The organism is Mesorhizobium sp. IMUNJ 23033, from assembly GCF_044778005.1.
GTDB lineage: Bacteria > Pseudomonadota > Alphaproteobacteria > Rhizobiales > Rhizobiaceae > Mesorhizobium > Mesorhizobium amorphae_A.
Genome location: NZ_JBJACT010000021.1, coordinates 55,320 through 109,464, shown reverse-complemented (window position 1 = coordinate 109,464; position 54,145 = coordinate 55,320). Strand labels below are relative to the sequence as shown.

Annotated in this window: 58 protein-coding genes and 1 pseudogene (2 of these 59 only partly in view); 26 read left to right on the top strand and 33 right to left on the bottom strand. The window is 63.5% G+C overall.

The genetic code is table 11. From position 1 onward, the window contains the following. On the top strand, positions 1-301 hold the 3' end of the coding sequence (locus ACFX5Q_RS21945) for a nodulation protein NfeD (protein WP_404281350.1). It extends 1,067 nt beyond the left edge of the window; the window shows 301 of its 1,368 coding nt (coding positions 1,068-1,368); the start codon falls outside the window, past its left edge; the stop codon is at positions 299-301. Then, positions 298-1,059 (top strand): slipin family protein, encoded by a 762-nt coding sequence (locus ACFX5Q_RS21940; RefSeq protein ID WP_404281349.1) that lies wholly within the window; start codon positions 298-300, stop codon positions 1,057-1,059. The genes ACFX5Q_RS21945 and ACFX5Q_RS21940 overlap by 4 nt, the downstream gene beginning before the upstream one ends. Before the next feature lie 71 nt (positions 1,060-1,130). Here ACFX5Q_RS21940 and ACFX5Q_RS21935 read toward each other — a convergent pair whose 3' ends face one another. Genes ACFX5Q_RS21935 through ACFX5Q_RS21925 form a run of 3 tightly spaced genes read right to left on the bottom strand, consistent with a single transcriptional unit; the run spans position 1,131 to position 4,893 of the window. Beyond that, entirely contained in the window at positions 1,131-3,431 is a 2,301-nt protein-coding gene (locus tag ACFX5Q_RS21935) for a xanthine dehydrogenase family protein molybdopterin-binding subunit (protein WP_404281348.1), read from the bottom strand. Beyond that, positions 3,428-4,411, bottom strand: coding sequence for an FAD binding domain-containing protein (locus tag ACFX5Q_RS21930; protein WP_404281347.1), 984 nt, complete (start codon positions 4,409-4,411; stop codon positions 3,428-3,430). Before ACFX5Q_RS21930 ends, ACFX5Q_RS21935 begins: the two co-directional genes overlap by 4 nt. Beyond that, entirely contained in the window at positions 4,408-4,893 is a 486-nt protein-coding gene (locus ACFX5Q_RS21925; RefSeq protein WP_404281346.1) for a (2Fe-2S)-binding protein, read from the bottom strand. The genes ACFX5Q_RS21930 and ACFX5Q_RS21925 overlap by 4 nt, the downstream gene beginning before the upstream one ends. A gap of 355 nt (positions 4,894-5,248) precedes the next feature. On the opposite strand from ACFX5Q_RS21925, the gene ACFX5Q_RS21920 reads away from it, so the two are divergent. Beyond that, positions 5,249-5,866 carry a TetR/AcrR family transcriptional regulator gene (locus ACFX5Q_RS21920; protein WP_404281345.1) on the top strand — a complete coding sequence of 206 codons (618 nt, stop codon included), beginning with the start codon at positions 5,249-5,251 and terminating at the stop codon, positions 5,864-5,866. 43 nt (positions 5,867-5,909) lie between these two features. On the opposite strand, the gene ACFX5Q_RS21915 is transcribed toward ACFX5Q_RS21920, so the two are convergent. After that, positions 5,910-6,119, bottom strand: a complete 210-nt coding sequence (locus ACFX5Q_RS21915) for a hypothetical protein (protein ID WP_404281344.1) — start codon at positions 6,117-6,119, stop codon at positions 5,910-5,912. A gap of 244 nt (positions 6,120-6,363) precedes the next feature. Between ACFX5Q_RS21915 and ACFX5Q_RS21910 the strand changes: the two genes are divergently transcribed. Next, complete coding sequence (locus tag ACFX5Q_RS21910) at positions 6,364-7,218, top strand: aldo/keto reductase (protein ID WP_404281343.1); 855 nt, start codon at positions 6,364-6,366, stop codon at positions 7,216-7,218. A 37-nt stretch (positions 7,219-7,255) separates the two neighbouring features. Here ACFX5Q_RS21910 and ACFX5Q_RS21905 read toward each other — a convergent pair whose 3' ends face one another. Beyond that, positions 7,256-9,373, bottom strand: a complete 2,118-nt coding sequence (locus tag ACFX5Q_RS21905; RefSeq protein WP_404281342.1) for an alpha/beta fold hydrolase — start codon at positions 9,371-9,373, stop codon at positions 7,256-7,258. A 171-nt stretch (positions 9,374-9,544) separates the two neighbouring features. Between ACFX5Q_RS21905 and ACFX5Q_RS21900 the strand changes: the two genes are divergently transcribed. After that, positions 9,545-9,877 carry a hypothetical protein gene (locus tag ACFX5Q_RS21900; protein ID WP_404281341.1) on the top strand — a complete coding sequence of 111 codons (333 nt, stop codon included), beginning with the start codon at positions 9,545-9,547 and terminating at the stop codon, positions 9,875-9,877. A gap of 120 nt (positions 9,878-9,997) precedes the next feature. Here the strand turns inward: ACFX5Q_RS21900 and ACFX5Q_RS21895 are convergent, their stop codons facing one another. Continuing rightward, positions 9,998-10,309 (bottom strand): hypothetical protein, encoded by a 312-nt coding sequence (locus tag ACFX5Q_RS21895; protein ID WP_404281340.1) that lies wholly within the window; start codon positions 10,307-10,309, stop codon positions 9,998-10,000. A 191-nt stretch (positions 10,310-10,500) separates the two neighbouring features. Here ACFX5Q_RS21895 and ACFX5Q_RS21890 point away from each other — a divergent pair, with 191 nt between their 5' ends. Continuing rightward, entirely contained in the window at positions 10,501-10,692 is a 192-nt protein-coding gene (locus tag ACFX5Q_RS21890) for a hypothetical protein (protein WP_404281339.1), read from the top strand. An 8-nt stretch (positions 10,693-10,700) separates the two neighbouring features. Here ACFX5Q_RS21890 and ACFX5Q_RS21885 read toward each other — a convergent pair whose 3' ends face one another. Further along, positions 10,701-11,423: a LysR family transcriptional regulator substrate-binding protein gene (locus ACFX5Q_RS21885; RefSeq protein WP_404281338.1), complete on the bottom strand. Its 723-nt coding sequence runs from the start codon at positions 11,421-11,423 to the stop codon at positions 10,701-10,703. Between ACFX5Q_RS21885 and ACFX5Q_RS21880 the strand changes: the two are divergent. Both ACFX5Q_RS21880 and ACFX5Q_RS21875 read left to right on the top strand, forming a co-directional pair. Then, positions 11,400-11,863, top strand: a pseudogene (locus ACFX5Q_RS21880) (class I SAM-dependent methyltransferase); the annotation flags it as partial. The gene ACFX5Q_RS21885 and the pseudogene ACFX5Q_RS21880 overlap by 24 nt on opposite strands. A 223-nt stretch (positions 11,864-12,086) precedes the next feature. After that, complete coding sequence (locus tag ACFX5Q_RS21875) at positions 12,087-12,383, top strand: antibiotic biosynthesis monooxygenase (RefSeq protein WP_120018249.1); 297 nt, start codon at positions 12,087-12,089, stop codon at positions 12,381-12,383. A gap of 49 nt (positions 12,384-12,432) precedes the next feature. On the opposite strand, the gene ACFX5Q_RS21870 is transcribed toward ACFX5Q_RS21875, so the two are convergent. The 3 genes from ACFX5Q_RS21870 to ACFX5Q_RS21860 all read right to left on the bottom strand — a co-directional run bounded on the left by ACFX5Q_RS21870 (position 12,433) and on the right by ACFX5Q_RS21860 (position 14,110). Beyond that, a complete protein-coding gene (locus ACFX5Q_RS21870; RefSeq protein WP_404281337.1) occupies positions 12,433-12,912 on the bottom strand; it encodes an SRPBCC domain-containing protein in 480 nt (159 codons plus the stop codon). A 67-nt stretch (positions 12,913-12,979) separates the two neighbouring features. Then, the gene (locus tag ACFX5Q_RS21865) at positions 12,980-13,264 is read right to left on the bottom strand and encodes a hypothetical protein (RefSeq protein WP_404281336.1); all 285 of its coding nucleotides are present in this window, start codon (positions 13,262-13,264) and stop codon (positions 12,980-12,982) included. Between the two features lie 99 nt (positions 13,265-13,363). Beyond that, positions 13,364-14,110 (bottom strand): DUF899 domain-containing protein, encoded by a 747-nt coding sequence (locus ACFX5Q_RS21860; protein WP_404281335.1) that lies wholly within the window; start codon positions 14,108-14,110, stop codon positions 13,364-13,366. 118 nt (positions 14,111-14,228) lie between these two features. On the opposite strand from ACFX5Q_RS21860, the gene ACFX5Q_RS21855 reads away from it, so the two are divergent. Continuing rightward, positions 14,229-15,449, top strand: a complete 1,221-nt coding sequence (locus ACFX5Q_RS21855; protein WP_404281334.1) for a helix-turn-helix domain-containing protein — start codon at positions 14,229-14,231, stop codon at positions 15,447-15,449. Between the two features lie 35 nt (positions 15,450-15,484). Next, positions 15,485-16,117 (top strand): PQQ-binding-like beta-propeller repeat protein, encoded by a 633-nt coding sequence (locus tag ACFX5Q_RS21850; protein ID WP_404281333.1) that lies wholly within the window; start codon positions 15,485-15,487, stop codon positions 16,115-16,117. Between the two features lie 56 nt (positions 16,118-16,173). Here the strand turns inward: ACFX5Q_RS21850 and ACFX5Q_RS21845 are convergent, their stop codons facing one another. Together ACFX5Q_RS21845 and ACFX5Q_RS21840 are read right to left on the bottom strand one after the other, a co-directional pair. After that, entirely contained in the window at positions 16,174-16,479 is a 306-nt protein-coding gene (locus tag ACFX5Q_RS21845) for a hypothetical protein (RefSeq protein WP_192181564.1), read from the bottom strand. Positions 16,480-16,703: 224 nt separating this feature from the next. After that, positions 16,704-17,510: a class I SAM-dependent methyltransferase gene (locus ACFX5Q_RS21840; RefSeq protein WP_404281332.1), complete on the bottom strand. Its 807-nt coding sequence runs from the start codon at positions 17,508-17,510 to the stop codon at positions 16,704-16,706. Positions 17,511-17,665: 155 nt separating this feature from the next. On the opposite strand from ACFX5Q_RS21840, the gene ACFX5Q_RS21835 reads away from it, so the two are divergent. Continuing rightward, the gene (locus ACFX5Q_RS21835) at positions 17,666-18,565 is read left to right on the top strand and encodes a VOC family protein (RefSeq protein ID WP_404281331.1); all 900 of its coding nucleotides are present in this window, start codon (positions 17,666-17,668) and stop codon (positions 18,563-18,565) included. A 26-nt stretch (positions 18,566-18,591) separates the two neighbouring features. Beyond that, positions 18,592-19,197: a sulfotransferase family protein gene (locus ACFX5Q_RS21830; RefSeq protein WP_192181567.1), complete on the top strand. Its 606-nt coding sequence runs from the start codon at positions 18,592-18,594 to the stop codon at positions 19,195-19,197. Positions 19,198-19,593: 396 nt separating this feature from the next. Here the strand turns inward: ACFX5Q_RS21830 and ACFX5Q_RS21825 are convergent, their stop codons facing one another. Beyond that, a complete protein-coding gene (locus ACFX5Q_RS21825; RefSeq protein WP_192181569.1) occupies positions 19,594-19,896 on the bottom strand; it encodes a hypothetical protein in 303 nt (100 codons plus the stop codon). Positions 19,897-20,127: 231 nt separating this feature from the next. On the opposite strand from ACFX5Q_RS21825, the gene ACFX5Q_RS21820 reads away from it, so the two are divergent. The 8 genes from ACFX5Q_RS21820 to ACFX5Q_RS21785 all read left to right on the top strand — a co-directional run bounded on the left by ACFX5Q_RS21820 (position 20,128) and on the right by ACFX5Q_RS21785 (position 29,411). Then, complete coding sequence (locus tag ACFX5Q_RS21820) at positions 20,128-21,270, top strand: helix-turn-helix domain-containing protein (RefSeq protein WP_404281330.1); 1,143 nt, start codon at positions 20,128-20,130, stop codon at positions 21,268-21,270. Between the two features lie 330 nt (positions 21,271-21,600). After that, on the top strand, positions 21,601-23,343 hold the full coding sequence (locus ACFX5Q_RS21815; RefSeq protein ID WP_404281329.1) for a putative bifunctional diguanylate cyclase/phosphodiesterase: 1,743 nt from the start codon (positions 21,601-21,603) through the stop codon (positions 23,341-23,343). A gap of 176 nt (positions 23,344-23,519) precedes the next feature. Further along, on the top strand, positions 23,520-24,041 hold the full coding sequence (locus ACFX5Q_RS21810; RefSeq protein ID WP_404281328.1) for a ubiquinone biosynthesis methyltransferase UbiE: 522 nt from the start codon (positions 23,520-23,522) through the stop codon (positions 24,039-24,041). Then, the gene (locus ACFX5Q_RS21805; RefSeq protein ID WP_404281327.1) at positions 24,038-25,207 is read left to right on the top strand and encodes a methyltransferase domain-containing protein; all 1,170 of its coding nucleotides are present in this window, start codon (positions 24,038-24,040) and stop codon (positions 25,205-25,207) included. The genes ACFX5Q_RS21810 and ACFX5Q_RS21805 overlap by 4 nt, the downstream gene beginning before the upstream one ends. Then, entirely contained in the window at positions 25,204-27,570 is a 2,367-nt protein-coding gene (locus ACFX5Q_RS21800) for a SpoIIE family protein phosphatase (RefSeq protein WP_404281326.1), read from the top strand. The genes ACFX5Q_RS21805 and ACFX5Q_RS21800 overlap by 4 nt, the downstream gene beginning before the upstream one ends. 2 nt (positions 27,571-27,572) lie before the next feature. Next, positions 27,573-28,133 (top strand): ATP-binding protein, encoded by a 561-nt coding sequence (locus ACFX5Q_RS21795; RefSeq protein ID WP_404281325.1) that lies wholly within the window; start codon positions 27,573-27,575, stop codon positions 28,131-28,133. 18 nt (positions 28,134-28,151) lie between these two features. After that, complete coding sequence (locus ACFX5Q_RS21790; protein ID WP_404281324.1) at positions 28,152-28,490, top strand: hypothetical protein; 339 nt, start codon at positions 28,152-28,154, stop codon at positions 28,488-28,490. A 300-nt stretch (positions 28,491-28,790) separates the two neighbouring features. Then, positions 28,791-29,411 (top strand): RNA ligase family protein, encoded by a 621-nt coding sequence (locus tag ACFX5Q_RS21785; protein ID WP_404281323.1) that lies wholly within the window; start codon positions 28,791-28,793, stop codon positions 29,409-29,411. Between the two features lie 89 nt (positions 29,412-29,500). On the opposite strand, the gene ACFX5Q_RS21780 is transcribed toward ACFX5Q_RS21785, so the two are convergent. Both ACFX5Q_RS21780 and ACFX5Q_RS21775 read right to left on the bottom strand, forming a co-directional pair. Next, the gene (locus ACFX5Q_RS21780; RefSeq protein ID WP_404281322.1) at positions 29,501-30,232 is read right to left on the bottom strand and encodes a DUF2270 domain-containing protein; all 732 of its coding nucleotides are present in this window, start codon (positions 30,230-30,232) and stop codon (positions 29,501-29,503) included. 404 nt (positions 30,233-30,636) lie between these two features. Further along, positions 30,637-30,885 carry a hypothetical protein gene (locus tag ACFX5Q_RS21775; RefSeq protein WP_404281383.1) on the bottom strand — a complete coding sequence of 83 codons (249 nt, stop codon included), beginning with the start codon at positions 30,883-30,885 and terminating at the stop codon, positions 30,637-30,639. On the opposite strand from ACFX5Q_RS21775, the gene ACFX5Q_RS21770 reads away from it, so the two are divergent. Continuing rightward, positions 30,814-31,029 (top strand): hypothetical protein, encoded by a 216-nt coding sequence (locus ACFX5Q_RS21770; protein WP_404281386.1) that lies wholly within the window; start codon positions 30,814-30,816, stop codon positions 31,027-31,029. The genes ACFX5Q_RS21775 and ACFX5Q_RS21770 overlap by 72 nt on opposite strands. Positions 31,030-31,079: 50 nt before the next feature. Here the strand turns inward: ACFX5Q_RS21770 and ACFX5Q_RS21765 are convergent, their stop codons facing one another. The 10 genes from ACFX5Q_RS21765 to ACFX5Q_RS21720 form a co-directional block, all read right to left on the bottom strand. After that, on the bottom strand, positions 31,080-31,871 hold the full coding sequence (locus ACFX5Q_RS21765) for a DsbA family protein (RefSeq protein WP_404281321.1): 792 nt from the start codon (positions 31,869-31,871) through the stop codon (positions 31,080-31,082). A gap of 63 nt (positions 31,872-31,934) precedes the next feature. Beyond that, the gene (locus ACFX5Q_RS21760; RefSeq protein WP_404281382.1) at positions 31,935-32,615 is read right to left on the bottom strand and encodes an SCO family protein; all 681 of its coding nucleotides are present in this window, start codon (positions 32,613-32,615) and stop codon (positions 31,935-31,937) included. Positions 32,616-32,681: 66 nt separating this feature from the next. Continuing rightward, a complete protein-coding gene (locus tag ACFX5Q_RS21755) occupies positions 32,682-33,119 on the bottom strand; it encodes a TlpA disulfide reductase family protein (protein WP_404281320.1) in 438 nt (145 codons plus the stop codon). Between the two features lie 108 nt (positions 33,120-33,227). Then, on the bottom strand, positions 33,228-33,668 hold the full coding sequence (locus ACFX5Q_RS21750) for a DUF411 domain-containing protein (protein ID WP_404281319.1): 441 nt from the start codon (positions 33,666-33,668) through the stop codon (positions 33,228-33,230). 29 nt (positions 33,669-33,697) lie between these two features. Beyond that, positions 33,698-35,134, bottom strand: a complete 1,437-nt coding sequence (locus ACFX5Q_RS21745) for a multicopper oxidase family protein (RefSeq protein ID WP_404281318.1) — start codon at positions 35,132-35,134, stop codon at positions 33,698-33,700. A gap of 145 nt (positions 35,135-35,279) precedes the next feature. Beyond that, positions 35,280-35,756 carry a hypothetical protein gene (locus ACFX5Q_RS21740; protein WP_404281317.1) on the bottom strand — a complete coding sequence of 159 codons (477 nt, stop codon included), beginning with the start codon at positions 35,754-35,756 and terminating at the stop codon, positions 35,280-35,282. Positions 35,757-35,849: 93 nt separating this feature from the next. Then, positions 35,850-36,416, bottom strand: coding sequence for a cytochrome c (locus ACFX5Q_RS21735; RefSeq protein ID WP_404281316.1), 567 nt, complete (start codon positions 36,414-36,416; stop codon positions 35,850-35,852). Next, the gene (locus ACFX5Q_RS21730; protein ID WP_404281315.1) at positions 36,413-37,909 is read right to left on the bottom strand and encodes a multicopper oxidase family protein; all 1,497 of its coding nucleotides are present in this window, start codon (positions 37,907-37,909) and stop codon (positions 36,413-36,415) included. The genes ACFX5Q_RS21735 and ACFX5Q_RS21730 overlap by 4 nt, the downstream gene beginning before the upstream one ends. 301 nt (positions 37,910-38,210) lie before the next feature. Further along, positions 38,211-40,430 (bottom strand): diguanylate cyclase, encoded by a 2,220-nt coding sequence (locus tag ACFX5Q_RS21725; RefSeq protein WP_404281314.1) that lies wholly within the window; start codon positions 40,428-40,430, stop codon positions 38,211-38,213. A 288-nt stretch (positions 40,431-40,718) separates the two neighbouring features. Further along, positions 40,719-40,907, bottom strand: coding sequence for a hypothetical protein (locus ACFX5Q_RS21720; RefSeq protein WP_192181579.1), 189 nt, complete (start codon positions 40,905-40,907; stop codon positions 40,719-40,721). A gap of 178 nt (positions 40,908-41,085) precedes the next feature. On the opposite strand from ACFX5Q_RS21720, the gene ACFX5Q_RS21715 reads away from it, so the two are divergent. Next, positions 41,086-43,371, top strand: a complete 2,286-nt coding sequence (locus ACFX5Q_RS21715; protein WP_404281313.1) for a cation:proton antiporter — start codon at positions 41,086-41,088, stop codon at positions 43,369-43,371. Positions 43,372-43,407: 36 nt separating this feature from the next. Here ACFX5Q_RS21715 and ACFX5Q_RS21710 read toward each other — a convergent pair whose 3' ends face one another. Both ACFX5Q_RS21710 and ACFX5Q_RS21705 read right to left on the bottom strand, forming a co-directional pair. After that, positions 43,408-44,043: an ankyrin repeat domain-containing protein gene (locus ACFX5Q_RS21710; RefSeq protein ID WP_404281312.1), complete on the bottom strand. Its 636-nt coding sequence runs from the start codon at positions 44,041-44,043 to the stop codon at positions 43,408-43,410. A gap of 130 nt (positions 44,044-44,173) precedes the next feature. Then, positions 44,174-45,385, bottom strand: coding sequence for an MFS transporter (locus ACFX5Q_RS21705; protein ID WP_404281311.1), 1,212 nt, complete (start codon positions 45,383-45,385; stop codon positions 44,174-44,176). Between the two features lie 214 nt (positions 45,386-45,599). Between ACFX5Q_RS21705 and ACFX5Q_RS21700 the strand changes: the two genes are divergently transcribed. Next, positions 45,600-46,019 (top strand): VOC family protein, encoded by a 420-nt coding sequence (locus ACFX5Q_RS21700; RefSeq protein ID WP_404281310.1) that lies wholly within the window; start codon positions 45,600-45,602, stop codon positions 46,017-46,019. 67 nt (positions 46,020-46,086) lie between these two features. Here the strand turns inward: ACFX5Q_RS21700 and ACFX5Q_RS21695 are convergent, their stop codons facing one another. From ACFX5Q_RS21695 to ACFX5Q_RS21670, 6 genes are all read right to left on the bottom strand, one after another. Beyond that, complete coding sequence (locus ACFX5Q_RS21695; protein ID WP_192181583.1) at positions 46,087-46,980, bottom strand: carbohydrate ABC transporter permease; 894 nt, start codon at positions 46,978-46,980, stop codon at positions 46,087-46,089. A 1-nt stretch (position 46,981) separates the two neighbouring features. After that, a complete protein-coding gene (locus ACFX5Q_RS21690; RefSeq protein ID WP_404281381.1) occupies positions 46,982-47,833 on the bottom strand; it encodes a carbohydrate ABC transporter permease in 852 nt (283 codons plus the stop codon). 185 nt (positions 47,834-48,018) lie between these two features. After that, a complete protein-coding gene (locus tag ACFX5Q_RS21685) occupies positions 48,019-49,344 on the bottom strand; it encodes an ABC transporter substrate-binding protein (RefSeq protein ID WP_404281309.1) in 1,326 nt (441 codons plus the stop codon). 39 nt (positions 49,345-49,383) lie between these two features. Next, complete coding sequence (locus tag ACFX5Q_RS21680; RefSeq protein ID WP_404281308.1) at positions 49,384-50,466, bottom strand: ABC transporter ATP-binding protein; 1,083 nt, start codon at positions 50,464-50,466, stop codon at positions 49,384-49,386. Between the two features lie 185 nt (positions 50,467-50,651). Continuing rightward, a complete protein-coding gene (locus ACFX5Q_RS21675; protein ID WP_404281307.1) occupies positions 50,652-51,299 on the bottom strand; it encodes a DUF922 domain-containing Zn-dependent protease in 648 nt (215 codons plus the stop codon). A 103-nt stretch (positions 51,300-51,402) separates the two neighbouring features. Then, positions 51,403-51,609 carry a hypothetical protein gene (locus ACFX5Q_RS21670; protein WP_404281306.1) on the bottom strand — a complete coding sequence of 69 codons (207 nt, stop codon included), beginning with the start codon at positions 51,607-51,609 and terminating at the stop codon, positions 51,403-51,405. On the opposite strand from ACFX5Q_RS21670, the gene ACFX5Q_RS21665 reads away from it, so the two are divergent. The 3 genes from ACFX5Q_RS21665 to ACFX5Q_RS21655 all read left to right on the top strand — a co-directional run. Next, on the top strand, positions 51,593-51,811 hold the full coding sequence (locus ACFX5Q_RS21665) for a hypothetical protein (protein ID WP_404281305.1): 219 nt from the start codon (positions 51,593-51,595) through the stop codon (positions 51,809-51,811). The genes ACFX5Q_RS21670 and ACFX5Q_RS21665 overlap by 17 nt on opposite strands. A 54-nt stretch (positions 51,812-51,865) precedes the next feature. Next, positions 51,866-53,305 carry a LuxR C-terminal-related transcriptional regulator gene (locus ACFX5Q_RS21660; RefSeq protein ID WP_404281304.1) on the top strand — a complete coding sequence of 480 codons (1,440 nt, stop codon included), beginning with the start codon at positions 51,866-51,868 and terminating at the stop codon, positions 53,303-53,305. A 97-nt stretch (positions 53,306-53,402) separates the two neighbouring features. Next, on the top strand, positions 53,403-54,145 hold the 5' portion of the coding sequence (locus ACFX5Q_RS21655) for a flavin-containing monooxygenase (RefSeq protein WP_404281303.1). The gene runs 358 nt beyond the window's last position; the window shows 743 of its 1,101 coding nt (coding positions 1-743); it begins with the start codon at positions 53,403-53,405; the stop codon falls past the right edge of the window.

Below are 54,145 nucleotides of genomic sequence, written 5' to 3'. Positions count from 1 at the left end.
ATGGGCGGTCATCGGCGCCGCCGCCGCCTTGACGCTTGGCCTGGCGCTGCTCACCGGCAGCTATCTGTGGGCGGCGCGCCGGAGCCTGCCGCGTGTCGGCGGCGAGGCCATGCGCGGCCAGCCCGCTAAGATCCTCGACTGGCAAGGCGGCGAGGGCCATGTGCTGGCTTTAGGAGAGCGCTGGCGGGCGAAGGCTGACGAACACGTCGCACCGGGCGACAGCGTCGAGGTGATCGGTGTCAGCGACCTCGTGTTGACGGTGCGGCGCCGCGATGCGGGACAGAATGGAGCAAGACAATGATGGTTGGTTATGTGGCCTATCTGGTACTCGCTCTGGTCGTGGTCATGTTCCTATCCGCGGCCATCCGCATTCTCAGGGAGTATGAGCGCGGCGTGGTCTTCACGCTCGGCCGCTTCACCGGGGTCAAGGGGCCTGGCCTCATCATCCTCGTTCCCTTCATCCAGCAGATGGTGCGGGTCGACCTGCGTGTCGTGGTCCAGGACGTGCCGCCTCAGGATGTCATCTCGCGCGACAATGTTTCGGTGAAGGTCAACGCCGTGCTCTATTTCCGCATCGTCGATGCCGAGCGGGCGATCATCCAGGTCGAGGACTTCATGGCCGCCACCAACCAACTGGCGCAGACCACGCTGCGCTCTGTGCTCGGCAAGCACGAGCTCGACGAGATGCTGGCCGAGCGCGACAAGCTCAACAACGACGTCCAGGAGATTCTCGACCAGCGCACCGATGCCTGGGGCATCAAGGTCTCAAATGTCGAGATCAAGCATGTCGACCTGAACGAGAGCATGGTCCGCGCCATCGCCAAGCAGGCCGAGGCCGAGCGGCTGCGCCGCGCCAAGGTGATCAATGCCGATGGCGAGCAGCAGGCGGCGGCAAAGCTGGTCGAGGCTGGCCGGATGCTGGCGGCCGAGCCGCAAGCCATGCAACTGCGCTATTTCGAAGCCCTGCACGACATTGCCGGCGAGCGCTCGTCCACGGTGGTGTTCCCGCTGCCGGTGGACCTGCTCAGCCAATTCCTGAAGCAGGGTGGGGCAAAGTAGTGAAGATTGGGGAAGGCCAAGACGGCAGCCGATCTTCCCCTCTTGCGGGGAGATCGGCAGCTCCACCGCCTCTAGATCAACTTCTCCAGCGTGATCGGCAAATCCCGCACCCTCTTGCCCGTGGCGTGGAACACCGCATTGGCGATCGCCGGAGCCACGCCGACGATGGCCAACTCACCGACGCCCTTGCCGCCGAGCACTGACGAATGCAGGTCGGGGATGCCGACCGAGATCACCTCGATATCCGGAATGTCGGCATTGGTCGGCACCAGATAGTCGGCGAGGTTGTTGTTGACGATTCGGCCGTGGCGGCGGTCGACGATGCCTTCTTCGAGCAGCGCCTGGCCGATGCCCATGATGATGCCGCCCTTCCACTGGCTTTCCGCCAGCTTCGGATTGTAGAGCCGGCCCGAATCCAGCGCCGACACCACGCGTGATACCCTGACCGTGCCGAAATCCTCGTCGACGCGCACCTCGATGAAATGCGCGCACCAGCTATGCCGGGAATAGTCGCCATCGGTGTGCGTCAGCGGCGTGGCGATGGTGGTGTAGGCCTTGTAGCGATCCTCGGTCGTCGAATTGGCCGGCATGGTGTCGCCCTTGGCTTCGATCTGATCAGCCCCGACGCTGGCCAGCAGCTCGGCGATCGAAACCTCCGGTCCGTCGCCGCGCGGCGATGAAACACGGCCGCCCGCCACCACCAGCGTGTTGGCCTGCAGCGCATGGAAGGGCGAGCGCGGATCGGAGATCGCCAGACCGACCAGCTGGTCGAGTGCTGCACCGGCCGCCTTGTGCACGGCGCCGGTCATGATGCCGGCCAGCCTCGAGCCGCCGGTGACGCCGGCGCGGGCAAAGCGCGAGTCGCCGAGCTTGACCACGACATTGTCCGCCGGCACGCCGAGCGTCTCGGCCGCCGTCTGCGCCAGGATCGTGTAGGTGCCCTGGCCCATGTCGATCGACGAGCTTTCGACCTCGACCGTACCGTCGGCGAGGATGCGCACCAGAGCCTCGCCATAGGCGCGCCGCACCGGATAGGTGCCGGCGGCGACACCCCAGCCGATCAGCTGGTTGCCGTCGCGCATCGAGCGCGGGGCAGGGCTGCGCCTGGCCCAGCCGAAGGCCTCGGCGCCGGCAGCGAAGGCCTCACGCAACTGCCTTGTCGACCAGGCCTTCCTGGCATGCGGATCCTGCTCGGCATAGTTCCTGAGCCGGATCTCCAGCGGATCGATGCCGACCTCATAGGCGAGCTCGTCGATGGCGCTTTCGATGCCGAAGGCGCTCGGGTTCTCGCCCGGCGCGCGCATCGCGCCCGGCACCACCGAATTGACCCGCACGACATTCTGCTTCGAAGAAAAATTCGGCGTCGCGTACATGATCGAGGTGACCGATCCAAGCGGCTCGACCCACATGCCGCCCATCGAGGTTTCGTTGACGCCGCGATGCACGATCGACTGGATCTTGCCGTCGCGGTCGGCGCCGAGCGTCACCGTCTGCCGCGTCGCCGCCCGGCCGCCATAGCCGGTGAAGGTCTGCGGCCGGCTCATCACAAGCCGCACCGGCCGTCCGAGCATTTTCGCGGCACTGGCCGCCACCGCGCCATGCGAAAGTGCCAGCGCCTTGGAGCCGAAGCCGCCGCCAATATAGGGCGAGACCAGCCGCACATTCTCGAACGGAATGGCGAACCATTCGGCATAGGTGCGCGCCATGCCGTCGAGCCACTGGCTCGGCTCCCACACGGTCAGCCGGTCGCCTTGCCAGGCGGCGATCAGCCCATGCGGCTCCATCGGCGCCTGGTATTCGCGCGGCGTATTATAGGCGGCGCAGATGCGCACCGGTGCCGCGGCGAAGGCGGCTTCGGCCTCGCCCCATTCCTTGGTCATCATGTCTATCGCAATGCCGTCGCCGGCCTTGGGATCGCTGAGGTCGGCGACGGCCGGTGCTTCGTCATAGCTGACCTTGACCAAAGCCGCCGCCGCGACCGCCTGCTCGAAACTTTCGGCAACCACGGCCGCGACATGCTGGCCGCTGAAGGCGATGTCGCGCGCCAGCGGGCAATAGGGCACATCCGGCGGCGGCGTGCCGAACCAGTCCGACGCTGTCTTCAGCGGCGGGATGGTGTCGGGCGTCAACACCAGAAGCACGCCGGGTGCACCTTCCGCCGCTGCGGTGTCGATCGCGCGCACCTTACCGGCGGGAACCGTGCTTTCCACCAGCACGGCATGCGCGAGGCCCTCGAGCTGCTGCTCGACCGCGTATTTCGCAGCACCGGTGATCTTGGCCGGACCGTCGACTCGCGACAGCCGCCCGCCGACCTGATCGGCGCTGCCGTCCGAAGCGTCGCCGTGCCGGGTTCTGAGGTCGTGAATGGTCATGCCATGGCTCCCGTCTTGAGGATGGCGCGGGCGACGACGCGCGGCGCCAGTTCGATCTTGTAGTGGTTGGCGCCATGGTCGACGGCGCCCTCGACGGCGAGCAGGCTGGCGCGACGGACCGCGTCCTCTTCCAGCACCTTGCCTTTGAGCGCTTCTTCCACGGCCCGCGCCCGCCACGGTTTGGTGGCGACGCCGCCGAGCGCGACGCGCAGGTCCCGGATGGTGCGGCCGTCAGCTTCGAGTTCGATGCCGACGGCGGCGCTGGCCGCGGCGAACTCATAGGACTGGCGGTCGCGGACCTTGAGATAGGTCGAACGCCGCGCCGCGGCCGATGCCGGAATGCTGATCGCGGTGATCATCTCGCCGGGTTGGATCGCGTGCTCCCGCTCCGGCGTGGTCCCGGGAAGGAGAAAAAAGTCGTCGACGGAGAGCTGGCGCTCACCGAGATGGACGGTCGCATCGAAGGCGACGAGCGCCACCGCGAGATCGCCGGGATACATGGCGATGCAGGCCTCGCTGGTGCCGAGCACGGCATGGCCGCGGGTTACGCCGCCGATCGCCGAGCAGCCGCTGCCGGGCTCCCGCTTGTTGCAGGCGGAGAAATTGGCCGGGTCGCGGAAATAGGGGCAGCGCGTGCGCTGCATCAGATTGCCGCCGATGCTCGCCATGTTGCGGATCTGCGCCGAAGCCGCCTGCCACAGCGCCTCCGAGACGGCGGGGAAGCGGCTCTTGATGCCGTCATGGCCGGCGACCTGGCTCATTTTGGCCAGTGCCCCCAGCCTGGCGCCGTGCTCGCCGACCTCGATCGTGTCCAGCCCTTTGAGATGGCTGATATCGACCAGCGTATCGGGCTCGGCGACGCCGCATTTGGCGAGGTCGACCAGCGTCGTGCCGCCGGCAAGCAGCATGGCGCCGGGGAGCGCGGCCGCTTCACGCGCGGCAGCGGGCGAGGTGGCGCGAAGATAGGAAAAATCCCTCATGACTGCACCTCCAGGGCTGCCTGGCGCACGGCGGCGACGATGTGCGGATAGGCGCCGCAGCGGCAGAGATTGCCGGCCATGTATTCGCGGATTTCCTCGTCCGAGCCGGCATGGCCTTCACGGATGCAGGCCACCGCCGACATGATCTGGCCCGGCGTGCAATAGCCGCACTGGAAGGCGTCCTGTTGCAGGAAGGCGGCCTGCACGGCGTGCAGCGTGCCGTCGGCCTCGGCCAGCCCTTCGATGGTGGTGATCGAGCGGCCTTCGACTTGCGCGGCAAGAGTGAGGCAGGCAAGCACGCGCTCGCCGTCGACATGCACGGTGCAGGCGCCGCACTGGCCCTGGTCGCAGCCCTTCTTGGTGCCGGTCAGGTCGAGGCGGTCGCGCAGCGCATCGAGCAAAGTGACGCGCGGCTCGACTTCCAGCGAATGATCATGGCCGTTGATGGTGAGATGGATGGGGATGGTGGTTGGGCTTGTCATGGGGCGTCTGGCTCCAGTTGCTTGACGCTGAGGGGATTGATCTGGTGCCCTACCGGGGGACGGCAAGGGCGTCAGATGGCTAGGGGCGACTGCAATTGCTGGCAGCCGGCAGAGGCTGGCGATTGGCGAAAGCGGCGGAGAGCCAATCTCCCCCCTCGTGGGGGAGATCGGCAGATTCTCGGCCGCCCCTCTCCAGCGGGCAGGGGAAGTTCTGGCCTTCAAACTCTCAGCACGTGACATACCGGCCCCCCTGATTATATGATAAAGGTGCTCCACTAAAACGGAGGCGCCTCCGTTTATTACGTGGGGGCTGACCCGCCTGGGTTCAAGCCCCGAATTGCATGTGGAGATAAAATTGGCTCTAGAGCCGGCAGAAACCGTCGAGGACAAGGCACCCGCCGCTCAGCAAAAGCCGTTGCGCGCCGACGCGCAGCGCAATCGTGACCGACTGGTCGAAGTGGCTGCGGCGGCCTTCGCCCAAAATGGCGTCGACGCCTCGCTGGAGGAGATCGCCCGCCAGGCCGGCGTCGGCATCGGCACGCTCTACCGGCATTTCCCGACCCGCGAACATCTGGTCGAGGTGGTCTACCGCCGCGAGGTGGAGGGGCTCTGCCAAGCCGCCGACGAACTTGCGCTCCACCATCCGCCCGATGTCGCGCTCGAACAGTGGATGCAGCGCTTCGTCGACTACATCGCCACCAAGCGCGGGCTCTCGACCAGCCTGCGTATTCTGCTCACCACCAATTCCACCCTGTTCTCCGACATGTCGGGCCGGGTGACGCTCGCGCTGCGCCGATTGGTCGAGGCAGCGGTCGCCGACGGCTCGATCCGCGGCGACGTTGACGCCTCCGACGTGCTGCATGCGCTGGGCGGCATCTATTCCGCGCCCGACACCAAGGACTGGCGCGACCGCTCGCGCCGGCTGGTCAAGCTCTTGATGGATGGGTTGCGGTTCGGCGCGAAAGCGAGTTGAGGCGTCGAAGCTGCTTCGACAATCGGGCGTTGAATGCGCTTCGCTATCGTCCCAGCGGTTGCTTCGACAGCGAGACAAGTTCCGCCTCGTCGAGGATGCCGGCCATGTAGTTGGCAAGAATGCGCGACGCCAGCCCCTCGAGACGATCGGGCGAATCGCTTTCACGTTTCAGCCGTTCGAAGACCCGCGCCAGCAAAGCCAATTCGGACGGATCGAAAATGCCGGCATCCTGAGCTTTTCGGCGAATCGGCATGACGCCTCCCGTGCAGACGCTTTCGCAACGATTGCAACGCGCTCCGATGAAATTGCGGGTGCGTGGTTAAGAAAACATTAGCCATGCAAAAAGTTCCGCTGCGGTCCGAGTCGACTGCGGCGAGGGAGCGGCGGTCTCCTGGCAGACCCACCGCCGCACTTTCTGGTGATGGTGACTGGCCCTGGCGTCCGCAGTGCCTAGATAAGGCCTGCGCTGGGGCGCAACGTTGCGGAAGGACTTGGACATGCCTGAACAGATGACCCTGAATAGACCTGACCTGATTGCGCTGAACGACGGCGCCGCCATTCCCCAGCTTGGCCTCGGCGTGTGGCAGGTCGATCCGGCCATCACCGCTGAGGTGGTAGGCTGGGGGATCGAGGCCGGCTACAGGCTGATCGACACCGCCGAAGGTTACCAGAATGAGCAAGGGGTCGGGCAGGCGATCCGCAAGGCCGGCGTGCCGAGAGGCGAGCTGTTCATAACCTCGAAGCTGCGCAACGGCGCGCATCAGCGCGACACCGCGTTGCGGGCTTTCGACGAGACGATGGAGAAGCTCGGCATCGAGCAGCTCGACCTGTTCCTGATCCACTGGCCGGTGCCCAGCCAGGGCAAATATGTCGAGGCCTGGAAGACCTTGGTCGAACTCAGGCAGGCCGGCCGGATCAAATCGATCGGCGTTTCGAATTTCAACCAGGACCATCTGGAGCGCATCATCGGCGAGACCGGAGTGACCCCAGTCGTCAACCAGATCGAACTGCATCCTCGCTTCCAGCAGCGCGACGCCAGGGACTTTCCAGCCAGGCGCAACATCCGCATCGAAAGCTGGAGTCCGCTGGGCAGCGGCCGGTTGTTGAGCGATCCGACGCTTGCGGGCATTGCCAGAAAGCATGGCAAGTCGGTGGCGCAGGTCGTCATCCGGTGGCACCTGCAGGAAGGGCTGATCGTCATCCCGAAGTCGAACCACCAGGACCGCATCGCCGCCAACTTCGATGTCTTCGATTTCGAGCTGGACGCGAAAGACCTCGAGACGATCGGCGGCATGGATTCACCCGACGGCCGCAACGGGGCGAATCCCGCGACGGCCGCGTTTTTGTTCTGAGCTATGCTCTCCTTTCTCCCTTGTGGGAGGAGGGAGATCATCCCCCGTCGACCGTAAAGAACGCAAGCACGCCGGGCAGGCCGCTGGCTTCCATCTCACCATGCTCCTCGAACGTCAGGCCGGAGCCGACCACGAGATCGCGCACGGTTCGCGACGCGATGATCTCGCCCGGCCGCGCCCGGTCGAGCAGCCGCGATGAAAGGTCGATCGCGATGCCCGAAAAATCATTGCTACGCTCCTCGCATTCGCCAGTGTGGACTGCAGCGCGGACGTCGAGACCGGATTGCCTCAGGCGATGGCGGATCGCGATCGCACACTGGATCGACCGCGTCGGCCGCTGGAACACGGCGAGAAATCCGCTTGCCGAGCGCCTGATCTGCCTGCCTTCGGCAACCAGCAGTTCGGCCCGGATATCCTCGGCATGCCGCTCGATCGGATCCGCGCCGGCATCGGAGCCCTCGATCTCCACGGACAGCACCGACACCAGGACGCGTTCGCCCGGCGCCGCCGGCAAGGCGCCGGTGACGAAAGCCTGGATCTCGTCGACGAGGCGATCGGAATTCTCGCCCCACATCACGTGATCCCGGCCGGCAAGCTCGATGTATCTGGCGCCCTCGATATGCGTCGCCAGGTAGCGTCCTTCTTCCCGCTTTATCCAGCGGTCGCCGGCCGTCTGCACGATCAGCGTCGAAACATGAATGGCAGGCAGAATATCGCGAACGTCGATTTCGGTTCCCCAGCGCCAGAGCGCGATAGCGTCGGCGGGCGAGGCTGAATTCCTGAGATAGGCGGCGAACCATTCCCGCTCGAACGTGTCGCTCATCAGGCTGGGCGCCGCGTTGCTCATATCCGCCGCCGCTCCCCACTCTCTCTCGACGACCGCCAGATCTTCTTCCACCTGCTCGCTTGTCTTCGCCCACGGATAGCCTCTCGACCATCTGCCGCTGGCATAGGCTCCGTTGAGCACGAGTGCCGCCGTGCGCTCGGGATAGGTCGCCGCAAACAGCATGCACATCGGGCCGCCCTCGGAACTGCCGAACAGCACCGTGCGCTTCGAGCCGACCGCATCCAGCACCGCACGCACGTCCTCCATCCGCTCTTCCATCGTCGGCAGGCCGACATTGCGGTCGGACAGCCCGGTGCCGCGCTTGTCCATGCGGATCAGGCGCGAGAAAGTGCCAAGCCGCCGGAGGACATGCGAAAGCCGCGGCGAGGCCCAGGCAAGGTCGAGGTTGGAGACCCATCCAGGCACATAGATCAGGTCGATCGGCCCGTCGCCGGTCACCTGATAAGCGATGTTGATCCCGGCCGATTTGACATAGTGGGTCGGAGGGCGCATCGGCTCGCTCCCGAACGCCGGCCGTTCGCCGGCTCGGGCTGGCGACGCTGACGACGCCGGAGCGGCCGTGCGGGAGGTGGGTTGCGGCATCATGCGCCGCGTCCGCAGCTCTTCGTGGAGATGCCGGGTTTCCGGCTCGGGCTGCAGCTTGAGTTCGCGCTGCAGCGCATCGCGGCAATGCTCAAATTGCCTGAGCGCGAGATTGATCCGGCCCTGCGCCGCATAGGCTCGCATCAGGGCGCGGTGGATATCCTCCCTCAGGGGCTCCATGGCCAGCAGCCGCGTTGCAGCGCGCACGCATGAGGCAGGATCGTTCGTCGCGGAATAGTGCACGACGAGTTTGTCCAGCGCCGCGACGGCCATAGCCCGCAGGCGCTCTCGTTCGATCCGCAGCCAGTCCTCGAACGGCTCCGCCTTCAGGCCGAATCCATCGAGCAGGTCGCCGCGGTAGACGAGAAGCGCCTGTTCGAGGTCTTCAGGCGCCGAACTGGCGGCCAGCGCCTCGAACCGCGCGACGTCGAAATCAAGGCCATCGAGATGGAGGGCGATGTTGTCGCCGTCCGTCATGAAGCGCCCGCCGGACGCGTGCATGGCCTTCCTGACGGAAGACACTGCCTGGCGAAGGCTCATCCGGGCCTGGGTCTCGCTGTTGACGCCCCAGAGCAGCGTGGCGAGCTTCTCGCGTGATTGCGAATGCCCGGATTGCAGCGCGAGGTAAGCCACCATGGCGCGCGCCTTGCGGCTGAAGACCGGGACCGCGGCCCCGACACCGGCAAAGTCGAAACCACCCAGCAGATGAAGATGAGGCCCCGTCATTGGATTTCGCCCCAGCCATGGCTTGGCGGCAATTCTTTCGTGTAGCGGCCGCTAATTCAACCGCGATCTGCCCTGAGCGCCGTTTTTCACGATTCCATCACGCTGGCTTCACCGCCTTCGTCACGGCCGCGGACGACAGTTGGTCGATACGATCAGTCAAGGAGCGATGCCATGCTGCCCCCGAACACAGTCGAATGGCCCATCTGGCATGACGACCCCCGGCGGAACGGGCATGGGCGTGACGAGCCCGTGCCGCAGCGCCACGACATCGAACTTGCGCGCTATGTTGAAAAACAACGGGCCTGCCGGGAAACGGGACCCGGCGGGATCGATCTCACGGAAACGGCAAGCCGCCTGCGGGCGCTTGCAGCGCGGATCGCAAGCATCCTGTTCCCACGCCGCGGACGCAGCGCTTCATCGACTGCATCGCCACCCAGCGTGGGCATGGATACCGTACCCGACATGACTGGCGCGACCGCTCGCGCCGTTTGGTCAAGCCGCTGATGGGCGGGCTGAGGTTCGGAGCGGGAAAGGGTGAGGCGGCTGAGTGGTGAGGCCTTCTCCCACAAGGAGAGAAGGCGAGGCACAGCAGCCCGGGCCATCATATAAATGCCGAGTACCCTGCTAGTTAGGATCGCCGGACCTCGAGCCCCCGTGAGACCCGCCGCCGGAGTTGTCGGAACGACCATGAGCGGCCTTCCGGGCTTGACCGGGAGGGCCGCGGTGGATGTGGTTCTTGTCCCCCCAGCCATTGCCGGGACGTGATCCACCCGATTTGGCGATCGCCGCGGAGCTCAGGCTTGTGCCGAGCAGAAGCGTTACGGACGGCGGTGTCACTGCCGCGAAGCGCCCGGCCTTCTTGAGAAAATCGCGCCGCGCCTGAGCTTCTGAAACCAGACTCTCGGACTCCGACAGTTTTGGGCTTTCCGTTGCCATGTTAAAACCCTCACTTTCAACACATTTACTTTAGTGTTTCTGTCTAAGGGCACCAGCTCTCCAAAAGCCTTAGATTTCGCGACAATTAAAGAGGATGCGAGCGCTGAGGCCGGGTGCCGAGGCGTTGCCCATCCTGCCCCTCACAAGCAAGGCGCGTTCATGGCGCAATGGCCGGCGTCCCGGTAACGGGCATGCAGCTCATTTGGGCTCTGGCCGGCCTCTACGCGCTGTTCGCCCTTGTGGCAGCCATGCAGACTTGGCGACGGCTCCGGCGTGGCGAAATGAACGAGGCACGATCGGCGGGCCTGCGGCTGGCGCTCCTGCTGACGCTGCCGTTGACGGCCTGGCTTTCGACGAATGCAATGGTGCGCGCCTGGCCATGAGGCCTTGCTCAGGCTTCCGCCGTTTGCCAGTCGTGCTCGGTCACTGCCTTGGCGAAGGCCGAGATGGCGGGTGAGGGCGCGCGGTCGGCCACCGAAACCAGCGAAACTTCGCGGATAATCTCAGGGTCGACGACGGGCCGGTGGCAGACGCCGGGATGATTGGCCGAGTACTCGGCGATGAAGCAGACACCCATGCGAGCGGCGATCATTGCCAGGATCCAGTCCTCGCGCTCCGAGCGGAAGGCGCTGCGGATGTCGAAGCCGATGTTGCGGCAGAGCTCGTCTATGTGATTGCCGTATTCGCAGTTGATGCGCTCGAGATAGGCCTCGCCTTGGACGTCGGTCAGATGCAGCGTGTTGCGCGTCTCAAAGGGATGGCCGGTCGAGAAGGCGAGGCCGAAGCGCTCGCGATAGACAGGCTCGGCCCTCAGCCGGTGGTCGAACGGTTCGGGCCTGGCCAGCAGCGCGATGTCGAGCGTGCCCTCGGTCAGCAGGTCGGTGAGGTGGTTGGCCGCGCCCTCGATCACCGTCACCTCGACGCCTGGATAGCGCTCGCGAAAGGCATTGAGGAAACTGATGAAACACAACGGGCCGATGGTGCACATGACGCCCAGCGTCAGCGAGGCGCTTTCAAGCGAGAGGAAGCTTCTGGCGGTCTTCTTCGCCGTCTCCGAGCGCTGCAATATCTCATCCAGATGGGTCCGCATCGCTTCGTCGGTTTCGACTATCACGCGCCTTCGATCGAACGCGCCCGCAAGGCCGCCGAGGAAGCGGGGTCAGCGCCAACACGCGCTTCGAGGTCGCAGCCGCCAAGACCTATCCGGACACCTATGATCTCGTCGCCTTCTTCGACTGCCTGCACGACATGGGCGATCCGGCAGGCGCGGCCACCCATGTCCATGGCTCGCTCAAGCCGGACGGCACCTGGATGATCGTCGAGCCTTTCGCGCATGATCATCTGGCCGCCAACCTCAATCCCGTCGGACGCGTCTACTATGCCGCTTCCACCTTCGTGTGCACGCCGGCGTCGCTGTCGCAGGAGGTCGGGCTCGGGCTCGGCGCCCAGGCCGGCGAGGCGCGATTGCGCAAGGTCGTGACCGGCGGTGGCTTCAAGCGCTTCCGCCGCGCCACCGAGACGCCGTTCAACATGGTTCTGGAGGCACGTCCATAGAGCAATTCCAGGAGAAGTGCGTAGCGGTTTCCGTCCGGAATTGCGTAAAAAACAAATATTTAGAGCGGGCCAGCCACTCTATCAGAAGCAGAACCGCTATAGAGTATTCTGCTGCCGAATGCTATTTTATGGTGTCCGCATAAATGCGGAAAAACAGATGGTTAGAGCAGCGTTCTGCTCCATGTGGACCGGAGCGCATGACTTGAACCGATGGGAGGAAATTATGACCGCCTACAATGTCGTCCGTTTTCGCACCAAGCCAGGCAAGGAAAAGGCTTTCATCGAAGCGCATGAGAAAATCGCGCTCAACGCCGCGGGCTTTCGCAAGGGCGCCCTGATCAAGACCGGCGAAGGCACGTTCTGCTTTGTCGGCGAGTGGAACGACATGGACAGCCTCGCCGCCGCGCGGCCATCGATGATCGGCCTTCTCGACACATTCCGCGATACGCTGGAAGACCTCGGCGGCAATCTCGGCGTGACGGACCCGGTCTCGGGGACGGTTGTCGCGGAAGTGCACTGAGGGAGCAACAGCCAATCCCCCCTCGCGATCCACCCCTCGGGGGAACCAGCTAGGCAACAAGCGTCCGTTCGCTGTCGGTCATGGGGTCCCCGACATTGGGATGCCCTTTGCCTGTTGCGATCAGGCTGCGCAGACTGCCGTTGATATAGGTGCGCCATCCGTCGGAGCAGGCGTCGTAGCACTCATAGTCCGGAACCAGGCCCTGGTGGGTGAAGCGGACCTCGGTCTTGCCGTCCTTGCCGGAGATATCGAAGATGATCTCCGTGCCCGTCCATTCGGTCTTGTCCTCGGTAAAACTGAAATAATTGTCCAGCACGCGCCAGGCGTCCTTCTTACCGGCGACGAGCTCCGTCACCTTGATCTTGCAGCGGTGGAGATCGCTATAGTGGTAGTTGAAGTCTTCGCCGGATTTGTCGGTTCGGCCTTGGATTTCTTCCGACCACCATCCGCGGACATTGTTGATGGCCGTAAAAGCTGCTTCCGGCGTCTGGTCCACCGTGAAGGCAGTGGTGAAATTGCGATTGGTCATGACGGTCTCCTGTTTCGTGATGGGTCTGCTTGTCAGCGATCAAAAGGGTTCAAATGCCTGAGGTTGGTTATTCCCGGCCCGGGCGTGCCTGCCGGCCGGAAATCACCCGCAGCCAGGGCGCCAAATGGAAGGCGCTCATCAACAGATACATCGCCGGCATTCCGGTGAGCGGCGAGGCATTCGCGCCCATGCACAGCGTGGCCGCATCGCCACCCTGAACACAGGTGAGCAGCGCCATCAGCGCAAAGGTCGGTGCCGCGGCAAGGCACAGCCAGTCGGTGGTGCCAAGGGTAACTGCATTGGCTTGATCACTGGGGATCGCACCACCGGTGCCTGCATGGGTCTCGCTCATGGTCTCTTTCCCTTGATGGAGCGCAATTGCGCCACTGGCACGTGTCAGGGGAGGCCGCCCGCTCGCCGACGGCACCGGGCGCCCTGCCAAACCCGCCAGCTAGTTGTTGTCCCGGAAAGCTGCCTCTCCGGCATCCGACACTTCGGCCCATTTCTTGTCGGGCGCGGCGTCGTAATTGTCGTGCCAGTTCCACCATTTGTAGGTCGGGGTTTGCGGATAGCCTTCGGGCGAGTCCTCCCAGACCTCCTGGCGGCCGAGCGGCGTGGCGTCGAGGTAGCTCCAGACGGTGCCCATCGCCTCGTCGCCGCGGCTGTTGATGAGGTAGGTGCGGAAGATGCGGTCGCCGTCGCGGATGAACACGTTGTGGCCGTGCCATTCGTCGACGCCGAAGTCTTTGTCGAAGCTGTCGGTGATGGTGTACCAGGGCATCTCCCAGCCCATCCGCTTCTTCAGCCGCGCAATGTCTGCCTGCGGAGCGCGCGAGGCGTAGACGAGCGTGGTGTCGCGGGCGTTGAGATGGGCGAGATTGCCGACCTGGTCAGCGCCCAGCGAACAGCCGCGGCAGGCGTGATCAGGCCAGCCATAGACGCCGGGCTCGAAGAAGGCGCGGTAGACGATCAGCTGTCGGCGGCCGTGGAACAGGTCGAGCAGGCTCGCCTTGCCGTTGGGTCCCTCAAACGTGTAAGTCTTGTCCACTTCCATCCACGGCATCCGCCGGCGCTCGGCGGCTAAAGCGTCCTTGGCGCGGAGCGTGGCCTTCTCCTTCACCAGCAGCTTTTCGCGCGCGGCTTCCCATTGCTGCTGCGAAACAACAGGCGGTGTCTTCATTGCGGTGTGCTTGGTCATGGTCTTCTCCTTTGCCAGTCTGTCGTCACGCCGTTGCGACGTGTTGTTGGTTGCCGATGGTGAGATAGAGTAGGGCCCTGTGCCGAAAGGTGGGAGTTACAAGTGTGACGGGATTTGAATGGACTCGCTGATCACCGCGGCTGGGCTGGCGCTGGCGGCCGGTGATCCGCTCGGCGCGCTCGACCGCGTCGCCTTGCGTGAGGATGCACCGGCGCTGGCGCTGCGCGGCATCGCCATGGCACAGCTTGGCGACCTCGATCGCGCCAAGCTGCTGCTGCGGCGCGCCGTGCGCGGCTTCAGCCCGAAAGAGCCCGTGGCGCGCGCCAGATGCATTGTTGCCGAGGCCGAGATCGCGCTGGTCTCGCGCGATCTCGGCTGGCCGGCCAAGACGCTCGACGCGGCGCGGGCGACGCTGGAAAAGCATGGCGACCGGCTGAACGCAGCGCACGCTGGACACCTCACGGTGCGGCGCCTGCTGCTGATCGGCCGCCTCGACGAAGCCGAGCGTGTGCTGGCCGGGCTCGACCCGGCGCCCCTTCCGCCGGCCTCGCGGGCCGCGCACGAGCTCGCCGTCGCCGGGATCGCGATGCGTCGCCTCAGGACGAAAGCAGCGCGCGAGGCGCTGGAGTGGGCGAGGCTGGCCGCGAACCGGGCCGGCATTGCCGGGCTGACGGCGGAGGTCGACAGTGCATTCCTGGCGCTGGAGACACCCGCGGCGTGGCTGATCGCCAAGGGCGAAGAGCGCCCGCTGCTGCTCGAGGAGGTCGAGGCGTTGCAGGCCTCGCCGGCTCTGGTCGTCGATGCCTTGCGCCATCTCGTGCGCAAGCAGGAAGCGACAATCTCGCTGGCCACGCGCCCGGTGCTGTTTGCGCTGGCACGGGCGCTCGCCGAAGCGTGGCCGGGGGATGTGTCGAGAGAGGAACTCGTGGCACGGGCTTTCGGCGGCAAGCACGCCGATGAATCGCATCGCGCCAGGCTGCGGGTCGAGATCGGCCGGCTGCGCGCCGAACTGCGGCCGCTGGCCGACATCGGCGCGACCAAGCGAGGCTTCGCGCTGACGCCACGCCAGGCCGGCGAGGTGCTGGTGCTGGCGCGGCCGATCGAAGAGCGGCACGCGGCGGTGCTGGCCTTCCTTGCCGATGGTGAATCCTGGGCCAGCTCGGCGCTGGCGCTGGCGCTGGGCGCCGGACAGCGCAGCGTGCAGCGGGCGCTGGAGCAGCTCGCCTTGACCGGCAAGGTGCAGTCATTCGGGCACGGCCGCGCGCGCCGCTGGATGACGCCACCGGTGGCCGGATTCACGACCACCTTGTTACTCCCGGCACCGCTGCCGAACGGCTAGGAGCTATCATTGATAATCTTGGCGAGGACAAAGATATGAAACATGCAGCGGCCGAAATCCTGCGCGAATACGGACCCTTTCCGGGGGTGGACGCCGTGCATGGGGTGAGCTTTGACGGAAAGAATGTCTGGTTTGCCTCCGGCGAAAAGCTGACCGCCTTCGACCCGGCAAGCGGTGAGACGCTGCGCTCGATCGATGTCGCCGCCCATGCCGGCACCGCCTATGACGGCAAGCACCTGTTCCAAATTGCCAAGGACCGGATCCAGAAGATCGATCCGGACACCGGCCAGGTGCTGGCCACGATTCCAGCACCGGGCGGCGGCGGCGATTCCGGGCTCACCTGGGCCGAAGGGACGCTCTGGGTGGGCCAGTACCGAGAGCGCAAGATCCACCAGATCGACCCCGAGACAGGGGCAATCCTGCGCACCATCGAATCCAACCGCTTCGTCACCGGCGTGACATGGGTCGACGGAGAACTGTGGCACGGCACCTGGGAAGGCGACCAGGGTGATGTGCGGCGCGTCGACCCGCAAACCGGAAAGGTCCTGGAGCGGCTGGACATGCCGGCCGGCACCGGCGTGTCCGGCCTCGAATCCGATGGCGGCGACTGCTTCTTCTGCGGCAGCGGATCCGGCGGAACGGTGCGAGCGGTGCGCCGGCCGAGGTAACGACCGAAGGGGTCAAACCCGATGCGGTTGCACTGGTCGTCGCCGGCCGCTCCCGCTCATATGCCGGAGCCGTCGAGCAGCGGCACGTCTTCGCCTTCCCAGGGCGCCGGCATCGAGGCCCGGCCCGGATTGGCCCTTGGCAGCGGCATCCAGCATTTCAGCTCCGGGTCGGCATATTCGACCACCCGGCCCGGCGAGGAGTCGGAGGCGCGCCAGCCTTCGGCGCCGAACTGGTCGGCGCGCGACCAATAGGCCATGTCGACTTCCGCTGGCCCCTGTTCGGACGGCCGCACTGTGACCAGGATGCGGCTGCCGTCCCGTGGCGCGCTCGACATGTGACGCCACTGATCGGGTTCGTCCATTGCATTTCCTCCCTGCAGTCTGCGCCGGCTGGCTGGACCCGATAGTCGCTTCGTGCCCGGGAGCGGTCAACCCGAACTTTCCGCTAAAGCAATTCCAGGAAAAATGCGTAGCGGTTTTCCGTCCGGAATTGCGTCAAAACAAAAGGATGGAGCGGTTCTGCGTTTCCGCGAAACGGTGAACCGCTCCGGAGAGCGATATCGTTCCTGGTCTGGCGCAGCGACCTTCAGCTTACCTTGGCTTGCACTGCCCAGGCTCTGGTTTTCATGGGGATTGATCCGTCCTCGCCGCGCGGCAGGCTGTCACGCAATTTCTCCATCAGGCGCTGGCGGGCTGGCGGTTCGAGGCTCATGCAGTAGCCCGGCGCCGGACCTGCGCCCAGCGTGAAGGGGCGCCAGTAGTCGTCAAAGTCCTTGAACACAGCCGGCATTTCGATCTGGGTGCAGTCGATGGAAACCAGTCCCGCCGTCTTCACGAGGTCGGTCAATCCGTCCGGTGTGCAGAATGGAAAGCGTTTGTCCTCGGCAAGGTCGATGGCGGCGGGGTCGAGGGCCGTCGCTGCTGTCCAGAATGCCCGCATGAATTCCACGCCGCCGCCAGGATAGTCCCATACATAGAGCCCGATCGCCGCTCCAGGGCGAGCAACCCGCCGCATCTCCGCGAGCGCCTTCTGCTTGTCGGGGATGAAGTTGAGGACCAGCGCCGACACGACCACGTCCTTGCTGCCCGATTGGACGGACAGCGCCTGCGCATCACCTTGGGCAAACTCGACACGGCCGTCAGGCACGTTTGCGCGCGCCTTGGCGAGAAAGCCCTCCGAGGGATCTATCGAGACCAGGCTCGCGGGGCTGCATCGCGCAAGGATGGCCGCGGACAGCGCCCCGGTTCCACACCCCACCTCCAGCCAATCCAGCCCCTCGGGCGGATCGAGCCAATCCAGGAAGAGAGGAGCGATCTGACGGCTCCATCGCCCCATATAGAGGTCGTAGCTGTCTCCCGCCTGCCAAGCGTCGTGACGCGTTGCCTGAGCCATCGCAATCTCCTAGCGAGATCGTTTTCAGACCATTGGACTGCAGGATACGCCCGCCTCCCTGACAGGACCAGTGGGACGCGCGACCGGTCACTTTGCACAAGACAGCTATATCGTTCAAAGCTAATGTTCTGAGGCTGCAATCCGGACGACGATCGATGAGCGAAGAATTGCTGGCCAGCGCGACCTGTCTCGGGCCGGTTCATCTGCGCGTCATCGATATCGCAGCGGCCTTGCCGGTCTGGGTCGACGCGGTCGGCCTCGCGGTGCTTAGCGATGATGGCGCAACAGTCGGACTCGGCGTCGATGGCAAGGCGCTGATCGTGCTTCATGCCGGGGCGGATGCCGTGCTGCCGCCGAAGTCGCGCGATCTCTTCCATGTCGCCATCCATGTGACGACGCGCAAGGAATTGGCGCGCGTTGCCGCCCGGCTCAAGGCGTCGGGGCTGAGACACAGCGCCCAGGACCACCTGATCTCCGAATCCCTCTATGTCTCCGACCCATCCGGCAACGGCATCGAGATCTGTTTCGACACGCCCGAGCGTTATGCCTCGAGACAGGAGACCGCGGACGGCCGCGTCACCCTGATCGCCAGAGACGGCAGCGCCCATTCCGGCCTCGAGCCGCTGGATGTCGCGGGCTTGCTGCGCGAGCTCGGCAATTCCGGCCATGTCGAACCCATGCTGGCGGCGCACGCCTTCATCGGCCATATTCATATGCGCGCCCGCTCGCCGGAAGCGCTGATGGCATTCTATCTCGGCGCGCTCGGCTTCGGGCCGCACATCCAGTCCCGCTCGTTCGGCCTGTTCGACTGCGGCACCGACCGGCGCCCGCACATGGTCGCCTTCAATATCTGGGCTCGCGACGAATTGCGCGAACCGCCGCCCGGTGCCGCCGGTCTCGATCATTTCACCGTGGTGGTTCCATCGGCTGAAGATCTCGCTGCGGTCGCGCGGCGGCTCGGCAACGCGAACCTGCCTTCGACGCAAACGGATGGGGCACTGCACCTCGCTGATCCCGAGGGCAACCGCCTGCGGATCGTGGTGGCGGGAGACTGATCTGCTCGATCAAGGGGAGGGGTGGCATGGCGATCAAAATAATAGGAACCGGCTTCGGCCGCACCGGCACGGATTCGATGCGCGAGGCGCTTGCGATCCTGGGTTACGGCCCCTGCCACCACATGTCCGCGGTCAACACCAACGAAGAGCAGAAGCGGCTCTGGCGCGCGCTGGCCAAGGGTGCCGCGCCCGACTGGAACACGCTGTTCTCCGGCTATGTCTCCTGCATGGACTGGCCGTCGGCCTATTACTGGCGGGAGTTGATCGATTTCTACCCCGACGCCCGCGTCATCCTCACCTGGCGCTCGCCGGAAAGCTGGTGGGAGAGTTTCGAAAAGACGATCGTTGCCGGCATCGCCACTAGCCAGGAGCCGGATTCGCTAGGCGTCGCCCTCATCGCCAAGCAGGTCTTCGCCGGCCGGCCGCAGGATCGCGCGGCCGCGATCGCCGCCTATGAGGCCAATGTCGAGGGTGTCATTGCCACAGTGCCGGCCGAGCGCCTGCTGGTCCACAGGCTGGGCGACGGCTGGGAGCCGCTCTGCGCCCATCTTGGCGTTGCCGTGCCGGACCAGCCCTATCCTAACCGCAACAACACGAAGGACTTCCGCTCGACATGGCTGTCGCTGAAATAGGGATCGCACTTTTCAAAGCGATGGGCGATTGCCGCGCTCAGACACGCTCTAATGCCCGCTTCCCCCGACCTTTTGCCGACGAGATCTGACCGCCTCCATCAGTTCGCGCTCGCTGGTGTGAGCATTTCGAAAAATGGCCACAACCATCACCGCCAAGATTTCGGTGTCCGGGTCCAAAGGGTCGAGATGCTCATCCGCACAGACCTGATCGAATACGCGTTCGCAAATAGCCAGATCGTGAGGGCTGAGGCAGGTGCGATTGAAACGTCGACGCAGCATCCGTGCGAACCTTTCAGGGCCCGCTACCCGTGCTTGCGGCGGGCTTTTTTGCTGATGAACCGCTGAAGCGATGGACTGCTTAAGTGACAATATCGTCTGCAGTGTATTTGAATAAGTTTACTTGTTTGCTGATGATTGCTCTGTAATTAATCCCAAAATCAGCGCACACTCACGAGCTTTATATTGTCCAGCAACCATAAGTTGGTAATAATCTTGCCGTTTGTGTTCCGGAACATGAAAGCCGCGTCGAAATTCCGCCGCCTCTTTCGGTGTTCGAGTGCAGCCGAGTTTACTGGCGGTGACTTTCAAACTCGCCAGGGAGCATCCGATCTTTGCCGCAATATCCTTCAACGGTTCGTTGTTACCGTATCCATCAAGAATTATCCTGCGACGAGCTTCGCTGTTGAGCTTTGTGGTCACTTCGGTGGTCTCCTCAACTAATATTTCACGATGCTCGATTCTATACGCATCAGGTTGAAGAGTGTCGTTAGCTTCGCATCCAGAAACTTATCTCGGAATGCATTTCTTGCCGTAATCCAGCGTGATCGCCGTTTCAGTCGACTCGAGTCCGCCAGTCTTGCCAGATGCCTGAGTTACACCACATGATTGAGAGGGGCATGGGCATAGCCGATTCGGATATGGCACCACGCGATGGACGCTAAAAGGCAAGACAAGACCTCTGCGAAGCAGGCACCGGAGCGTGATCGACGTCGCTGGGCACGCGAAGCTCAACCTCACAATGAGGCTGCTCCGTTACTCGCGCCGGCGCTCGAACCTCTGCCCTTTTCAACGCTCGAACTGGCGCCAGAGGATCAATTCGCCGCTTGGCAAGCGCATATGGCGCCGCTTGTCGAGGTCAGGTTGCCGGATGACAGATCGCTGGACGATGGCTTTCCCGCCAACCACACGGCTTGGAACCTCGGTGGCATGCTGATCGTCCAGCAGCACGCTCCGGCACATAGTTACATCCGTTCTGCCGCTAAGCTTCGGTCCAGCTCGATCGATCACTGGTATATCGTCTTGCCACGTATTGGCCGGTCGTGGACAGAGGTCGATCGCCGTGTTGCAGAAGGCCAGCCGGGCAAATTGGAGATCAGGTCGCTTGGCTATCCGTTTCGCGGGAGGACAACGGACTCCGAAAGTCTCTTTCTCTATCTGCCGCGTGATTTGTTCTCTGATGCGGCGGCAACTCTCGACGCAAAGAACAATTCAATTCTGTCCGGCAACTTTGCCAACCTCTTGGTTGACTACGTCAACAGCATTGAAGCAAGGCTGCGCAGTCTCACGGCTGAAGATCTGCCTCGCATCGTACACGCAACACGCAGCATGATCATTGCCTGCCTCACGCCTCCGGCGGAACATGTTGCGGCCTCCGAACAATTGACGAGTGTCGCGTTGATGGAGCGAGCGCGTCGATACGTCCAAAACAATCTGGATGCGGCTCATTTGACACCGGATACAATGTGCCGGGCGCTCGGCGTATCACGCTCTCGTCTCTATCAGTTGTTCGAACCGAGCGGTGGTGTTCTCCATTACATACAAAGTCGCCGCCTTCTGGCAGCCCATATTGCGCTTAGCGATCCGGCGGACAGCCGGCGTATAGTTGAAATTGCTGAAGCCTTCGGGTTTAGTTCTGCGGCGAATTTCAGCCGGGCATTCAGCAAGGAATTCGGTTACAGCCCCCGCGAAGGCCGGACTGCTGTGGTATTGCCGCGCCCCGCCAACTCTGTTTCGCTTGCGGGACACGAGAAGGCCCCTTCCTTTGAAGGTTGGCTCAAAGCGCTCGGAAACTGAATTGGGGATCGGCGATCTTGGGACGGGGCGGGGCTCAAAACAGGCTTGCCGGGGCGGGGAAGGCCACGCCGCCTCATAGATCACAATACTTCGTGTCGCGTCCACCGCGCCGCCAATCGTATGGCTAATCCCCGCCAATTCCCGATTTATTAACGAGTTGCGACTGTTCATCGTTATTGATAATTTTCCGCCAATTGCAGCGGAGCGTACATTGCAACTACGCCGCATGCGGCGCTTGTTAAGACTGCGAGTTGAAAGTTTGCCAAGCTTGATAGTTATGTTATTTCTAGACTGGGGGACGCGGATTTGCACCGTTTACGGAGGTGGCTCTTGCATCCAGAGGCATCAGGCGTCGGCACCGAGAGTGAGGGGCCTTCCTCGAGCGATGTTCCACGTGCCGGCGAAGCGCTTCTCGCTGACCTTTTGGCGAACACGACCGAACTTTTGTCGTTCTATGACCGCGACTTCAACCTGACGCACTACGCAACCAGGCTCAAAGGTGTGTACGGAGGCGCGGTGGCGCCGGGCGCCGCTGTTTGGGAGATCTACCCGAGCTTCCTCGATGCGAGGCATCGCGACGAATTTCTTCGTGTGCTCCACGGCGGCTCTCCGGCCAGCATCGATTTGCCGCGATCGTCGGGCCAAGCGCCACGGTCCGCTTTCGTCTTCGCTACTGCAAATGGTGTGGGAATCATCGAATCAAGGGAGCACGGCGGGCGGAGCGCGGCGGAGGAACAGGAGCATGTAATTCTGCTCCACCAGGCGACGCACGACGTGCTGACCGGCCTGCAGAATCGGCGGAGATTCGGCGAGCGGCTGCAGCAGGCACTGGAGGCCATCGGCGGACCAAAACCGAAAGCCGCCCTGCTGCAAATCGACCTTGACGATTTCAAAGCGGTCAACGACACGCTCGGCCATGGAGCAGGCGATACGCTTCTTCAGCTCGCGGCAGGTCGAATCCGCGACGCGCTGCAGGACGGCGAATCCGCGTACCGGTATGCCGGCGATGAGTTCGCTGTCATCCAATTGGGAAAGGATCAGCCGGCGGAAGCCGAGCGCCTCGCCGGATCGCTGGTCGAAGCGTTCAAGGAGCCGTTCGTCATCAACGGCATTGCCGTCTTCGTCGGCTCGAGTATCGGAATTGCTTTCGGGCCGGAGCACGGGACCGATGGCGAGCAGCTGATGAAAGCTGCTGACATTGCACTTTACGCAGCCAAGACGGATGGGCGCGGTTGCGCTCGAACGTTCAACCGTTCGATGCTGCTCTTGCTCGAGCAACGCGAGAATCTGAGGCGCAGCCTTCGAACCGCTCTGGAGCGGGGCGAGCTTTATCTGGAGTATCAGCCGCTCATTCGGCCTCCCTCGTCGGTGATCGGTTTCGAAGCGCTACTGCGGTGGCGGCATCCCGAGATCGGAATCATTCCACCCAGTGTGTTCATACCGATCGCCGAAGCCGACGGTCTGATGGACGAGATTGGACGATGGGTGCTCGAGCAAGCCTGTCGCCAGGCATTGACGTGGCCCTCCTCGCTGACGGTCGCGGTGAACCTGTCGCCGGCTCAGTTCCTTAGCGGTTCGCTGACGGACACGGTCGCTCAGGTCATCGACGCAGTGGGAATCCGAGCAGACCGACTTGAACTCGAGATAACCGAGACGGTTCTTCTTGAGAAGACGATCGACAATATCGACACGTTAAATACCCTGAACGTCTTGGGGATACGAATATCGCTCGACGATTTTGGAACATACTATTCATCGTTGAGCTACCTTAAGAACTTTCCTTTCGACACGCTGAAGATAGATCGATACTTCATCGCGGACCTGGAGACCGACCTCAAAAGCCAGACCATCGTGCGATCGATCATGAATCTGGCGCACGGCCTGGGAATAAGCGTTACCGCCGAGGGGGTCGAGACGTCGGCACAGGCACGGTGGCTGATCAAGGAGAATTGCGATTGCCTGCAAGGGAATTTCCTGGGACGCCCGCTCGGAGCCGAGGCAACCAGCGATTTCATCAGGCGGTCCCCGCTGAGGGTGGTACGAGCGATGGAGGGATCAAATCGGGCGGTCTAGCGCCTTGCACCCTTTGTTAACTGTGAAGGGGAGATTTGTAGAAACGATCGAGGCAGATACCGCGCATTCTTCGAGTCGATGCGAGACTGACTCATAACGGGCCGCGGTGAAATTATCCGCCTCGGAGGTCATCGCCCCACCAGGGCACAGTACTGATGGAACAAGGGAGGATGCCGATGGAACCTGTTCATCATGACCTGGCTGGCGGGCCGGCTTTTGAGCCCATGATCCAGATTGACATGGAAATCAAAGCTTTTGTCTCCGTTTGGAGACACTGCGATTATGTCTCGACATACATGGCCCGGATGATCAGTCAAAACAGGTCAGACTCGGTCCGGCATTCAAATCTCTTTTCCTCTGCCTTCAACGAATTGCTGGAAGTCGCCTTTCGTACGCGCCATGCCGACGGCGAACTGGCATGCAGGGTGTCCCGCCATGGCGCGACGGACAGGATCGAGCTGATACTTCCTTGTGTGCCAGAGGAGCGCCGGTTCTACGAAGAAGCCGTATCGCAAGTCGCAGGAATAGAGGCCAGGGAGCGATACCTCAATTCGGTGTCTGGCGATCTCGCGCCCAGCCGGGAGGTCGTACTCCTGGAACTGGCTGTCGACTACAACGCGACACTCAGGCTGGAGGAAGCCGATGGTGATGCAATCAAGCTTGTCGTGGATCTTCCGCTTGAGGGCCTGCGAAATTGAGCCTTCTCCCGCGTTTCAAGGCGCAATACGACGCCAACAACCAGGAGTTCTCCATATCGGGGGTGGTCCGGCCTCAGGCCATCGATGAGCTTGGGCCCAGCATAGCATTGCTCCGCGATGCGATCGGCCGGGTGCGCGGCGTTCTCTACGTCAACGTCAGACGCCTGACGCAGATGAACAACGCTGCGTTTCACGCCTTTTCAAGGATCATCATTGACGCTTGCCGCGCTCGGCCCGATCTCAAATTCGTCGTCATCACGTCAAGTGTCGTCGGATGGACGTCGCGAAAATTCGGTCGCTTGAGCGGAATCGAACCGAACATCACGGTCGAAGAGTATGACAGCGAATTCTATCCGGGGCAGGGCTTCCTTGAGGAAGGCGGGTTCGTTCCAATCCTGCGCACACAGACAAAGATGACCTGGCGCCACGAGCGCGCGATCTTGCCGCGACACGGCATGAGGCCCGGGATTGTCATGGCCGACATCTGTTGCGGGATCGGTGATTTCGCCGTGCTCGTGCAGAAGGAGTTCCAGCCGTCGCGGATCGTCGCCCTCGACCACTCCATATCAAGCCTGGATTATGCTCGACGCGTGATGCGGGAGTTCGATATCCGGGGCATCGAATATACCTATGGCGATGCGTCGGAGATGCTGCTCGACGAAGCGCAGTTCGACTTGGTGACCTGCCGCCACTCCCTTCAAATCTTCAATCGACCTGAACTCATCCTCAAGGAGCTCTACCGCATATGCAAGCCAGGCGGGCGGGTCTACATCACCAACGAGAAAAATTCGCATTGCCTCGGCGAGCCGCGCGCCGAAAGCATTCGTTGGACCTACAACGAGGTGGCGAAGCTGTTCGGGCATTTCGAGATGGACGTCGAGCTTGGGCCCAAGAGCCGGCGATACCTGATCGAAGCCGGATTCGAAGACATCCGTGTCGAGACCTTCATGGTCACTAACCTGGACGGCGATCCGCAGGATTTTGCCGATGTCATTGCGGCCTGGGCCGATGTCTATGCGGGCGAGATGGCGAGCAAACGCGGCGACTGTCCGGAGTTCGTCGCACGGTTCCGGCAGGGCTTCCAGGACCACATTTTCGCTGCGCTCCATCCCAAGGGTTATGCGGGTTGGCCGATCTGGGTCGCATCGGGGCGACGGCCGCAATGAAAACCGACAGTGAGCCCACACCGCGCTTCGGCCTGCGCTCCTTTCGAGCGAAGTTCGTATTGGTCGTTGGCGGCGCCGTACTGTTCGATCTCCTGCTGAGCGGTGGTCTGGCGCTTTGGAACGTTCAAGAGCTGTCGCGCGATGCCACGTCGGAAGTCGGTGAGGGCCTGACGACCGCAAACGAGGAATACCTTCGTTCCTATGCCGATTCGACAGCATTGAGTGTCGACCTGCTGCTCGATCGGGTTCATGGGGACGTCAAGGCGCTGGCCGGCGTGCTGCAGGCCCAGATCGACGATCCGATGAGGCAGCAACAGGTCGGAGCGACCCTTTCGCATGAGACGCCCGGCTCCGTGAAGGTCGTCTACGACACGCAGGGCGATTGGGCGCAGAATCTGCCGGGCGCGCCTTCCGTGGTAAGCGTCTGGGGCTACCTGCTGGGCGCCGACCACAGTCCGTTGCCGGCCGTTCAGCAGGAAATAGAAGACAGTACCGTGATCGATCTCGTCGCGCCGACTCTCATGGCCAGCGGGTCGTCCAAACTGCAGATGTACTACATTGGTCCCAAAGAACGGCCGATCTTCAGGACGGTACCGTATACGGACCAGGCACAGACCTTCGACCGGCTCTATCCAGGCCACAACAAGGCGGAGTTCTGGGAGTTTTTCTTTCCGGGAATCTATGGGTCATGGCAGCAATGGGCCAAGGATCCAGCCTCACGTCCGGTTCCTGACGACATTACCCAGACGGCGCCTTACACCGATGCAATCACGGGAAAGCTGATCGTCAGCTTTTTCCACCCGCTGTGGACGCGCGATCGCACCGGTATCGCCGGTACGGCAGGAGCAGACATCACTCTCGATCAGCTCGCGGAAGTCGTCGAACGTGTGAAGATCGCTGAAACCGGGTTCGGCTTCCTTACGATGTCGACTGGCAACGTGGTGGCGATCAATCCGTCGGGCCAGGCGATCATCGGCCTGACTTCATCGAGCGATGCGGGCACGCAGGGCGTCACCGGCCTGGAGAGGTCTCTGCGGGGAAGTACACAGCCGGCTATCGCGTCGCTGCCTCTCGACCAGAACAATGACGGGGTCATTCAGCATATCATGCTCGACAACAAGGGCGAACGCGTCCCCTACATTGTCGTCCTCAAGAGATTGAAGCCGACCAATTTGTGGAGTTCGGGACCGATCAAGTCCGAAACGATGTCGGTCGGCATCGTCGTTCCCGAACGGGAGATCTATGCATCCCTGTTCGCCGCTCAGGAGAGTATTTCTCGCGCAACCAATCGTATCCTGCTGTTTCAGATCGCCGCGATCGTCGTTTCGCTTCTGATTGTCTTCGCGGCCGTGCTCGGAATTTCGAAGCGGATCACCGCGGGCCTCAGGGCGCTTGCCAGCGCCGCCCAGCGGCTCCAGTCCAAAGATTATTCAGTCCGCGTGAGCATTCCGACGCGCGACGAAGTTGGAGCGGCAGGGATAGCTTTCAACCGGATGGCTGAGCAGATCAGCTTTCACACGGAAAACCTCGAGCAACTCGTCGACGACCGAACCAGAGAGCTCGGGGACGCAAATCAGGAGATATCCGCACTCAATGAAAAGTTGCGGGACGAGAACGTCCGCCTCGGTGCCGAGCTCGCAGTTGCCAGGCAGATCCAGATGATGGTCCTGCCGAAACCATTCGAACTCGAAGCGATTCCGGGGCTGGAGATCGCAGCCTACATGCGGCCTGCCGACGAGGTCGGCGGTGACTACTACGACGTCCTGCAGAACGGGTCACGGGTCAAGATCGGGATCGGCGATGTGACCGGTCATGGTCTCGAGAGCGGCGTGCTGATGCTGATGGTCCAATCCGTTGCACGCGCGCTGCAGGAGACCAACGAAGGGGATCCGCACCAGTTTCTGGATCGGCTGAACAGGGCGATCTACAAGAACATTGAGCGCACGAACACGGACAAGCATCTCTCGCTGGCCTTTCTTGACTTTGAGGGTGAGCAGGTAACGCTATCCGGCCAGCATGAGGACGTTCTGGTCGTCCGTGCGGGTGGGGAAGTCGAACGCATCGATACGCTTGATCTGGGTCTGCCGGTTGGTCTGGAGCATGACATCTCGCAGTTCATTGCCACGCGCGACATCGTGTTCGGGAGTGGCGACGTGATCGTGCTGCACACCGACGGTGTGACCGAGGCGGAAGACCAGGACCGAAGGCTATTCGGGTTCGAGCGCCTCTGCCAGAGCGCACGAAAACGTTATGGCAGGAGCGCAGAGGAAATCAAAACCGGGATCATTGAGGATCTTATGGCCCATATCGGAATCCAGAAGATCCACGACGACATCACCCTCGTAATCATAAGGCACACATAGGAATGACCACGCTGTTCGGTACCCCTGACCTTGCTATCGGGATGATGGAAAGTGTCAGCCGGGTGCGGCTGTTCGACGGACCTCTCGACTTGAGTTGGCGTCATTGTGCTACGACTTCGGACTTCATCGCCGATCTTTTCGCATTGCGCTTTCAGTCGTCCCGCAACGACTACAAGGAAGTGCGGCACAGCATCGGGTATCTGGTCAACGAGCTCATCGAAAATGCCGTCAAGTTTCGCGCACCGGGCGAAATCGTGATCGAGGCGTCGATGGATTCGGAGTGCTTCAAGCTCAAGGTGTCGAATGACCTCGATGGTGAAAACGCGTCCGAGTTCCAAAGTCTCCTGGCGGACATCACGGTTGGCGACCCCAGAGACCTGCTGATACAGCGAATCGAAGCGAATGCTGCGAACCCCGACGTGGTACGCTCAGGACTCGGATTGCTGACGTTGATGAGCGACTATGACGCGCGTTTGGCTTGGATATTCAGCTCTGCCGACGAAAGCGATCGGATTTGCCTGGAGACATATGCCTCCATTCCGATCTCGCAAACGCACAACTAGATGAAACGAAGCCAGGCCATGGAAATCAAAACAGACGACTACCGCGTGTGGATCGAAGGAAGCGATATCTTTTTCGACGGTGCAATGCGGCTTGCCAGTTCCGAGGCTGGTGCACCCATCATGGCTTTGGCGATCGGTGTTCTTGCCTCAAATCCCTCTTCCGTTACGCTCAATTTAAAGGACCTTCAGTTTCTCAATTCTTCCGGTATCAACCTGCTGGCGAAATTTACCATCGAGGTGCGCAAGCATCCCGATGTTCGACTCATCGTGCGTGGAACGCCCGACATACCCTGGCAATCGAAATCATTGCCGAATCTGAAGAAGCTGCATCCCGCTGTGGTGCTTTTGATGGACTGACCAGGTCGCCCAAAATTTGCAGGGGACTGCGTGGGCCGGCAACCCGAGATAGCATAGGCCAGCCGGGGACGGTGCGAGAGCCTGTACCGACAGTGAGAACGGTGCAGGATCGCCGCCTACAGCGAGATATGTACGCCCGGACAAGTATTTGGATGCGAAGCTAACGACAATCCGGCCTCGTGCGTAGATGTTCGTAGTGGCTTGGCGGGGGCTCGGCACAGGCGGCAGGCGTCCACGTTGGGGGGATGTCGGGCCGCCTGTGCCGATCATGCCGCCGCCACGCGGTCAAAGGTGGTCGTCTTGAGTAAGCGTCCCAAAGTCAGCAGCGGCCGGCTGCAGTTCATTCCGCCGCAGATCCCGACTCCGGTCGAGCACCCGCCCGAAGATGAGGGATGGGTTCACGAGATCAAGTTCGACGGCTACCGGACACAGATCATCATCGATAAAGGCGGCGTGCGTCTCTACAGCAAGAACGGCCACGACTGGACCACAAAATACTGGCCCATCGCGCTGGCAGCCGAGCTGCCATGCCGGGCTGCCATTCTCGACGGCGAGGTCATTGTAGCGGGCGAGCAGGGCGCTCCCGATTGTCCCGCGCTGGAAGCCGCGATCTGGAACGAGCCGAGCCGGTTGGTGTTCGTCGCATTTGACATTCTCCATCTCGACGGTCGCAATCTTGCCTCCTTGCCCCTGCTGCAGCGCAAGCAGGCGCTGTGGCAGCTGGTTGAGCCCGGCCTCGGCAAGATCCAGTACAGCGCGCATTTCGAAGGCAGTGCGCTAGCGATCTTCCGCGCCGTCGATGAGATGGGGCTCGAGGGCATCATCTCCAAGCGCGCCGACAGCCGCTACAGGAGCGGATCGTCGAACACATGGCTGAAGGCCAAATATTCTGCGCCCATTGCCGTGCCAGACCAGCCTTGATCCCAACCGCAACAGCGCAAGGACTTCCGCTCGACAATGTCGCTGAAATAGGAACCGAACGTTTCGGAACGATGGCGGAATTGCCATGCTCACACATGCACGGTGCCATGCGACAGCTCGCCTTCCTCACTGCTGACGAGCAAGGCCGCGGCGAGCAGCGCGGCATAGCAGAACCCCACTATGCACGCGACGACGATGCCGGGCACGGGACCGAGCGATGCTACCCGCATCGCGTCGAGGAACGAGGCGCCGAAGCCGATCGGTGACCCTTCGCGCTGCAGGCTGGGCGTCGTGATCTTCAGCACCCAGGCCAGCATCAGGATCGTGTACATGAAGAGGTAGTTGCGACGAAGCCGCCGCACCAGGGCCGCACGCTGCGAGATCAGGAAGCGGGGCGAGCGCAAGCCTTCACCGACAATGGCCAGCCAGTTGGAGGCGTAGTCCGGCTGCGGCGAGAAGATTTGCGCGAAGTAATAGCGTTCGAACTGGCGTACCCGGGCCCGGTAGACGTCGAAGAAGCGGTAGCGCCGCGCCTCGATCCACAACAGCAGCGTGATCAAAAGCATGGCGAACAGCAGCACGCCGTGATGGGCGCTGGGCGTCGACAGCGACACCGACAGCATGGCGGCGACGACCGTGATCGCCCAGTTGCTGGTCCGGTCGAGCCGGTCGCGCCAGCCGGCCATGCGGCCGATCTCGGCGCGATGGAAATGCGACATCGTCGTTGCCAGTTCCGATGAGGTGAGCTTCATCGCGAACGCATCCGACGCCCGCGGCGCTGCTGCCGCCTCGGTGGATTTCACGGTCTGGACCTGGGACATCCCCTGCCATGCGCCTCCCGAACACAATGGCCGGCCGAAACAAACCGGCCACACCCCGAAAAACACAACGCGCGGCCGGCTGAAACGTTCCAGCGCGGCTCAGAATGTCTGGCGTGGAAAAATAGGGCGACCGACGAGCGGGGGGCGGGGGGGTGGGTTTCGCCGGTCACCCAGGACAGGGGGCCATGAATAAAGAAAGCGTAGGCCCTGACCCCACTATGCCATTGGCATGGCTGCGAGAACAGCCTTCTCTGTTAGTCAGTTCCAGAACGCCTGAACGCGTCTCGCCGCCGCTCGGAGCCGCTGCTTGTCTTCCTCTTACCGCTCGCGCTTGGCGCGGAGCGCTTCAGCCCTTGATGTCCGCGCTCGCTTTCGCGGCCGCTACCAGCTGGATCGAGGGCCGCTCACCGGGGGGGCTGGTCTTGGCGACGACGACCCTGTCGCGTCCTTCGCCCTTGGCATCGTAGAGCGCGTGATCGGCGGCATTGGTGGATTTCGGCCCAGCCCGCGCCATGCTCGGGGTAGGCGGCGACGCCGAACGAGACCGTCACGGTGCCCAGTGTGCGACCGCGATGCGTCAGATGCAGCTGCCTGATAGCCTGGCGCAGCGCTTCCGCCCGCTCGGCGCCTTCCTCGAGCGAGCATCCCGGCATGACGATGGCGAATTCCTCGCCGCCATAGCGCGACACGACATCGCTGTCCCTGGCGTGCTCGCGACGCGCGGTGGGCTGAAACGTTCCAGCCTCTTCGTATCGGGGAATGAGATCAGCGCCGGTTGGCGCGGAGCATTCCCCTGAACAGATATTCCGATAGTTCCGCCGAGAACGAACCTTGCGTCGGTTCGATATCATTTGCCGCTTTTTGCCTGCTCGATCAGTTTCTTCAGCGTTGCCAGATCGGTCGCGCCGGGGAAGATCTGGTCGCCGGCGACGAAGCCTGGTGTTCCCGTGATCCTCAGCGCCTGGGCCAGCTCCACATTGCGGTCGATTAGCGCCTGAATGTCGGGCTGCTGCATGTCGGTTTTCATGCGCTCGACATCGAGCCCGGCCTCAGCGGCGATCTTGAGCACGACCGCCTCTGTCACCCTTGTCCTGGACCCAAGGAGCGCCTTGTGAAACGCCGTGTACTTACCTTGCTTGTCGGCGGCGAGCGCCGCCTTGGCCGCAAACATCGAATCCGGGCCGAGGATGGGGAATTCCTTGTAGACGATCCTGAGCTGCGGATCGTCGGCCACGGCCTGGTCCATGATTGGCGCCATCTGCCGGCAATAGGGGCAATTATAGTCGAAGAATTCGACCAGCGTGACGCTGCCTTGCGCATTGCCGCCGACCGGGCTCTGCCTGTCGTGGAAGATGTCGTCTGCACGCGCCTTGAGCACCGCCTTGGCCTGGGCTGCCTCCGCTTCACGTTGGCGCTGGTCCAGGCTTTGCAGCGCCTGCACGAGAACCTCTGGGTGCGCGAGGATATAGTCGTGTATCCGCTGGTCGAGCTGATCTTGGGACATTTCGCCTGCGGCGTTCGCCGATTGCAGCGCCCCTTGAACCCCTGGATCGAGCAGGAACCATCCCGTCATTCCTACAAGCAGGAGGGCGCCAAGGATGCCGCGATATCGGTTCACCTCCTTTGCTCCTGTGCTCATGTTCGTCTCCCCTTGCTATCCGTTAGGACCGCCGGATGCCGGCGTGCCGCCGGTGAGAAATGGTCAAAATAGGCTCTTCAATTTCGCCAGCCAGCCTTCGTCCTGTTCGTGGTGCGGGCGCTCGACATTGTTGGTCAGCGCGTTGACGAAGGTGATGAGATTGACGGGCGCGAAGTTCAGGCCGTGGAAGTTCGCCCGCCAGCGACCCTCCTTGTCGATCACGTGGGTGACGGTGCCGTGCATCTGGTAGCCGTCGTCGCTCAGGCTGAACTTGTGGCCGAAGGCTTCTGCAAGTTTGCGGGTCGTGTCCTCGGGTTGATCCTGGGTGGTGGTCAGGAACAGCCAGTTGACCGGATCGAGCCCATGCGCCGGCCCGTAGTTGCGAAGCACTTCCGGCGTGTCCCTCGTCGGGTCGGTGGTGATGGTGACGAAGGTGACCTGGCCCTTCATCGGCGTGCCGTTCACCATTTTCTGGATTTCGGCGATCTTCTCGGCATGCAGCGGACACACGTCCGGGCACGAGGTGTAGATGAAGTGGAGGACGACGACCTTGCCGGTGAGGTCAGCCCGCCGCACGATACGCCCGTCGGCGGTGCGCAGCGTGAAGTCTGGCGCCGGTTTGTCGATCTGCTGGAAATATTTCTCGTCGGACTCCAGCATGGCGTCGACCTCGTCGAGCGTATGCGCCCTCGCGTGAGCGAAGCCGGCGACCAGCACCGCGAACGCTGCCAGCAGCACACGCATCCATTCGCTCCAACTCGGCGGGATATGACGAGCCGCCAGCGCGCTTTCAATTCTGACATGCATCGGTCATTTCCTTTCCCGGTTTGCGGCGATGCGGCCGCGGATGAAGTCGACCATGTCGCGTGAGTCCCATTCAGCCGGCCCGATCAACCGGCCGATCTCCTTGCCTTCACGGTCGATCAGCAACGTCATCGGAAGGCCTACGGCGCCGAGCGTGAACATCGCCTTGGCGGAGCTGTCTATATTCAGGGCAAGGTGCGTGACGCCTGTTTCGGCGTAGAACTTTTTGACGATGTCCGGGCCCGCGCGGTCCATGGAGAGCGCGACGACCTCGAAATCCCGTCCGCCGAGCTTTTCTTGTAGCCTGTCAAGTGTCGGCATCTCCTTCCGGCAGGGCGCGCACCATGTCGCCCAGATGTTGAGCAGCACGACCTTGCCGGAAAAGCTGGCGAGCGTTTTCGGCTGGCTGGCGCCGTCGGTGAAGCTGATTTCCGCAACCGGCACGGGCGCCTCGTGAACCGCAAAGTTCTGCGGCGGTTCAGCGGCTGATACGGGCCGCCAAAACGTCAGCAACATCGCAATCAGGACCAATCGGCTCATTATCACGGCCGTTCATTCCGTGGCGTAGACAGTCGGCGCCTTGCCGTCCTTTGTGAAGGCATAGATCGTCCAGGTCCCATCCTTCTCGCCGCCCATGCCGGGCGCGCCCGTCGGCATGCCGGCCAGCGTGATGCCCGTGATGGCAGGACGTTCCGTAAGCAGCTTCTTGACGATGTCGACGGGCACCAGGCCGTCAACAATATAGCCGTCGACCATCAGCGTGTGGCAGCCTTGGAGGTCGGCCGGCACGCCGGCGTCGCTGCTGATCTGCGAGAGATTGTTGACCGACTTGATCTCGACCTTGAAACCGTTGTGCTCGAGGTAGTTGGCATAGGATTCACAGCAGCTGCATTGCGGGTTCTTGTACATCACCGCATTGATGGTCGCCGCGAACGCAGGCAGCGGCGTCGCGATCAACAGGGAAAGGGCGGCGAGGCGGTAGGTCAGTTTCATTGCAGTTCTCCTTGGTTGAACGAAGAGGTTCAGTTTACGCGGAAGACCGTCATCAGGCCGGCCATCTGGTGGTCGGCGACATGGCAGTGCAGCATCCAGTCGCCGGGATTGTCGGCGACGAAGGCGCATTCGATTATGTCTTTCGGGGCGAGCAGTACCGTGTCCTGCCACTGCCTATGCGGCACCGGCGAACCGTTGCGCGAAAGCACCAGCATGCTGAAGCCATGGACATGCATGGGATGCCACCACGCCGTTTCGTTGCGCATGGTGAGGTGGCAGGTGGCGCCGCGTTCAAGCGTGAACTGCGGTGCCATGCCTGCATGGCCGTCGCCGGTCATCGACATGCCATTGATCGCCCACGCAGCGCCGCCATGCATGCCAGGCGTCGCCATGCCCATCATGCCGCCGACGCCGGCGAGCTTGCCGCCACCCATCATGCCGCCCTGCAGCACGATCTCCTGGCGTACGACATTCGCGAGGTCCGGCGCGGGCAGCGGATTGAGCGGCAGGGCAAGCGACGCGTCGAGCGGATGCGCCCTGAGCGGCGGTTCGGCGTCATAGGCGAGCGTGGTCAGCGTATAGGCAAGCCCATCATAGAAGTCGTCGATCACGGCGTGCCGGCTGCCGGGGTCGCCCTGCATGTCGAGCACGATGTCGATGCGCATGGCTGGGGCCAGCACAAGGCGGCCACCCTCCGGTTCATGCGGATCGCAAGGCTGACCGTCTATGGCGATGGCGACCGGGCTGTGTCCTTGGAAGCGCAGCGCCATCATGCGCGCAAGCGAGGCATTGGCGAGCCGCAACCTGACACGCTCGCCCGCCTTGACGCTGAGGTCGGCCGGCGCTCTGCCGTTGATGGTGACGACATTGCCGACGCGGCCGGACATCGCCGCATCCATCGCGCTGCCGAAGCCGGCGGCGATCTGGCCGCCGGACGCGAGCCGCCAGTCTTGCAGCAGCCACAGAAGGTCGCGGTCGACGGCGACCGGCTCACGTTCCTCGACGATGAGCGCGCCGGCGAGCCCACGGCCGAGCTGCACCAGGCTGTCGGCGTGGGGGTGATACCAGAAGGTCCCCGCATCGGGCGGCGTGAATTCATAGACGAAGCTCTCGCCCGGCTTGATGGGTGGCTGGGTCAGGCCTGGCACGCCGTCCATGGCGTTCGGCAGGCGGATGCCATGCCAGTGGACGGTCGTGTCTTCCTCCAGCCCGTTCTCGACGGTGATGCGCACGGGCTCGCCTTGCCGCAGGCGCAGAATCGGGCCGGGGATGGTGCCGTCATAGGCCCAGACAGCGGTTGACGGCCCATCCGCGCCGCTGAATCGCGCCTGACCCGGCGCGACCTTGATCTGGCGTTCGTCCACGGCGGAGGCGCGGGCGGGACGCAGCGAAGCGGACACGGCAGCACCCGCCGCCGCGACGAGAAATCCGCGGCGCGAGACAGCAAAACTGAAATCGGTATTCACCTTGAACCCTTCTGGACCCACGAGACCGATGGAGCGGAGCGGCATTGGTTCTCGTCATTGCGATCTGCGAATTGGTCTCGACACGCGGAACGCGCGCAAAGACGATCAGACGCCGAAGTCGCCTGCCTGTGACAGGGACTGGGCGTCAGCTCAGATTGCTGGATCTGGGAGGGTATGGGTCGGGCAGGGAACTTCGCCCGCTGAGGAACGGGGTGGGCAGCGCCGGCGGCTGCTGTGGCCGGGGAACCGCCGTCACGGTGAGGTCTTGCGGCAGCACCGCGAGCACGGGCGCAATGCAGGTCGGTGGACAATGCATCGGATTGTCGCTGCCGCCGGCATCCTTGAGGCAAGCCTTGCAGTCGCCATCCATGGTGGCATCGGCTGCCATCTTGCCCATGCCAGTATCGGTAGACATGGCCATGCCGTCATCGGCTGTCATTGCCATCTTTGCCGACATCACGCTCGCCTGAGCGGCGGACAGGCTGAACCCTGCGGCCAGGAAGACCGCGAGCAGCATGACTAAGAGATGTCTTGGCGACAGCCGGGCCATCATCTGCCTAGGCTGGCCGCAAAGCACGGCTTTTGCAAGTCCCAAGCCCGTGATCACCCGGCGCTGCGACATCAAGACCGCTCGGCATGGCTTGGCGCCTTATCGCCCGGATCGACAGCCGTTGCAGTGGCAGATTGCTCGAATTGAGGCGACACGATGCCTGCATCACTCCACCTTCTGCCGGAATTTCGAATGGCAACTCGAGCAGTCCTGCAGGATGAGATGCAGCAGATGCTCGGCCGGCAGTTTGGCGGGGTCGGTTTCCGTGGCGTTAGGCCGCTTGCCGAGGAGGCTGCCGCCATCCATCGGCAGGCCCGCTCCCATCCGCATGTCGTCGCCAATTTCGGCCGGCGCCTTTTCGGCCTTGGCGGCGAGTGCTGCGGCGAGCCGGCCGATGTGACGGCCGAGTGCATCGAATTCAGGCCGCCCCTGGCCGATCTCCAGCTTGGCGCCTGATGGCGCGCCCAGCGTGCCCTCGGGGAATTCGGCGATCAGGGCAGGGCCGGTGCGGGCGCTGAGCGTCGCGGCCGCTGCCTTGAAGCCGGCGGCGTCATAGGCGCGCTTGCCGTCGAACATTTCGGCGACGGTTTTCGCCGCTGCCGCCATCTCTTTCATCGAAGCCTGGCGCGCCGTCACGATGGCTTCGCTCGGGGCCGCGGTCAGCGACGAGGCCACGACCAGCGATGAGGCCAGAGCCAGCATCGCCGCGGCGGACACGGTGCCGGTCCTCATGCCTGCACGTCGAGAACGCCCATCATGCCGAGCTGTTCGTGCTCGAGGATATGGCAGTGATACATGCGTGGCCCCGGCCGTTCCTGCCGCAGCAGGAGCCGCACCGTTTCGCCGCGCGCCACATTCACAGTGTCCTTCCAGGCAAGATAGGACGGCTTGGAGATGATGCCGTCGCGCTCGCGCTCGAACACCTGGAACTGCGTGCCGTGGACATGGAACGGATGGTCCATGTCGGCCTGGTTGACGATCTCCCAGAGCTCGGTCTCACCGGCCTTGGCGACAATGTCGACGCGGGCCATGTCGAAGGCCTTGCCGTTGATCAGGAAGCCCATCTCCATGCCGGTGGCGTTAATCGCCATGGTCTCGGTGAAGACCAGGCGCCGGCTGAGGGCAGGGGCTGGGAGCGGCGCGATCGGCCGCAGCCGCTCGGGCAGCGGCGGGACCGCTTGCACCGGCGTCTCGGAGACATCGACCGTGAGCAGCGTCAGTCCCGCATCGGCTGGGCGGCCGGGCCCCATCCAGCCGCGATCGTAGTCGGCGGGACCGGGCTTGTCGAAGGAGACGACCAGCTCGATGCGCTCGGCCGGGCTGAGCAGGATCTCGTCGGCCGTAACCGGCTTCTCCAGCAGGCCGCCATCCGTTCCGATGATCGTCGTCGGCGCGCCATCGAAGGCGAGCTTGAGGAAGCGCGCATTGGTGGCGTTGTAGAGCCGCAGGCGCCGCTTGGCGCCCTTCGCCACCGAAAGCCGCGGGTTCTTCTGGCCGTTGACCAGCACATAGTCGCCGACACGGCCGTTCATCAGGTCGCTCATGGTGTTGGCGGGCATCGAGCCGTCGGCGGCCAGCCGAAGGTCGCTCAGCACCAGCACAGTATCGCCATACTCGGCTGGAACCGGATCGACTTTGGACTTGACCACGAAGGCGCCGGCAAGGCCGCGATAGACCTGCTCGGCCGTCTTGCCGTGCGGATGAGGGTGGTACCAGTAAGAACCGGCGCTGCCGTCCGGCAGGTCGAAGGCATAGATGCGGTCATTGCCCGCTGCCACAGGATCCATCGGGTTGCCGTCCTGGTCGGCAGGCACCGGCATGCCGTGCCAGTGGATCGTGCTGGCTTCCTCGCCGATGCGGTTGGCGAAGGTGATCTCGACACGGTCGCCCTCGAATGCCTCGATCAGCGGGCCTGGGCTCTGGCCATTATAGGCAGGGATCGGCGTGTCCTGTCCCTCGGCAAAACACGCGACAGCGGGCTCGGCCGTCAGCCTCGCCTTGAACAGGCCGGGACGTGCGGCCTCGTTGGCCAACAGCTGCAATTCGCGCAGCGCCTTGCCCTCGGGCAGCATGGTCGCACCTTGCGACATGTCGCCCATATCGTGTCCTGAATGACCGCCCATCCCCGGCTTAGTGGACATGTGGTCCATTTTCATCTGCGCCAGCGCGCGCGGACTCGCCAGCACCGTCGCCAGGCCTGCCGCCAGAAAACCGCGTCGATGCATCTTTCGCTCCTCGATACGGATAGAAGAGGTCTCCGCCGGATTACCTCATCCCCGGATTCCGTCAGGCTAAGGGTTCCAGTAGCTGGAAGGTCAAGAACCTGCCTTCATCAAAGCAGAACATTACCATCGCGCTGGGGCTGAAGGCGGTGTTGACAGTGATCGGCATCACCGGTCTGTGGCTCGCCATCCTGGCCGACACCGGAGCGACGGTCCTGGTGACGGCGAACGCGATGCGGTTGCTACGCTGGAGGGGAGCAGCGTAGCGCGAGCTCGGGCGCGACGGCGCATGTGCTAGAGCGTATTAGCCCTTGACGTCCGCACTCGCTTTCGCGGCCGCTACCAGCTGGATCGAGGGCCGCTCGCCGGGAGCACCGCTCTTCGCGACGACAACCCGGTCGCGTCCTTCGCCCTTGGCATCGTAGAGCGCGTGATCGGCGGCATTGGTGATTTCGGCCCAGCCCGCGCCATGCTCGGGGTAGGCGGCGACGCCGAACGAGACCGTCACGGTGCCCAGTGTGCGACCGCGATGCGTTAGATGCAGCTGCCTGATAGCCTGGCGCAGCGCTTCCGCCCGTTCGGCGCCTTCCTCGATCGAGCATCCCGGCATGACGATGGCGAATTCCTCGCCGCCATAGCGCGACACGACATCGCTGTCCCTGGCGTGCTCGATCAATGTGGCGGCGACCTGTTTGAGCACGAGGTCGCCGGCTTCGTGGCCGAACGTGTCGTTGAACTGCTTGAAATGATCGACGTCGAGCATGAGGATCGTCAGCGGCTGCGCCGAGCGCTCCATCCGGCGCAGTTCGCGGCTGCTGGTTTCCTCGAGATAGCGCCGGTTGAACAGGCCGGTGTTCGGATCGCGGATCGATTGCTGCCTGAGCGTCTCGCGCAGGCGTAGATTGGCCAGCGCCAATGCCAGCGTGTCGACGACGCCGCGCAGGATCTGCTGCCGTTCAGCCAGCCATTGCGGCTTGTCGGCCGCGTTCGGCTCGCACAAATGCAGGATGCCCAGCGTCTCGCCTTGCGCCGCCAGCGGCATGCAGACATAGCCCTTCTTGCCGTTCTCGGTGATATGGGCGCAGCGCGGCGTCAGCATGCCAGGGCCGGCGACATGCTCCTGGCCGCGCCGCAGCGCCCAGCAATCCTCGGGCGCAAATTGCGTGACGCTCGACCGGACGTCGCCCCAATGCGCCATCTCCTCGACCAGGTTGCGCGAGGCGCTGGTCAAATGCACGGTTCCGCTCAAGCCGCCGAGGAACTCTGTCATGGCCGTGCCGACCACCGAGAAGGCTTCCGGGAAGGTCACGCAGGCCTGCAGCAGTTCGCCAAGCTTCACCAGGCGGGTCGTGGTTTCCGACTTCTCGTGCAGCTCGCGGTTGAGGATTGCCAATTGATCGGCACGCTCGTTGACGACCCCTTCGGCGCGGCGCAGCTCGCTGATGTCGTTGAGCGTGAGGACCAGACCGCCGTCGGATCGGCTGAGCGGACTGCAACTGGCGATGACCGGCAGATGCGAGCCGTCGGATCTCGTCAGGCGCACTTCGCCCTGGTGCTGGCGGCCGGTGGCCAAAGCCATTTCGACGGGAGAAGCGCCGGCCGCGAACGCACCGCCTCTCGGGTCGCGCACCGTCAGCACCGCATCCCATTGCTGCCCGACGATCTTGTCGGCGCGCCGCCCGATCATCGCTGCCGCCGCCGGATTGGCGCTGGCGATACGGCCGTCGCCGTCCAGCACCGCGATGCCTTCGGCCGCCGTCTCGACGATATCCTCGATATGCGCCCGCGCCGATGCAAGCTGGTCCGCCATCGTGTTGAACCCATCGGCCAGCTGGCCGAATTCATCCTTGCGGGCATGGCTGATGCGCGTCATGGCATTGCCTTTCGCCAGCGCTTCCATGCCGCGCATCATATCGTTGAGGCCGGCACCGAAACGGCTGAGCAGCAGCCATGCAAACCCCACCGCGACCAGCACGGCCGCCGCCGCGCTGAGGCCAACCAGCCAGAGCAGGTTGTTGGTGCGCTGTTCGGCGGCGCGCAGCAGGGGATCGTATTCAAGCAGTACGGCGCCGGCGATCGTACCCTCGGCATGCTGTATCGGAACGGCCAGTATGTCGATGCCTTCATTGGGATCGGAAAACTTGCGCGGGACGCCGTCCGCAAGGGTCTGGCCAACTTCGTTGCCGGGGTCGTGATCGAACCGGGAGCCGATATGGTGTTCTTCGTCAGCGGCATGGGAGATGACGGTCTTGTTACGGTCGACGACGACGAAATCTCGCAGGGAGCGATGGTGCTGCAACTCCAGGAATTCGCGCAGCGCATCAGGCCGCTCGAACAGCGAAGGCGTCCCGTCGGATGATTTGAAGACAATCGTGTCGGCTAGTTCCTGCGCGACATTGGTTGCTTCGGTCAGTCCCAGATATTTGGTCGCCGCGATCTGCGTGAAGATGGCGACGCCGCCAACCAGCCCGATCAAGGCCGCCGCGCTAACCATGCTGAGGATGATCTGGCTTCTAATGCGCATGGCACGAATCCGCCGGGAATGCCGGCATCCTATGCGCTGGATCGAGCCTGTATTTCATTGTCGGTCTTTTATTACCAAATGCTTATTAACGTACTAACGGCGATCAGCCCCGAAGCCTGTCCCGTAGCGTTTTCATGAGCGCAAAGACGGGTGATTGCCGACCCGCCGTCCGATAACAAAGGCCGCTCCCGTGCGAAGCGGCCTCGCTGTTCTGCCATGTCGCTTGCGGCCGTGTGGGACGGCCTTTTGGGAGTGCCCGACCGTGTCGTCAGCCCGGGCTTCGTGGGACTACCGCAGCCTTGCCGACCGAGGAAAATCCACCACTTCCGCCGCCGGCCGTGTATACTGGGCAGCAACGATCGCCTCGATCAGCAAGTCGAGCGCCGAAAGGGCCTCGCTGCTCGTTTCGTCGTCGCCGCGCAGATAGTGGCAGGCCCGCTCCAGATGCAGGCGAGCGGCGGCAAAGTCGCTTTTCATTAGCTTCTCCTTATTGCCCGCCGTCTAACGAACATGCGCGACTCGCTTTACCCGAAAGCAAACATCCACAGCCGCATTTGAATCGAATTGTCCGGACGCCGCTTGGTGCGCCGGAGGGTGAACGACCCGTGCAACCGATGTCGCCTGCAACCGTTGTTTCCGACAGAATGAGGGGTGCATGATTCCCTTCCTGCACAAATGGCGCTGGCCAGTCGGCATCGCGGCAGCGGCCCTGTTCCTGGTCCCGGCCGTGGCTTGGCCGGCGGAAAAGACCGGCATGTCGAGCGAAGGCATCTTCGTTCTCGAGATCATCCTTCTGCTGGTCGTCGGGCGCGGTCTTGGCGAACTGCTCGAACGCATCGGCCAGCCGGCCGTCATGGGCCAGCTCATCGCCGGTATTCTGCTCGGGCCTTCGCTGCTCGGCTGGCTTTGGCCCGAGGCAGAGCGTCTGGTTTTCTCCGGCGACGCTTCGCAAAAGAGCATGATCAACGCCATCGCCCAGCTCGGTGTGCTCCTGCTGCTACTGCTCACCGGCATGGAGACCGACCTCCGGTTGGTGCGCAAGGTCGGCCGCGCCTGCTTTTCCATCTCCGCCGCCGGCGTCGCGATCCCCTTCGTGCTCGGCTTCGCGGCCGCGCAGGCCATGCCGGCCTCGCTGCTCGCCGCGGGCAGCGAGCGCGTCGTCGCCGGCCTCTTCCTCGGCACCGCGCTGTCGATTTCTTCGGTCAAGATCGTCGCCATGGTGGTGCGCGAGATGAACTTCATGCGCCGCGACCTCGGCCAGATCATCGTCTCCTCGGCGATCATCGAGGACACGATCGGCTGGGTCATCATCGCCATCACCATCGGCATCGCGACCAAGGGGAGCATCGAGATCGGCAATCTCGTCTTCACGCTGGCCGGTGTCGCCGCCTTCATGCTGTTTTCCTTCACGCTCGGCCGCCGCATCGTCTTCGACGCCATCCGCTGGACCAACGACAGCTTCAGCAGCGAATTCGCCGTCGTCACCGTCATCCTTGTCATCATGGGCGCGATGGCTTTGATCACCGATCTGATCGGCGTCCACACCGTGCTCGGCGCCTTCGTCGCCGGCATATTGGTCGGCGAGTCGCCGATCCTGTCGCGCCACATCGAGGGCCAGCTGCGCGGCGTCATCACGGCGCTGTTCATGCCGGTCTTCTTCGGTGTCGCCGGCCTGTCGGCGGACCTCACCGTGCTGGTCGACCCACAACTGGCGCTGCTCACCGTCGCACTTGTCGCGATTGCCAGCCTCGGCAAGTTCGGCGGCGCCTTCATCGGCGCGGAGTTGGCCGGCATGTCGTTTCGCGAGGCGGTCGCGGTGGGCTGCGGCATGAATGCGCGCGGCTCGACCGAGGTCATCGTCGCCTCGATCGGCCTGTCGGTCGGCGTGCTCTCGCACAACCTCTTCACCATGATCGTCACCATGGCCGTCATCACCACGCTGGCGATGCCGCCCACGCTGCGCTGGGCGCTTGGCCGGCTGTCGATCGGCGAGGCCGAGAAGAAAAGGCTGGAGCGCGAGGAGATCGACCAGCGCGGCTTCGTCGCCAATCTGGAGCGGCTGCTGGTGGTGGCCGACGAGGGCGCCGTCGGCCGCTTCGCCGCCTACATGGCCGGCGTGATCGGCGCCGGCAAGCCGATGACGGTGCTGCATGCCGACGGTGAAACCGACGTCGAGCCGGGAGCGGAATCGAAGCTGGAGGAGATCGAGAAGGGCGCCGAGGACAACCGCGAGGCGGCGAAGGTGGCCGACGAGCAGCCCGCCGCCAGGGCTCCCGTCACCCGCCGGCATGGCACGCCCGTATCGGCACAGACGGTGGCGAAGGAGGCGCGCAAGGGCTACGGCATGCTGATTGTCGGGCTCGGTCGCGCGCTTACCGCCAAGGGTGGCTTCAGCCGCCGCGTCGACGAGATCGCCGGTGCCTTCGACGGCCCGCTCTGCCTGGTTCTGAAGCCCGCCGCCGCCGGCCGGCAGATGCCGAGGCTCGGCCCCGAGGCCGGCCGGATCCTGGTGCCGGTCAACGGCACGTCGGTCGCCCGCCGCGGCGCCGAGCTGGCGCTTGCCATTGCCAGCGTCACCGGCGCGCCGGTCAAGATGCTCCATGTTGCGCGGGTCGGCCGCGACGAGCCGCGCGACACCGTCTCGCATCGCCGCAGGGAGGCGGTGCTGAAGGACATTGTCGCGCTTGCCGACCGCTACGGCGTCGAAGTCGAGACCGCCATCCGCAGCAGGGCCGCCGCCGCCGATGCCATTGCCCGCCAGGCTGGCAGGGGGGTGGCGTTGATCGTCATGGGCGTGGCGCGGCGCCCGGGCGAGGAACTGATGTTCGGCGAGACGACGAGCGATGTGCTGCAGCGCTGCCGCTGCCCAGTGGTGCTGCTTTCCGACGAGCGGCTGCCTCGCGACGACACCCGCGTGGCCTCGCGCTCCGGCACCGGTTGACAGGGCAGGGCGGCGAGAGGTGTGGCCCTGCCGCGCTCACTTGCCTTCGAAGAAACTGCTGATCGCGGCTTCCAGCTTCTCGATGAATTGGGGGTTGTGGCAGCTTCCCGCCCAGATCATCGCGTTCAGGCGCATATCCCGGTTGAGGAAGTTCACCTTCCTGGTCTCCAGCAGATATTCGGCGATGTCGAAATGCCGTCCCTTGATGGCCTCGATCAGCGCATTGTTGCGCCCGGTCTTGTCCATCAAATTGACGTCGGCGCCATGCTCGACGAGCAGCTTCACGACATCCAGATGCCCGTTCTTGGCGGCTTCGATCAGCGCGGTGCGGCCGTAATAGTCAGCACGGGCATTGATGTCGATTGCGCGATGTTTCACGAGAGCCGAGATGGAAGCGTAATGGCCCTTGGCCGCCGCCAGGCTCAACGGCGTGCTCTTCCATTTGTTTCTGGAGTTCACGTCGATTTCGGGGTGCTCGATCAACGCTTCGACCGTCGCCGTGTGGGCATTGAGGGCCGAAAGATGCAGCGCCGACCAGCCGCCTTCGTCCGCCTGATTGATATCCGCACCGGCCGCCAGCTCCGATTGCACGGCCTCCGCATCGCCTTTCTCTGCGGCGACGAGCAGGCTTGACCACCCCCTGGCGTCTTCGGCTTCCAAGCTTTTGGTCAATGCGGTGGCTCCCGATGCGCCGGGCCAGAATACCACAGATCGTGCCGGTTTCGATGGCATCCGGCAACGGGATCGGCGACAAATCCTGGAGCAATGGCCGCTCCCGCGAGCGGCCATTGCTTTGGCACGCCTAGGCCGGCTGCAGTTCTGCCCTGCGCGGCAAAGGAGGGAAGGCGATGGCAATTCCCGCCGCACCCAGCCCGACAAGGGCCGAGCCGATGAACAGCCAAGAGTAGCTGGCATAGGCATCGAATACCATGCCGCCGGCGAGCGGTCCGAAGGCCATGCCGAGGCTGGAGAGCATTGTGGCGGCGCCGAGCACCGTGCCGATGATGCGCCCTCCGAAATATTCGCGCGCCAGCACCGCGTAGAGGGGCATCACGCCGCCATAGGTGGCGCCGAAGATGACGGCCAGCACATAGAACTGGTCGAGCTGCCGGACGGCGAGATAGCCGGCGATCACCACGGCCTGGATCGCCAGTCCGGCGACCAGCACCGGCTTGACGCCGAGACGGTCGGCAAGCACGCCATAGAGCAGCCTGCCGCCGAGCCCAGCAAGACCCTCGACGCTGTAGATGGTGACCGCCGCCATCGGGGCGACGCCGCAGAGCATCGCATAGCTCACCATGTGGAAGATCGGGCCGGAGTGTGCCGCACAGCAGGCAAAGAAGGTGAGGCCGAGCACGATGAACTGCGGCGATCGCAGCGCCTGGCCAACCGACATGCCGGGATCGTCGGCGGCGGGACCGGCAGCGGCGCCGTCTGCGGCAGTAACGGGGACAGGCGGCTGGCGCACCAGGAAGGCGACCGGCAACAAGAGCACCCAGGCCATCACGCCGATGTCGAACATGGCGGTGCGCCAGTCATAGGCCGTGATCAGCCAGCGCGCGAAGGGCGAGATCGTCATCGGCGCCACACCCATGCCGGCCGAGACCAGCGACACCGCAAGGCTGCGGTTGGTGTCAAACCAGGTCGTGGTCAGCGCGATCATCGGCGCGAAGAAGGCGCTGGCCGCGAGCCCGACCAGCACGCCATAGGTGATCTGGAACGCCAGCAGCGAGCCGGAGCGGCTGGCCAGCACCATCGCCAGCCCCAGCAGCAGCGTGCCGGCGAAGACGACGGGGCGGGCACCGACACGATCGTAGATGGCACCCCAGGCAAAGCCGCCGAGGCCCATCACCAAAAAATTCAGCGTCATCGCGCTCGATATGCCGGCGCGCGACCACTGCGTGTCGAGCGCCATCGGCTCCAGGAAGATCGCCAACGAAAACATCACGCCGATGGCGACACAGCTCATCAGCGCGCCGGCCGCGACGATGACCCAACGATAGGAAGGCTTCATGATTTGCTCCCGAAATCAGTTCGATGCGGCGCGACGCTTTTCGTGCCTTGTCGAGCCGCTTGCGTCCGGAGGACGCTGTGACGGGAGCCGATCCTACAATCCGGTTGCATTTTTTATCCAGTTTGTGCCGCAGCGAAGCGCGGCAGGTCCTGCGAATTGACCGGACGCGATCCTAACCTAGATTGAAGCCATCGCGATCAGAAGGAGTGAGACAATGGAGCTTCATCGGGGCCGTCTTATCGACCACATCCAGCTCGTCGTGCGCGATCTGAAGGCGAGCCGGCGCTTCTACGGCGCGGTGTTCGAGGTGCTGGGCATCCCGGTCGGCGGCGAGGCCGAGGATTACTTCTGGGCAGACGAGCTGTTCGTCTCCAGCGCTGACAGCCGCGCCGCTCAGGGCGTACTGACCGGCCGTCACCATCTCGCCTTCCAGGCCAGGGACCGCGCCATGGTCGATGCCTGGTACAAGGCCGGACTTGCGGCCGGCGGCCGCGACAATGGCGCGCCGGGCGAGCGTCCCTACCACCCCGGCTACTACGCCGCCTTCCTGCTCGACCCGGACGGTAACAACATCGAGGCGGTGTTCCATGGTGAGGCGAAGCGCAGCGCCGCTTCGGTGGAGATCAATTTCTAGGCCGTGCCATCGGTGATCTTGGCACAGGCGGCCATTGTCGCCGCGTTCGCGCGGCATGCTCGCAGGATTACTCCTTCACTGCGCCGGTCATTGAGGAAACGTAGTGTTCGACGAAGAAGGAGTAGAGCACCACGACCGGCAGCGAGCCGATCAGCGCTCCCGCCATCAGCGCCCCCCATTCGTAGACGTCGGAGCGGACCAGTTCGGTGAGCACGCCGACCGGCACGGTCTTGTTTTCCGACGACTGGATGAACGTCAGGGCATAGATGAACTCGTTCCAGGACAGGGTGAACGCGAATATGCCGGCGGAAATCAGGCCGGGCACCGAGAGCGGCAGCACGATCTTGGTGAGGATCTGCCACCGGCTCGCTCCGTCGATCAGCGCGCATTCTTCCAGCTCGAACGGGATGGAGCGGAAGTAGCCCATCAACAGCCACGTGCAGAACGGAACGAGGAAGGTCGGGTAGGTGAGGATGAGCGCAAACGGCGTGTCGTAGAGCCCAAGGTTGAACACCATCACCGACAGCGGAATGAACAGGATCGACGGCGGCACCAGATAGGCGAGGAACACCGCCAGGCCGACCTGCCGCGCCCCGGAGAACCGCAGCCTTTCGATCGCGTAGGCGGCGAACACCGATGCCAGCAGCGAAAGGAAGGTGGCGGCCGTCGAGATGATGATCGTGTTGAGCAGCCAGCCTGGATAGGACGTCTCGAAGAGCAGGTAGCGGATGTGCTCCAATGTCGGATGCACCACCCAGAACGGGTTGAAATTCTGATAGTCGGTCATCTCCAGATTGGGCTTAACCGCGGTGATCGTCATCCAGTAGAACGGGAACAGGAGCACGATGACGAACACCAGCAACGGCAGATAGACCGTCACGACGCGGCGCGGCAGGCTCTGCAGGTAGCCCATGCCGCCTTCGTCGATTTCCGGGCGCTTGGTTCTCTTTGTCGCGGCCATGTCAGTCTCCGCCGCCTTGCTGCCATTTGCGCCGTTGCAGGCCGAAATAGCTGAATAGGATCGCGGCCAGCAGGAACGGGATCATGGCGACCGCGATTGCCGCGCCTTCGCCAAGCTGGCCGCCGGAAATGCCGCGCTGGAAGGACAGCGTCGCCATCAGGTGGGTGGCATTCACCGGGCCACCGCGGGTCAGCACATAGATCAGCTGGAAATCGGTGAAGGTGAACAGCACCGAAAACGTCATGGTGATGGCGATGATCGGCGTCAGCAGCGGCAGCGTCACATAGCGGAACAATTGCCAGCGGCTGGCGCCGTCGAGCGTGGCCGCCTCGTAGAGGGACTGGGGTATGGTCTGCAGGCCGGCGAGCAGCGTGATGGCGACGAAAGGAATGCCGCGCCAGACATTGGCGGCGATGACCGAGGCGCGCGCGTTTGTCGGATCGCCAAGGAAATTGATGCGGTGGTCGATTAGGCCCATCTGCTGCAGCGCCCAGGACAGGATGGAGAACTGCGAATCGTAGATCCACCAGAAGGCGATGGCCGACAGCACGGTCGGCACCACCCATGGCAGCAGGACGATCGCGCGGAAGAATGATTTGAACGGCAGGTTCTGGTTTAGGATGAGCGCCAGCCAGAGGCCGAGCACGAATTTCAGCAGCGAGGCGCTGATCGTGTAGAGCAGCGTGTTGAAGACGGAGAGCCAGAAGACGGCGTCGCTCCACAGATACTCGTAGTTCTCGACGCCGATGAAGATGCCGGGGCGGCCGATGCGGGCGTCGGTGAAGCCGAGCCAGACGCCGAGCCCGAGCGGATAGGTCAGGAAAACCAAAAGCAGCGCCGCTGCCGGCAGCATGAAGCCGAAGCCAAGCGCGTTATGGCTTTCGGACAGGCGCGAAAGGATCGACGGACGCGGCTGGACGGCGACGGACGACACGGCCATGGGAACAGCTCCTCAGGAGGTGGTCGGCCCGGGCGGCCGCCAAGCGATTTCAGGCACCGGACCGGGCAGCGATCGTGCTGCCCGACTCGGTTGTGCGCTCAAACGCGGTAGTAGCGGTTGGCGCGCTTTTCCGCCTCCTCCATCGCCTCCTGCGGCGTCGCCTGGCCGGTCACGGCCTTGGCGAACATGTCCACCAGCACATAGTCGGCCATGGTCGCCGCCGAGGCGTAGCCGAGCGGTCCGGCATAGCCGTTGGGGCGCAGCGTCGCCGAGGCCTTGGCGTAGGCGGCATTGTTCGGGTCGGCCGTCCACACCGGATTGTTGTCGAAAGCCTTGAGCGTCTGGCAGCAATAGCCCGCCGACGAGGTGATCCAGTCCGTCATCTGCGGATCCTCGAACATGAACTGCAGGTAGGCCTTGGCTGCATTGGGGTAGGGCGTGTAGTCGAAGATGACGGCGGTGGTCACCTGGAACAGCTCGACCGCTTTTCCAACCGGGCCGATCGGCAGGTTGGTGGTGCGGATGTCCTTGGCGATTTCAGCCAGTTTCGGATCATTGTCCTTGTTGATTTTGGCGGTGTTGTAGGCGGAAATGCCATTGGCGATGACGCCGAGTTCGCCGGCCAGGAAGGCACGGTTGTTGTTGACGTCGAGCCAGCTTTCGGTGCCGGGAATGAAGGTCTTGTAGAGCGCCTGCGCATACTCGATCGCCTTCAGCGTCTCGGGACTGTTGATGGTCACCTTACCGCTCTCGTCGACCATCTGGCCGCCATGGCTCCACAGCAGCCAATGCGCGTAGTTGTTGCCGTCGCCGACGCCATGGCCGTGCGTGAAGCCGGCCGGATGGCCCTTCGCCTGCAGCGCCTTGCAAAGCTCGAGGAAGCTCGCCGTGTCCTTCGGAAACTCCGAAAACCCAGCTTCCTTGACCCAGCTTTCCCGGTAGACGATGGCGTTGCCGATGGTGGCCAGCGGCAGGCCGAGGAATTTGCCTTCCCGCGTCGCATACTGCTTCGGTCCGTCGTACCAGCCGCCGTATTTTGTGCCCAGGTGTTCACCCAGTTCCGTCACGTCGTGCAGTTTGTCGGGATATTGGTGCGGGTCGTCGAACCAGACGAACATCAGGTCCGGGCCGGAGCCGACATTGGCAGCCACCGCCGCCTTGGGGCGAATATCCTCCCAGCTTTCCTTGTCGACGCGAACCTCGACGCCCGTCGCCTCGGTGAACCGCTTGGTGTTTTTCAGCCATTGGTCCTCGTCGCCCTGGACGAAGGGCGACCAGCGCAGCAGCCTGAGCTTGGCGCCGTCCTCGGGCTTGTACTTCAACCCCTCCTGGGCGAAGGCGGGCGAACCGACGAACCGGCTTCCCAAGGCTCCCGCCGCCACACCGGCGGTCGTGCGGATCACATCGCGTCTTGTGAATTTCATGGTCGTTTCCTCCTCTGATGTTTCCTCGCTGTATAAGTCCTACTGCCCGGCGCGGGTTTCCAGTCGCTGCCCGGTTTCGCCGTGAAACAGGTGGATGAGGCCAGGCTCGGCGGTCAACCGCACGGTCTCGCCCGGCGTGAAGGAATGGCGCTCGCGGAAATTCGCGACGATGTCCTCGCCGCCGGGCGTGCGGCCGATGAGTTGCACCTCCGACCCGGTCGGCTCGACGACCACGACGGTGACTGGAATGCCCTGGTCGGACAGCCTGAGGTGCTCGGGCCTTATCCCCAGCACCACCGGTTCGCCCTTGCCGGTGGAAGGCAGCCTTGCCAACGGCACCGAAATCCCGCCGGCGCCTCGAAAGGACGGCGTGCCGTCGATTGCGATTTCGCCCTTGAGCATGTTCATGGCGGGCGAGCCGATGAAACTGGCGACGAACAGATTGTTCGGCCGGTCGTAAAGTTCCAGCGGCGGCCCGATCTGCTCGACGATGCCGTCATGCATGACCACGATCTTGTCGGCCATGGTCATGGCCTCGATCTGGTCGTGGGTGACATAGACCGTCGTGGTCTTGAGGCGCTGGTGCAGTTCCTTGATCTCGGCGCGCATCTGGACTCTCAGCTTGGCGTCGAGATTTGAGAGCGGCTCGTCGAACAGGAAAACCGCCGGATCGCGTACGATCGCCCGGCCCATGGCGACACGCTGGCGCTGGCCGCCGGAGAGCTGGCGCGGATAGCGTGCCAGCAACGGCACCAGTCCCAGGATTTCGGCCGCGCGCTTAACGCCGGCGTCGCTCTCCGCTTTCGCGACACCCTTGAGCATCAGCGAGAACGCCATGTTCTCGGCGACCGTCATATGCGGATAAAGCGCGTAGTTCTGGAACACCATCGCAACGTCGCGTTCCTTGGGCGCGACGTTGTTGACGACACGCTCGCCGATCGAGATCTGGCCGCGCGATATCTTCTCCAGGCCGGCAATCATCCTGAGAAGGGTCGATTTTCCGCAACCCGACGGCCCGACCAGCGTGACGAACTCGCCGTCGTCTATATCGACGCTGACGCCATGCAGGATTTCGACGGTACCGAATGATTTATAGACTTCGCCAATCGCGACAGACGCCATTTATTCTCCTCCCAAACGGTTTCCCGACGCCCCTGAGGAAACCGTTCCAGTCCCGCCCCGCGACAGCCTCCAGTCCCCTCTGGTCGCGCGACAGACTCAGCGACGGTAGCGCTACCAAACCAGCCTGTAAACCCGCGCGGCGGCAAGTGCTTAACTTCGTCGCCCCTGTGGTGAATCCGACTGCGCTAGTCCCCATTCACAAATGCCAGCACCAGCCTTTGAAAATTGCCACCCGGGCTGAATTCGACGCGGTCGAAGTCTCTGCTGGCCTGCCGCTGCGCTTGCGATAGTTCGGAAAGTCTGTTCGTCAGTTCGGTCCTGATCTTCTTGCAGTCGGGGTCGCTGGCGACGGTGAAGCCGACGCTCAGCGCCTCGATCTTTTGCACCATGTCGACGATCTGTTTGCCATGTACCTTCTCATGCGCGGCGACACCGGCGGCAAAGACGTCCCAGCGCTTTTGCAGGGCGGGCGGCAGCGGGCCGGCCGGCTTCGGCAGCGTGTAGGTGATGATCAGCTTCGGTCGCGCCGATTTCAGAATACAGGCGCCGCCTTCCGGCCGGTAGTCCCTGGTCCAGGTCAGCTTGAAATTGGTATGCGCGATGACGCGTACCTTGTTGCCGACGACGTCCTTGCCGATCAGCGGGCCCTTTTCGCCGATCGAGGCGTAGAGTTCGGGCGCGGTCTGGCCTGAGATGGCGTAGCTGTCGATTTTCTCGACCGGCTTCCAGTCGGGGGCCTGTGCCGGCGCGGACGGCAGAACGGTCGCAAGCACCTGCGCCGGTATGGACGGCAGAACTGTTGCGAGCAAAAGCAAGAGGATGGCTGGTTTCATGCGCCCCCGCGGACTGGCTATGGAGCCCGAGTCAGCGGGCGATTGCCGGCCATCATGCCGGCATATCGATCTCTCGACAAACCTCTAGACGACCAGCTGGTCTCTAATCGCTCGCCAGCGTGTCCAATCGGGCGCAATGCGGTCGGGCGCCGACAGGGACGATCTCATAGCCGGCGGCGATCAATTGGAGTTTCATCTCGTCGAAATGCCGCTTTGAGCCGCTGACGATCGATTCAGGCGTGTAGTTCCAGCCATTGCGGGCTGCACTGGCTAGGATGTCGGCATAGAGGCGCATGCTGGTGATTTTCACGTTCGATTCCAGCAATTGCCTGCATCCGCTTGCGAATGACGGCGACGCGGAAGAAAAACCCAGGATCGCGCATGCCAGCACTATGGAAACACGTCGCATGGAAACCTCCCTTGATTGCAGCCTGTTGCTGCAAGGGAGTTTGCGCCCTGTGCGCCTGCGGCGGGATCGGCCAGATGCGGTGTTTTGGGTCCTGCATTTGTAGTATTTTGCCGCGGCAGGCGTTGATAATGTGCCTGTCCGCGGGCAGGGGATCGGCATGAGCCACAACGCGACACCGGCCACGTCTTCACCGTCCTCGCCGGCGCTGTCCGAGCGCGAGCGTGCGGTGGCGGAGAAATTCGCGGCCGGCCTGACCTATCGCGAGATCGGCGAGGCGCTGTTCATCGCGCCGTCGACGGTGCGCACCCATCTCGCCGCGATCTATGAAAAGCTCGGCGTCCGCAACAAGGTGGCGCTTGCCGCGCATGTCAACCGCGCCGCGGGCGTGGACGTGCCGTCGCTCTTGCCTGACACCAGGCCGGTGCTGGCCGTGTTCCCGATCGAATGTCTGAATTCGGAGGAGCGCTGGCGCCGCTTTGCCGATGGCCTGTCGTCGGACATCACCATCGACCTGGGGCGCTACGCGGATTTGCCCGTCATCGCCTTCCACACCATGAAATCGCTGGGCAGCAAGCCAGCCGACTTCGCCGCCGACGGCAAGGCGCTGGGCGCTACCTATATTCTGTCCGGCCAGCTGCGCGCCGACGACACCCGTATTAGGCTGACCATCGAACTCGCCGATGCGAGGAACGGCGTCAGCCTGTGGAGCGAACGCTACGACCGTCCGGTCGAGGACATCTTCGCGCTGCAGGACAGCCTGACCGAAACCGTCATCAATGTACTCGCCGGCTGTTTCGGAGCGATCGCCACGATCGGGCGCAACGCGGTTCGCCGCAAGCCGCCGGCCAGCCTGCGTGCCTATGATCTTTATCTTCTGGGCGTCGAGCAGCACAACACCTTCAGCCGCGCCGGCAACGCGGAAGCGATCCGGCTGTTCTCACGCGCTCTGGAGCTCGACCCGACCCTGGTCAGGGCCTGGACCGAACTCGCCTACGCCTATTCGATCGAAGCCGGCAATTGTTTTGGCCGCGATCCCAGGGGATCGATCGAGAAATGGCGCGCGGCGGTCGAAAATGCGATCCGGCTCGACCCGTACGACAGCAGCGCCTGCAACTGCCTTGGCGATCTCATGGGATGCCTCGGCGACTTCGACGCGGCCGAGCGCGCCTACCAACGAGTCTACCAGTACGGCTCCAACCACGCCGACACGCTGGCGCTGCTTTCCGGCAGCAAGGCGCTGGTCGCCGGCGATCCGGCCGAGGCGATCCCGCTGATGGAGCGCGCCATGCGCCTCAATCCGCTCGCTCCGCCCTGGTATTTCGGCATGCAAGGCCGCGTCCTGTTCTGCGCCGGCAGGCACCGGGAAGCCATCGCGGCATTACGCAGAAGCACACTGGATTCTCCCAATGTGCTGATGTTCCTGGCTTTGGCGCACGCGGCGGCGGGTGAGGACGCCGAGGCGGCCGGATTCGTGGCCCGGCTGCGTGCCGAGTTTCCCGACTTCTCCGTCGAGGGCTTCATCTCGGGCTATCCCGTGACCAACCCGGATGCCGTCAAGGCCATCCGCGAAGCCGCGAAGCTGGCGGAGCTGGGCTAGGCCGGTGAAGCTGCCAATCTCCCCCGCAAGCGGGGAGATTGCGCGTTCGACCGCTTTGCGCATAGCCTCAGCCCAGCCTGGCGGGGAGGAGAATCGCTTGGACACCAATGTCGTCATTGTCGGCGCCGGGCCGGCGGGTCTTGCCGTTGGCGCCTGCCTGAGGCGGGCGGGGGTGGACTTCATCATCCTCGAAAAGGCCCATGAGGTGGCGTCGGCCTGGCGTCGCCACTACCGGCGGCTGCATCTGCACACGGTGAAGTCGTTCTCCTCGCTGCCCTTCGTGCCGTTCCCACGCGATCATCCGCGCTATGTGCCGCGCGAAAAGGTGGTCGCCTATCTCGACGCCTATGCCGAACGGTTCGAGCTCCGGCCGCGCTTCGGCGAGACGGTGACGGCGATCCGGCGCGAGAATGGCGGCTTTGTCGTCGAGACCGGATCGGACAGGCTGACATCGCGCCACGTCGTCATCGCCACCGGCAACAATGCCGAGCCGATCGTCCCCGGCCTGCCCGGCATCGAAGCTTTCAAAGGCAAGGTCCTGCACAGCGCCGACTATACCGAGGCAGCACCGTTCATCGGTCATCAGGTGCTGATCGTCGGCATGGGCAACACCGGCGCCGAAATCGCCCTCGACCTTGCCGAGTCCGGCGCCCATCCGACGCTGTCGGTGCGCAAGGGCGTCCATATCGTGCCGCGGCAATTGTTCGGCGTGCCGATCCAGATGGTCGGCATCGCGAGCCGGCCGATGCCGCAGGCGCTGAACGACTGGATGTTCCCGATCGTCCTCGACTTCGCACTCGGCAAGCTCGAGAAATACGGCATCGTCAGGCCGAAGCAAGG

What these genes read in the sequence shown, in the direction of transcription:
- ACFX5Q_RS21940 (WP_404281349.1), top strand. Translation starts at nt 298, where the DNA reads ATGATGGTTGGTTATGTGGCCTATCTGGTACTCGCTCTGGTCGTGGTC.
- ACFX5Q_RS21935 (WP_404281348.1), bottom strand. Translation starts at nt 3,431, where the DNA reads ATGACCATTCACGACCTCAGAACCCGGCACGGCGACGCTTCGGACGGC.
- ACFX5Q_RS21930 (WP_404281347.1), bottom strand. Translation starts at nt 4,411, where the DNA reads ATGAGGGATTTTTCCTATCTTCGCGCCACCTCGCCCGCTGCCGCGCGT.
- ACFX5Q_RS21925 (WP_404281346.1), bottom strand. Translation starts at nt 4,893, where the DNA reads ATGACAAGCCCAACCACCATCCCCATCCATCTCACCATCAACGGCCAT.
- ACFX5Q_RS21915 (WP_404281344.1), bottom strand. Translation starts at nt 6,119, where the DNA reads ATGCCGATTCGCCGAAAAGCTCAGGATGCCGGCATTTTCGATCCGTCC.
- ACFX5Q_RS21910 (WP_404281343.1), top strand. Translation starts at nt 6,364, where the DNA reads ATGCCTGAACAGATGACCCTGAATAGACCTGACCTGATTGCGCTGAAC.
- ACFX5Q_RS21905 (WP_404281342.1), bottom strand. Translation starts at nt 9,373, where the DNA reads ATGACGGGGCCTCATCTTCATCTGCTGGGTGGTTTCGACTTTGCCGGT.
- ACFX5Q_RS21900 (WP_404281341.1), top strand. Translation starts at nt 9,545, where the DNA reads ATGCTGCCCCCGAACACAGTCGAATGGCCCATCTGGCATGACGACCCC.
- ACFX5Q_RS21895 (WP_404281340.1), bottom strand. Translation starts at nt 10,309, where the DNA reads ATGGCAACGGAAAGCCCAAAACTGTCGGAGTCCGAGAGTCTGGTTTCA.
- ACFX5Q_RS21890 (WP_404281339.1), top strand. Translation starts at nt 10,501, where the DNA reads ATGCAGCTCATTTGGGCTCTGGCCGGCCTCTACGCGCTGTTCGCCCTT.
- ACFX5Q_RS21875 (WP_120018249.1), top strand. Translation starts at nt 12,087, where the DNA reads ATGACCGCCTACAATGTCGTCCGTTTTCGCACCAAGCCAGGCAAGGAA.
- ACFX5Q_RS21870 (WP_404281337.1), bottom strand. Translation starts at nt 12,912, where the DNA reads ATGACCAATCGCAATTTCACCACTGCCTTCACGGTGGACCAGACGCCG.
- ACFX5Q_RS21865 (WP_404281336.1), bottom strand. Translation starts at nt 13,264, where the DNA reads ATGAGCGAGACCCATGCAGGCACCGGTGGTGCGATCCCCAGTGATCAA.
- ACFX5Q_RS21860 (WP_404281335.1), bottom strand. Translation starts at nt 14,110, where the DNA reads ATGACCAAGCACACCGCAATGAAGACACCGCCTGTTGTTTCGCAGCAG.
- ACFX5Q_RS21855 (WP_404281334.1), top strand. Translation starts at nt 14,229, where the DNA reads ATGGACTCGCTGATCACCGCGGCTGGGCTGGCGCTGGCGGCCGGTGAT.
- ACFX5Q_RS21850 (WP_404281333.1), top strand. Translation starts at nt 15,485, where the DNA reads ATGAAACATGCAGCGGCCGAAATCCTGCGCGAATACGGACCCTTTCCG.
- ACFX5Q_RS21845 (WP_192181564.1), bottom strand. Translation starts at nt 16,479, where the DNA reads ATGGACGAACCCGATCAGTGGCGTCACATGTCGAGCGCGCCACGGGAC.
- ACFX5Q_RS21840 (WP_404281332.1), bottom strand. Translation starts at nt 17,510, where the DNA reads ATGGCTCAGGCAACGCGTCACGACGCTTGGCAGGCGGGAGACAGCTAC.
- ACFX5Q_RS21835 (WP_404281331.1), top strand. Translation starts at nt 17,666, where the DNA reads ATGAGCGAAGAATTGCTGGCCAGCGCGACCTGTCTCGGGCCGGTTCAT.
- ACFX5Q_RS21830 (WP_192181567.1), top strand. Translation starts at nt 18,592, where the DNA reads ATGGCGATCAAAATAATAGGAACCGGCTTCGGCCGCACCGGCACGGAT.
- ACFX5Q_RS21820 (WP_404281330.1), top strand. Translation starts at nt 20,128, where the DNA reads ATGGACGCTAAAAGGCAAGACAAGACCTCTGCGAAGCAGGCACCGGAG.
- ACFX5Q_RS21810 (WP_404281328.1), top strand. Translation starts at nt 23,520, where the DNA reads ATGGAACCTGTTCATCATGACCTGGCTGGCGGGCCGGCTTTTGAGCCC.
- ACFX5Q_RS21800 (WP_404281326.1), top strand. Translation starts at nt 25,204, where the DNA reads ATGAAAACCGACAGTGAGCCCACACCGCGCTTCGGCCTGCGCTCCTTT.
- ACFX5Q_RS21795 (WP_404281325.1), top strand. Translation starts at nt 27,573, where the DNA reads ATGACCACGCTGTTCGGTACCCCTGACCTTGCTATCGGGATGATGGAA.
- ACFX5Q_RS21790 (WP_404281324.1), top strand. Translation starts at nt 28,152, where the DNA reads ATGGAAATCAAAACAGACGACTACCGCGTGTGGATCGAAGGAAGCGAT.
- ACFX5Q_RS21780 (WP_404281322.1), bottom strand. Translation starts at nt 30,232, where the DNA reads ATGTCCCAGGTCCAGACCGTGAAATCCACCGAGGCGGCAGCAGCGCCG.
- ACFX5Q_RS21770 (WP_404281386.1), top strand. Translation starts at nt 30,814, where the DNA reads ATGCAGCTGCCTGATAGCCTGGCGCAGCGCTTCCGCCCGCTCGGCGCC.
- ACFX5Q_RS21775 (WP_404281383.1), bottom strand. Translation starts at nt 30,885, where the DNA reads ATGCCGGGATGCTCGCTCGAGGAAGGCGCCGAGCGGGCGGAAGCGCTG.
- ACFX5Q_RS21765 (WP_404281321.1), bottom strand. Translation starts at nt 31,871, where the DNA reads ATGAGCACAGGAGCAAAGGAGGTGAACCGATATCGCGGCATCCTTGGC.
- ACFX5Q_RS21760 (WP_404281382.1), bottom strand. Translation starts at nt 32,615, where the DNA reads ATGCGTGTGCTGCTGGCAGCGTTCGCGGTGCTGGTCGCCGGCTTCGCT.
- ACFX5Q_RS21750 (WP_404281319.1), bottom strand. Translation starts at nt 33,668, where the DNA reads ATGAAACTGACCTACCGCCTCGCCGCCCTTTCCCTGTTGATCGCGACG.
- ACFX5Q_RS21740 (WP_404281317.1), bottom strand. Translation starts at nt 35,756, where the DNA reads ATGTCGCAGCGCCGGGTGATCACGGGCTTGGGACTTGCAAAAGCCGTG.
- ACFX5Q_RS21735 (WP_404281316.1), bottom strand. Translation starts at nt 36,416, where the DNA reads ATGAGGACCGGCACCGTGTCCGCCGCGGCGATGCTGGCTCTGGCCTCA.
- ACFX5Q_RS21730 (WP_404281315.1), bottom strand. Translation starts at nt 37,909, where the DNA reads ATGCATCGACGCGGTTTTCTGGCGGCAGGCCTGGCGACGGTGCTGGCG.
- ACFX5Q_RS21725 (WP_404281314.1), bottom strand. Translation starts at nt 40,430, where the DNA reads ATGCGCATTAGAAGCCAGATCATCCTCAGCATGGTTAGCGCGGCGGCC.
- ACFX5Q_RS21720 (WP_192181579.1), bottom strand. Translation starts at nt 40,907, where the DNA reads ATGAAAAGCGACTTTGCCGCCGCTCGCCTGCATCTGGAGCGGGCCTGC.
- ACFX5Q_RS21715 (WP_404281313.1), top strand. Translation starts at nt 41,086, where the DNA reads ATGATTCCCTTCCTGCACAAATGGCGCTGGCCAGTCGGCATCGCGGCA.
- ACFX5Q_RS21705 (WP_404281311.1), bottom strand. Translation starts at nt 45,385, where the DNA reads ATGAAGCCTTCCTATCGTTGGGTCATCGTCGCGGCCGGCGCGCTGATG.
- ACFX5Q_RS21700 (WP_404281310.1), top strand. Translation starts at nt 45,600, where the DNA reads ATGGAGCTTCATCGGGGCCGTCTTATCGACCACATCCAGCTCGTCGTG.
- ACFX5Q_RS21695 (WP_192181583.1), bottom strand. Translation starts at nt 46,980, where the DNA reads ATGGCCGCGACAAAGAGAACCAAGCGCCCGGAAATCGACGAAGGCGGC.
- ACFX5Q_RS21690 (WP_404281381.1), bottom strand. Translation starts at nt 47,833, where the DNA reads ATGCTGCCGGCAGCGGCGCTGCTTTTGGTTTTCCTGACCTATCCGCTC.
- ACFX5Q_RS21685 (WP_404281309.1), bottom strand. Translation starts at nt 49,344, where the DNA reads ATGAAATTCACAAGACGCGATGTGATCCGCACGACCGCCGGTGTGGCG.
- ACFX5Q_RS21680 (WP_404281308.1), bottom strand. Translation starts at nt 50,466, where the DNA reads ATGGCGTCTGTCGCGATTGGCGAAGTCTATAAATCATTCGGTACCGTC.
- ACFX5Q_RS21675 (WP_404281307.1), bottom strand. Translation starts at nt 51,299, where the DNA reads ATGAAACCAGCCATCCTCTTGCTTTTGCTCGCAACAGTTCTGCCGTCC.
- ACFX5Q_RS21665 (WP_404281305.1), top strand. Translation starts at nt 51,593, where the DNA reads ATGCTGGTGATTTTCACGTTCGATTCCAGCAATTGCCTGCATCCGCTT.
- ACFX5Q_RS21660 (WP_404281304.1), top strand. Translation starts at nt 51,866, where the DNA reads ATGAGCCACAACGCGACACCGGCCACGTCTTCACCGTCCTCGCCGGCG.